General features: G+C 53.0%; 55 protein-coding genes and 2 riboswitches (2 of these 57 running past the window's edge). Of the genes, 32 read left to right on the forward strand and 23 right to left on the reverse strand.

From position 1 onward, the window contains the following. The 3 genes from EDM60_RS13210 to EDM60_RS13220 form a co-directional block, all read right to left on the reverse strand. A protein-coding gene (locus EDM60_RS13210; protein ID WP_122964398.1) for an inorganic phosphate transporter crosses the window boundary here: on the reverse strand, positions 1–477 show its 5' portion. Its footprint begins 531 nt before the window's first position; the window shows 477 of its 1,008 coding nt (coding positions 1–477); the start codon lies at positions 475–477; the stop codon falls past the left edge of the window. Positions 478–495: 18 nt separating this feature from the next. Then, entirely contained in the window at positions 496–1,113 is a 618-nt protein-coding gene (locus tag EDM60_RS13215; protein WP_122964399.1) for a DUF47 domain-containing protein, read from the reverse strand. Positions 1,114–1,189: 76 nt separating this feature from the next. Continuing rightward, on the reverse strand, positions 1,190–1,804 hold the full coding sequence (locus tag EDM60_RS13220; RefSeq protein ID WP_122964400.1) for a LysE/ArgO family amino acid transporter: 615 nt from the start codon (positions 1,802–1,804) through the stop codon (positions 1,190–1,192). A gap of 143 nt (positions 1,805–1,947) precedes the next feature. On the opposite strand from EDM60_RS13220, the gene EDM60_RS13225 reads away from it, so the two are divergent. Next, positions 1,948–3,396 (forward strand): aminotransferase-like domain-containing protein, encoded by a 1,449-nt coding sequence (locus EDM60_RS13225; protein WP_122964401.1) that lies wholly within the window; start codon positions 1,948–1,950, stop codon positions 3,394–3,396. Between the two features lie 108 nt (positions 3,397–3,504). Here the strand turns inward: EDM60_RS13225 and EDM60_RS13230 are convergent, their stop codons facing one another. The 7 genes from EDM60_RS13230 to EDM60_RS13260 all read right to left on the reverse strand — a co-directional run bounded on the left by EDM60_RS13230 (position 3,505) and on the right by EDM60_RS13260 (position 9,414). Beyond that, a complete protein-coding gene (locus EDM60_RS13230) occupies positions 3,505–3,837 on the reverse strand; it encodes a spore coat protein (protein ID WP_122964733.1) in 333 nt (110 codons plus the stop codon). Between the two features lie 16 nt (positions 3,838–3,853). Next, complete coding sequence (locus EDM60_RS13235; RefSeq protein WP_122964402.1) at positions 3,854–4,162, reverse strand: ferritin-like domain-containing protein; 309 nt, start codon at positions 4,160–4,162, stop codon at positions 3,854–3,856. 117 nt (positions 4,163–4,279) lie between these two features. After that, positions 4,280–5,092 (reverse strand): hypothetical protein, encoded by an 813-nt coding sequence (locus EDM60_RS13240; protein WP_122964403.1) that lies wholly within the window; start codon positions 5,090–5,092, stop codon positions 4,280–4,282. Between the two features lie 59 nt (positions 5,093–5,151). Continuing rightward, positions 5,152–5,994: a pyrroline-5-carboxylate reductase gene (proC, locus tag EDM60_RS13245; protein ID WP_122964404.1), complete on the reverse strand. Its 843-nt coding sequence runs from the start codon at positions 5,992–5,994 to the stop codon at positions 5,152–5,154. Between the two features lie 21 nt (positions 5,995–6,015). Then, positions 6,016–7,284: a glutamate-5-semialdehyde dehydrogenase gene (locus EDM60_RS13250; protein ID WP_122964405.1), complete on the reverse strand. Its 1,269-nt coding sequence runs from the start codon at positions 7,282–7,284 to the stop codon at positions 6,016–6,018. 58 nt (positions 7,285–7,342) lie between these two features. After that, the gene (gene proB, locus EDM60_RS13255) at positions 7,343–8,443 is read right to left on the reverse strand and encodes a glutamate 5-kinase (RefSeq protein ID WP_122964406.1); all 1,101 of its coding nucleotides are present in this window, start codon (positions 8,441–8,443) and stop codon (positions 7,343–7,345) included. A gap of 350 nt (positions 8,444–8,793) precedes the next feature. Continuing rightward, the gene (locus EDM60_RS13260; RefSeq protein WP_122964407.1) at positions 8,794–9,414 is read right to left on the reverse strand and encodes a hypothetical protein; all 621 of its coding nucleotides are present in this window, start codon (positions 9,412–9,414) and stop codon (positions 8,794–8,796) included. Between the two features lie 198 nt (positions 9,415–9,612). On the opposite strand from EDM60_RS13260, the gene EDM60_RS13265 reads away from it, so the two are divergent. The 7 genes from EDM60_RS13265 to EDM60_RS13295 all read left to right on the forward strand — a co-directional run bounded on the left by EDM60_RS13265 (position 9,613) and on the right by EDM60_RS13295 (position 19,714). Beyond that, entirely contained in the window at positions 9,613–10,029 is a 417-nt protein-coding gene (locus EDM60_RS13265; protein ID WP_122964408.1) for a hypothetical protein, read from the forward strand. A 175-nt stretch (positions 10,030–10,204) separates the two neighbouring features. Then, a complete protein-coding gene (locus EDM60_RS13270) occupies positions 10,205–10,930 on the forward strand; it encodes an ABC transporter ATP-binding protein (RefSeq protein WP_122964409.1) in 726 nt (241 codons plus the stop codon). Next, positions 10,923–12,584 carry a putative ABC transporter permease subunit gene (locus EDM60_RS13275; RefSeq protein WP_122964410.1) on the forward strand — a complete coding sequence of 554 codons (1,662 nt, stop codon included), beginning with the start codon at positions 10,923–10,925 and terminating at the stop codon, positions 12,582–12,584. The genes EDM60_RS13270 and EDM60_RS13275 overlap by 8 nt, the downstream gene beginning before the upstream one ends. Before the next feature lie 237 nt (positions 12,585–12,821). Further along, a complete protein-coding gene (locus EDM60_RS13280; RefSeq protein WP_122964411.1) occupies positions 12,822–13,937 on the forward strand; it encodes an S-layer homology domain-containing protein in 1,116 nt (371 codons plus the stop codon). Between the two features lie 352 nt (positions 13,938–14,289). After that, positions 14,290–16,698: a 3-hydroxyacyl-CoA dehydrogenase/enoyl-CoA hydratase family protein gene (locus EDM60_RS13285; RefSeq protein WP_122964412.1), complete on the forward strand. Its 2,409-nt coding sequence runs from the start codon at positions 14,290–14,292 to the stop codon at positions 16,696–16,698. Positions 16,699–16,717: 19 nt separating this feature from the next. Further along, positions 16,718–17,902 (forward strand): acetyl-CoA C-acetyltransferase, encoded by a 1,185-nt coding sequence (locus EDM60_RS13290; RefSeq protein WP_122964413.1) that lies wholly within the window; start codon positions 16,718–16,720, stop codon positions 17,900–17,902. Between the two features lie 33 nt (positions 17,903–17,935). Then, complete coding sequence (locus EDM60_RS13295; RefSeq protein WP_122964414.1) at positions 17,936–19,714, forward strand: acyl-CoA dehydrogenase family protein; 1,779 nt, start codon at positions 17,936–17,938, stop codon at positions 19,712–19,714. Between the two features lie 116 nt (positions 19,715–19,830). On the opposite strand, the gene EDM60_RS13300 is transcribed toward EDM60_RS13295, so the two are convergent. The 3 genes from EDM60_RS13300 to EDM60_RS13310 are packed head-to-tail and all read right to left on the reverse strand — an operon-like array spanning position 19,831 to position 23,583. Further along, complete coding sequence (locus EDM60_RS13300) at positions 19,831–20,985, reverse strand: Ger(x)C family spore germination protein (RefSeq protein ID WP_229049748.1); 1,155 nt, start codon at positions 20,983–20,985, stop codon at positions 19,831–19,833. After that, a complete protein-coding gene (locus tag EDM60_RS13305) occupies positions 20,982–22,508 on the reverse strand; it encodes a spore germination protein (RefSeq protein ID WP_122964415.1) in 1,527 nt (508 codons plus the stop codon). The genes EDM60_RS13300 and EDM60_RS13305 overlap by 4 nt, the downstream gene beginning before the upstream one ends. Beyond that, positions 22,495–23,583 carry an endospore germination permease gene (locus tag EDM60_RS13310; RefSeq protein ID WP_122964416.1) on the reverse strand — a complete coding sequence of 363 codons (1,089 nt, stop codon included), beginning with the start codon at positions 23,581–23,583 and terminating at the stop codon, positions 22,495–22,497. Before EDM60_RS13310 ends, EDM60_RS13305 begins: the two co-directional genes overlap by 14 nt. A 160-nt stretch (positions 23,584–23,743) precedes the next feature. Here EDM60_RS13310 and EDM60_RS13315 point away from each other — a divergent pair, with 160 nt between their 5' ends. From EDM60_RS13315 to EDM60_RS13325, 3 genes are read left to right on the forward strand one after another with little or no spacing between them, the layout of a single operon-like run. Next, positions 23,744–25,291 (forward strand): spore germination protein, encoded by a 1,548-nt coding sequence (locus EDM60_RS13315; RefSeq protein ID WP_122964417.1) that lies wholly within the window; start codon positions 23,744–23,746, stop codon positions 25,289–25,291. Then, positions 25,288–26,388 (forward strand): GerAB/ArcD/ProY family transporter, encoded by a 1,101-nt coding sequence (locus tag EDM60_RS13320; RefSeq protein WP_122964418.1) that lies wholly within the window; start codon positions 25,288–25,290, stop codon positions 26,386–26,388. Before EDM60_RS13315 ends, EDM60_RS13320 begins: the two co-directional genes overlap by 4 nt. Beyond that, positions 26,385–27,500, forward strand: a complete 1,116-nt coding sequence (locus EDM60_RS13325; protein ID WP_122964419.1) for a Ger(x)C family spore germination protein — start codon at positions 26,385–26,387, stop codon at positions 27,498–27,500. The genes EDM60_RS13320 and EDM60_RS13325 overlap by 4 nt, the downstream gene beginning before the upstream one ends. Positions 27,501–27,572: 72 nt before the next feature. Here EDM60_RS13325 and EDM60_RS13330 read toward each other — a convergent pair whose 3' ends face one another. From EDM60_RS13330 to EDM60_RS13345, 4 genes are read right to left on the reverse strand one after another with little or no spacing between them, the layout of a single operon-like run. Beyond that, positions 27,573–28,085, reverse strand: a complete 513-nt coding sequence (locus tag EDM60_RS13330) for a 1,2-dihydroxy-3-keto-5-methylthiopentene dioxygenase (protein WP_063227299.1) — start codon at positions 28,083–28,085, stop codon at positions 27,573–27,575. Between the two features lie 18 nt (positions 28,086–28,103). Further along, positions 28,104–28,757 carry a methylthioribulose 1-phosphate dehydratase gene (locus EDM60_RS13335; protein ID WP_122964420.1) on the reverse strand — a complete coding sequence of 218 codons (654 nt, stop codon included), beginning with the start codon at positions 28,755–28,757 and terminating at the stop codon, positions 28,104–28,106. Positions 28,758–28,760: 3 nt separating this feature from the next. Beyond that, positions 28,761–29,429, reverse strand: a complete 669-nt coding sequence (locus EDM60_RS13340) for a 2-hydroxy-3-keto-5-methylthiopentenyl-1-phosphate phosphatase (RefSeq protein ID WP_122964421.1) — start codon at positions 29,427–29,429, stop codon at positions 28,761–28,763. Beyond that, positions 29,426–30,640: a 2,3-diketo-5-methylthiopentyl-1-phosphate enolase gene (locus EDM60_RS13345; protein ID WP_122964422.1), complete on the reverse strand. Its 1,215-nt coding sequence runs from the start codon at positions 30,638–30,640 to the stop codon at positions 29,426–29,428. Before EDM60_RS13345 ends, EDM60_RS13340 begins: the two co-directional genes overlap by 4 nt. 168 nt (positions 30,641–30,808) lie before the next feature. Further along, positions 30,809–30,910: riboswitch (SAM riboswitch) on the reverse strand. Between the two features lie 200 nt (positions 30,911–31,110). Between EDM60_RS13345 and EDM60_RS13350 the strand changes: the two genes are divergently transcribed. The 9 genes from EDM60_RS13350 (at position 31,111) to EDM60_RS13390 (ending at position 41,633) form a co-directional block, all read left to right on the forward strand. Then, positions 31,111–31,587, forward strand: coding sequence for a sigma-70 family RNA polymerase sigma factor (locus EDM60_RS13350; protein ID WP_122964735.1), 477 nt, complete (start codon positions 31,111–31,113; stop codon positions 31,585–31,587). Beyond that, positions 31,584–32,801: an anti-sigma factor gene (locus EDM60_RS13355; protein ID WP_122964423.1), complete on the forward strand. Its 1,218-nt coding sequence runs from the start codon at positions 31,584–31,586 to the stop codon at positions 32,799–32,801. Before EDM60_RS13350 ends, EDM60_RS13355 begins: the two co-directional genes overlap by 4 nt. 92 nt (positions 32,802–32,893) lie before the next feature. Next, positions 32,894–33,039: riboswitch (SAM riboswitch) on the forward strand. Between the two features lie 149 nt (positions 33,040–33,188). Next, entirely contained in the window at positions 33,189–34,418 is a 1,230-nt protein-coding gene (gene mtnK, locus EDM60_RS13360; RefSeq protein WP_122964424.1) for an S-methyl-5-thioribose kinase, read from the forward strand. Further along, the gene (gene mtnA, locus EDM60_RS13365; RefSeq protein ID WP_122964425.1) at positions 34,415–35,455 is read left to right on the forward strand and encodes an S-methyl-5-thioribose-1-phosphate isomerase; all 1,041 of its coding nucleotides are present in this window, start codon (positions 34,415–34,417) and stop codon (positions 35,453–35,455) included. Before mtnK ends, mtnA begins: the two co-directional genes overlap by 4 nt. A 153-nt stretch (positions 35,456–35,608) precedes the next feature. After that, complete coding sequence (locus tag EDM60_RS13370) at positions 35,609–36,172, forward strand: GNAT family N-acetyltransferase (RefSeq protein WP_122964426.1); 564 nt, start codon at positions 35,609–35,611, stop codon at positions 36,170–36,172. 97 nt (positions 36,173–36,269) lie between these two features. After that, on the forward strand, positions 36,270–38,012 hold the full coding sequence (locus EDM60_RS13375; RefSeq protein WP_122964427.1) for an ABC transporter ATP-binding protein: 1,743 nt from the start codon (positions 36,270–36,272) through the stop codon (positions 38,010–38,012). A gap of 28 nt (positions 38,013–38,040) precedes the next feature. Next, complete coding sequence (locus tag EDM60_RS13380) at positions 38,041–40,137, forward strand: ABC transporter ATP-binding protein (protein WP_122964428.1); 2,097 nt, start codon at positions 38,041–38,043, stop codon at positions 40,135–40,137. Then, complete coding sequence (locus EDM60_RS13385) at positions 40,134–41,354, forward strand: MFS transporter (protein WP_255679265.1); 1,221 nt, start codon at positions 40,134–40,136, stop codon at positions 41,352–41,354. The genes EDM60_RS13380 and EDM60_RS13385 overlap by 4 nt, the downstream gene beginning before the upstream one ends. A 96-nt stretch (positions 41,355–41,450) precedes the next feature. After that, positions 41,451–41,633 carry a hypothetical protein gene (locus EDM60_RS13390; protein ID WP_122964430.1) on the forward strand — a complete coding sequence of 61 codons (183 nt, stop codon included), beginning with the start codon at positions 41,451–41,453 and terminating at the stop codon, positions 41,631–41,633. 132 nt (positions 41,634–41,765) lie between these two features. Here EDM60_RS13390 and EDM60_RS13395 read toward each other — a convergent pair whose 3' ends face one another. The 3 genes from EDM60_RS13395 to sppA form a co-directional block, all read right to left on the reverse strand. Then, positions 41,766–42,776, reverse strand: coding sequence for a CAP domain-containing protein (locus EDM60_RS13395; RefSeq protein ID WP_122964431.1), 1,011 nt, complete (start codon positions 42,774–42,776; stop codon positions 41,766–41,768). Positions 42,777–42,907: 131 nt separating this feature from the next. Then, positions 42,908–43,378, reverse strand: coding sequence for an RDD family protein (locus EDM60_RS13400; protein ID WP_122964432.1), 471 nt, complete (start codon positions 43,376–43,378; stop codon positions 42,908–42,910). A 16-nt stretch (positions 43,379–43,394) separates the two neighbouring features. Continuing rightward, complete coding sequence (gene sppA, locus EDM60_RS13405) at positions 43,395–44,366, reverse strand: signal peptide peptidase SppA (protein WP_122964433.1); 972 nt, start codon at positions 44,364–44,366, stop codon at positions 43,395–43,397. Between the two features lie 184 nt (positions 44,367–44,550). Here sppA and EDM60_RS13410 point away from each other — a divergent pair, with 184 nt between their 5' ends. Next, the gene (locus tag EDM60_RS13410) at positions 44,551–45,279 is read left to right on the forward strand and encodes an amino acid ABC transporter ATP-binding protein (protein WP_083955624.1); all 729 of its coding nucleotides are present in this window, start codon (positions 44,551–44,553) and stop codon (positions 45,277–45,279) included. Positions 45,280–45,327: 48 nt separating this feature from the next. On the opposite strand, the gene EDM60_RS13415 is transcribed toward EDM60_RS13410, so the two are convergent. Then, the gene (locus EDM60_RS13415; RefSeq protein ID WP_122964434.1) at positions 45,328–46,029 is read right to left on the reverse strand and encodes a polysaccharide deacetylase family protein; all 702 of its coding nucleotides are present in this window, start codon (positions 46,027–46,029) and stop codon (positions 45,328–45,330) included. Between the two features lie 141 nt (positions 46,030–46,170). On the opposite strand from EDM60_RS13415, the gene EDM60_RS13420 reads away from it, so the two are divergent. Both EDM60_RS13420 and EDM60_RS28610 read left to right on the forward strand, forming a co-directional pair. Next, positions 46,171–46,983, forward strand: coding sequence for a DUF2797 domain-containing protein (locus tag EDM60_RS13420; RefSeq protein ID WP_122964435.1), 813 nt, complete (start codon positions 46,171–46,173; stop codon positions 46,981–46,983). 57 nt (positions 46,984–47,040) lie between these two features. After that, a complete protein-coding gene (locus EDM60_RS28610; protein ID WP_167470295.1) occupies positions 47,041–47,214 on the forward strand; it encodes a hypothetical protein in 174 nt (57 codons plus the stop codon). A gap of 75 nt (positions 47,215–47,289) precedes the next feature. Here the strand turns inward: EDM60_RS28610 and EDM60_RS13425 are convergent, their stop codons facing one another. Continuing rightward, entirely contained in the window at positions 47,290–48,180 is an 891-nt protein-coding gene (locus EDM60_RS13425) for a GNAT family N-acetyltransferase (RefSeq protein WP_122964436.1), read from the reverse strand. A gap of 525 nt (positions 48,181–48,705) precedes the next feature. Between EDM60_RS13425 and EDM60_RS13430 the strand changes: the two genes are divergently transcribed. From EDM60_RS13430 to gcvH, 5 genes are all read left to right on the forward strand, one after another. Next, positions 48,706–49,068 (forward strand): arsenate reductase family protein, encoded by a 363-nt coding sequence (locus tag EDM60_RS13430; protein WP_122964437.1) that lies wholly within the window; start codon positions 48,706–48,708, stop codon positions 49,066–49,068. A gap of 3 nt (positions 49,069–49,071) precedes the next feature. Next, complete coding sequence (locus tag EDM60_RS13435; protein WP_122964438.1) at positions 49,072–50,259, forward strand: aminotransferase class I/II-fold pyridoxal phosphate-dependent enzyme; 1,188 nt, start codon at positions 49,072–49,074, stop codon at positions 50,257–50,259. A 168-nt stretch (positions 50,260–50,427) separates the two neighbouring features. Beyond that, positions 50,428–50,976, forward strand: coding sequence for a peroxiredoxin (locus EDM60_RS13440; protein WP_063227319.1), 549 nt, complete (start codon positions 50,428–50,430; stop codon positions 50,974–50,976). A 115-nt stretch (positions 50,977–51,091) separates the two neighbouring features. Further along, positions 51,092–51,544, forward strand: coding sequence for a redoxin domain-containing protein (locus EDM60_RS13445; RefSeq protein WP_063227320.1), 453 nt, complete (start codon positions 51,092–51,094; stop codon positions 51,542–51,544). A gap of 59 nt (positions 51,545–51,603) precedes the next feature. After that, positions 51,604–51,984 carry a glycine cleavage system protein GcvH gene (gene gcvH / locus EDM60_RS13450; protein WP_122964439.1) on the forward strand — a complete coding sequence of 127 codons (381 nt, stop codon included), beginning with the start codon at positions 51,604–51,606 and terminating at the stop codon, positions 51,982–51,984. Between the two features lie 439 nt (positions 51,985–52,423). On the opposite strand, the gene EDM60_RS13455 is transcribed toward gcvH, so the two are convergent. Then, complete coding sequence (locus tag EDM60_RS13455; protein ID WP_122964440.1) at positions 52,424–54,478, reverse strand: methyl-accepting chemotaxis protein; 2,055 nt, start codon at positions 54,476–54,478, stop codon at positions 52,424–52,426. A 311-nt stretch (positions 54,479–54,789) separates the two neighbouring features. Here EDM60_RS13455 and EDM60_RS13460 point away from each other — a divergent pair, with 311 nt between their 5' ends. The 4 genes from EDM60_RS13460 to EDM60_RS13475 all read left to right on the forward strand — a co-directional run. Continuing rightward, positions 54,790–55,224: a hypothetical protein gene (locus tag EDM60_RS13460; protein ID WP_063227323.1), complete on the forward strand. Its 435-nt coding sequence runs from the start codon at positions 54,790–54,792 to the stop codon at positions 55,222–55,224. Positions 55,225–55,252: 28 nt separating this feature from the next. Then, the gene (locus EDM60_RS13465) at positions 55,253–55,645 is read left to right on the forward strand and encodes a VOC family protein (RefSeq protein ID WP_063227324.1); all 393 of its coding nucleotides are present in this window, start codon (positions 55,253–55,255) and stop codon (positions 55,643–55,645) included. Positions 55,646–55,692: 47 nt separating this feature from the next. Beyond that, positions 55,693–56,172 carry an SCP-2 sterol transfer family protein gene (locus tag EDM60_RS13470; protein WP_233454092.1) on the forward strand — a complete coding sequence of 160 codons (480 nt, stop codon included), beginning with the start codon at positions 55,693–55,695 and terminating at the stop codon, positions 56,170–56,172. Between the two features lie 89 nt (positions 56,173–56,261). Next, on the forward strand, positions 56,262–56,551 hold the 5' portion of the coding sequence (locus EDM60_RS13475) for a M20 peptidase aminoacylase family protein (RefSeq protein ID WP_122964441.1). 871 nt of this gene lie beyond the right edge of the window; 290 of the gene's 1,161 nt are visible here — the first part of the coding sequence; the start codon lies at positions 56,262–56,264; the stop codon falls past the right edge of the window.

Here is a 56,551-nt window from a genome sequence, read left to right on the forward strand (position 1 = left end):
GTAAACGAGCTTCATCAACACAAAAGCGGCGACGAGCGCGATGATCGGCGACAAAATCAACGCCTCGAAAATTTCGACGAAGCCGTTCCAGTTAATTTGCTGCACGCCGGCCGAAGTGAGAACCGCTCCCACGACTGAGCCGATCAATGCGTGGGAAGAACTGCTGGGAATGCCGTACCACCACGTAACCAAGTTCCAGAAGATCGCGGCCAACAGCGCAGCCAGCACGATCAATACGCCAAATTCCAGCTTGGCGGGATCGGCGATTTTTCCTCCGATCGTTTTCGCGACTCCGGTAAAGGCGAGAGCGCCGACAAAATTCATCACGGCAGCCAGCGCAATAGCCGTTTTCGGCGGCAATGCTTTTGTCGAGACGGTGGTGGCGATCGCGTTGGCCGTATCGTGGAAGCCGTTGATAAAGTCAAAAGAAACAGCCAGCACAATAACAGCCACAACAAGAGGCAGGCTTGTATGCATGAGAGTAGCCTCCTTGGTTTATGTATTGCCCATGATTACAGTCTCCATCGCGTCAGCGACATCCTCGCAATGATCCATGATGTCCTCCAGTACCTCGTAAATCTCCTTGAACTGCATAATGTGAATCGGATCGCTCGACGCTTTGAACAGCCGGCGAATACTTTCCCGCTCAAGCTCATCCCCGGTACTTTCCAAATCGTTGATCCGAATAATGTACTCCTTCATGCCTGGCAGCTTTTGCTTTTGCAACAGCTCGATGGCGAGCAAAATTTGCTGGGTAGAATCCTCGATCAGCTGGCCGAACCGCACCATTGTTTCATCCGGCTCCATGATGTCGTACATGTAAAGGCGAGCCGCACACCCTTCCAGACCGTCCAGCACATCGTCCAGCTTGATCGCCAGGTTCATCACGTCTTCACGCTCGATTGCCGTGATGAACGTCTTGTTGATGCGCACAATGATTTCGTGGATCAGCTTGTCGCCCTTTGACTCGAACACTTTCATTTCCTCGGCAAAGCTTTTTAAGGTGTCCAGCGAATTGATTTTATATTGGTTGAAATACACAGCGGAATCATGCACGTTTTTGGCGATTTCGTACAAGTCGTCCAAAAGGGCATCCGATTTGGTAAAAAGCATAAAAAGACCTCCACATCGTAAGTCGACTAGACATAGTGTGAGTGGAGGCGGGTTTCGTTATTCACTTTTCGCAAATCTAGAGCGAAAGGAGCTGGCTTGCCATGTAAACGGCGACACCCCACATGATCAGCGCCGAAACGATGTTCAATGTGCGCAGCAAGCTGCCGGAGCGATCCAGCTTGCCCGTGATTCTGCCTGCCAGCGCCAAGCCGAAAAACCAGAGGCAGGAGACGAGAATGCAGGCGAGCGTAAAGCCCCACTTTTCCGTGCCTGCATAGCTGAGCGAGCTGGTCCCGATTACCCCGATCGTATCGAGGATCGCATGCGGATTGAGCAGCGACACCGAAGCGGCAAACATCATTTGCTTTTTCGCGGAAAAGCTTTCCTTCTCTCTGTTTTCCGGATCGGGACGGCTGCGCCAGGTCAAGTAGCCCATGTACAGCAAAAAGCAGACGCCGATTATGTACAAGACCGTTTTCAGCCAGGTCACAGTCAACACGATCAAGGATACGCCGAGAACAGCGAGCAAAATCAGGATGGCATCGCATACGGCAGCCGTAACAATGACAGGTGCGGCTCGCCACAACGTAGGCTGCGAAGCTCCTTGATTGAATACAAACACGTTTTGCGCTCCAAGCGGCAAAATCAGCCCAAAGGCGAGCACAAAACCGTGCAAAATGGCTTCGGCCACGATTTCTTCCTCCTTTTTCCCATAAGCACATGAGTGATTGCGTTACCGACATTATGGCGGAGGAAGGGCGGAATGTCTCCAGCCAATTGGTTTGCTCGCATCCCAACCAATTTGTACAATGGACGTAGAGGAGGAGAGAACGGATGCTGACGATTGACTGGAAGCCGGACAAAGCGGGAGACATGCCTGTGTATGCCCAGATTGTCGCCTATATAAAAGGGAAGATTGCCGGGGGCGAATGGCCGATCAACAGCAAGCTGCCTGCGCAGCGCGCTTTGGCCGCAGCTTTCGGAGTGAACCGCAGCACGGTTGTGACCGCCTTGGAGGAGCTGAAAGCGGAAGGACTGATTGAAGCGACGGTCGGCAGCGGTTCGGTCGTCTGCAATAACTCGTGGTCGCTCTTGACCACTACGCCGCCTCCTGATTGGCTCGGGTACGTGCAGTCGGGCACGCATTTGCCCAATTTGCCGACGATTCAAGACATTAATCGCTACGAGCCAGATCCGCGCTACATCCGGCTGGGAACGGGAGAGCTGTCGCCGCGGTTGATTCCGACAGCGGAGATGGAGGATGTTCTCGCTGATTTGCGGGGAAAAATGACGCAGCTTGGCTACCCGGAACCGAAAGGGCTGCTTCCGTTGCGCGAAGCCATCAGCGCGCAGTTGCTCACGCGAGGAATCGCAGCTTCGCCAGCATCGATTTTGGTTGTATCGGGAGCGTTGCAAGCGTTGCAGCTGATTTCCCTCGGCATTTTGCACAAAGGCTCGACGATTTTGCTTGAGCAGCCATCCTACTTGTTTTCGCTGCCGCTGTTTCAGTCTTCGGGAATGAGACTGGCAGGTGTTCCGATGGATGAACAAGGAATATCGCCACAAGCCCTCACACGGCAAAAGCAGCTTCACAACGGGGCGCTGTTGTATACGATTCCCGCCTTTCACAATCCGACCAGCATTTTGATGAGCGAACAGCGCAGACGCCAGATCATGGCGACATGCGAAAAAGCGCAATTGCCGATTTTGGAAGACGATGTGTACGGGGAGCTGTGGCTGGACGCGCCGGGACCTGCTCCGCTGAAAGCGAGTGATCGAAGCGGGCTGGTGCTTTACATGGGCAGCTTGTCCAAGACGCTAAGTCCTGGCTTGCGTATCGGCTGGATTGTCGGGCCGCAGCCGGTCATCGAACGGCTGGCTGATGTGAAAATGCAGATTGATTACGGCTCCAGCGCCCTCTCGCAATGGGCCGCAACCGAGTGGCTGACGTCAGGACGCTACGAGCGTCATCTGAGGCACATTCGCCAGTCCTTGCGTGTGCGAAGAGATCGCATGTGCGAGTTGCTTGCCCGCTGGTTTGGCGATTTGGCCGACTGGCATGTTCCCCAAGGAGGATTTTACGTCTGGCTCCGCTTGCGCCAGGCTGTGTCGATGCGCAAGCTGTTTACCCAAGCTTTGGCGGAAGGCATTTTGCTCAATCCTGGCTATGTGTACGACCAGACGGACAGCCAGCATTTGCGCTTGTCTTATGCGTATGCAGATGAGGCAGAAATGGAGCGGGCGCTACACACTGTCGCCAAGCTATTGAGGGCAAGCGAGTGAAAAGCGATCAATGAAAATGAATTGCGCCAGATTGTCAGCGCAAAACAGCCACGACCCGCAAAACAGAACGGGCCGTGGCTGTCCAAGACGGATGCTGCGTGAGCAGGCTTAATGATAAGGGAACTGGGTGGAATACCCGGAGAACTGCTGGTACGCTTGCTCCAGCTTTTGCTGTTCTGCCGCTTCGAGCTTGTACCAGCCTTTTTGGAACATCAAGTTGTACGCTTCCCGCGCTGATTGGTGCGTTTCATCCAGCATCTGCATCATATCGGCGTGCAGCTGTTGGTGGCTCGCTTCACGAACAGCGACGTTCAAGCCGTCGGTCACGTATTTGCATGTTGCCAGGCAGTCGTTGATAAAGTCGCGGTCGTTCATTTGCGGACCTTTGACTTGTGGCAGCTGACCGGATTGCGGATTGGCGATCTGATTTTGGTTTGGCATCGTCATTTTCCCTCCCTTACTGCATTTGTTGCTGCTGTTGTTGGGATTGCGTCTGCGGCAAGGTAGCCATGATCGCTGTGTTGTTGTTCTGGAGATGGGAGAGCAGCTTCTGGTAATGCTGTTGGTGCATGCGTCCGGTTTTCTCCAGACATTGTTTTACATCCGGGTCAGTCGCTTGCTGGGCAAAGAAATGTAGCTTCTTAAAGGCAAGCAGCTCCCAGGAGAGCGCGTCCTTTATATAGCTCAAGTCTTTTGTCGAGATGACTTTGGGCGGCTCGGGAATCGGCGCTTGCGTAAAAGGCAGGGAAGACATGATGGATGGCATCTGATTGCTCCTTTCATGTTGAGATACATGTATAGGATGGACAACTCCGAAGCAAGTAACCCTGCCTGTTTCCGGCAAAAAATAAAGAACCGATCAGCGCAGGATCGGTTCCATATATTACGAATGAGACAGCTCCAGCGAGGCGACCTGGATGTCGATGCTGGCAGGAGCGATGTTCAGGCAAAAGCTTGCTTCTTTGTGCAAATCCTCCTGAATGTCGCGGACGAGCTTGGTTATATCCGTCAAATAAGGCAGCTTGAGCGCCAATGTAATTTGAAGCCGCGGCAAATCTTCAAACGAGAACAGCACTTTGACGACCTGGCTGACTTCCTCGTAGCGGCTGCATGTAGCCTGAGCGATTTTGCGCAAAACTTGCGGGTGAATGACGATCCGTCCGCCGGAAAAAGGCGGATGCACGACGGTCGATTCTCCGATGACCTCTTTTTTCGAACTGAATATTTGGGTGGCGGAGGAGATCAGCCGTTGCAAAAAGTCTTTTTCCACTTCGACGCGCGGAATCGGAATGACGTGTCTGCCCATCGTTTCCCGTACATAGCGGGCAGCCTCGATTTCCTGCGGCGGTTTGATCGATTCGATGGGAATGTATTCGATGGAAGCGGGCAAATGCAGCGCCTCTACAATCCGGGTGATCATGCGCTGGGACGTGCCGAGAATCAGCAGCCGTCCCGGTTGATGCTGTTCGAGACTGCGCCGCACTTCCTCGGCGTGCTCCTCGTAATGAAAAATCGCCCGTTTGACAGCCTGGATTTTCGTCTTTTCGTATTTGGCGGAGGTTCCGGCCACCTTGCGCCCCTGGTAGATCAGGATGCCATCGTCAATAATGGCGTCGATGTTCATGCGATGGGCGAGTTCTAGTGCGCTGGAGCTTTTTCCTGTGCCACTGGTTCCGTACAGGGCGTAGATTTCCATGGAATCCCTCCTTCGACTGTTTTTTTCTATTATACAAGAAGCAGAAGAGGGACAAAAGCTCAGCGGTACTCGGCACCCATTTCTCTGGACCGTTCTGTCGCCCGCAAAATCGCGGCGGTGACGGCCTCCTGAAATTGATACGATTCCAACACGGCAAGCCCAGCCTGCGTCGTTCCTCCCGGACTGGTCACTTGCTTGCGCAGCAAGGCTGGCTCCGCTCTTGTTTCCAGCAGCATCGTAGCGGCTCCGATTACGGTTTGAAGCGTCAGTTGGCGGGCCATTTCCCGATCCAGTCCCGCTGTCGCACCTGCGCCCATCATGGCTTCGACCAGGTAGTAAATGTAGGCGGGACCGCTGCCGGACAGACCCGTGATAATATCCAGCTCTTCTTCCGCGACTTCGTACACGGTGCCAATCGCTTCGAACAGGCGCGTAGCGAGAGTAAGCTGTTCTGGCTGAACAAAAGCGTTGGCGCTCATCCCGGTTGCGGACAGCCCGACAGCAGAAGAAGTGTTGGGCATCGTGCGAATGATTGGGCAGTCAACGCCCAGCCATTCCCCGATCAAACTGGTGGAGACGCCAGCGACTACGGAAATGATCAATTGATGGGGAGACACCTTTCCGCGAAGCTCCATCAGCGCTTCCCCCGCATCTTTTGGCTTGATTGCCAAAATCAAAATATCGGATGTGCGGGCTACATCGAATTTGTCCGTCGAGGTGCTTACGCCGTAGGCAGTAGCCAGCTCCTCCAGCCGTTCGAGGTTGTTCCGGTTTGTCACCGTCATTCGCTCAGCCTGAATCAAGCCTTTTTTCAAAATTCCCGAGAGCATCGCTTCGACGATGGAGCCGGCTCCGAGAAAGCCGATTCGTCCGTTTGTGATGGCGGTTGCTTGGTTGCTCATAGCTGTTATCCTCCTTTTGGACTAGCGGATTTGTCCCGTGCCGCGCACGACGTATTTGTAAGAGGTGAGAGCAGGCAGTCCCATCGGCCCGCGAGCGTGCAATTTTTGCGTACTGATGCCGATCTCGGCCCCGAAGCCAAATTCGCCGCCATCGGTGAAGCGGGTAGACGCATTGTGATAGACGGCAGTAGCATCGACGGAAGCCAAAAAGTGCCGGGCTGCCTCCAAGTCCTCCGTCACGATTGCTTCGGAATGCCCTGTGGTATGTGTGGCGATGTGCTCAATCGCTTCTGCCAGACTGTCCACCGTGCGGACAGCCAGGACGAGATCGGAGTATTCCGTATCCCAGTCAGTCGGCTCAGCGCTGACCAACAAGTCGGCGAGATCGTGGTGAACTGCTCGCGTCTTTTCGCAGACGCGCAACTCGACCCCGGCTGCCAGCAGCTTCTGCAAAAGGGAGCGCTGGGAATCGTGCGCCCAGCTTGCATGGATCAACAGCGTTTCCGCAGCGTTGCAAACGGCAGGCCGGCTTGTTTTGGCGTTGACCGCGATTGCTTCCGCCATGTCGTAGCGGGCGGCTTGATCCACGTAGATGTGACAATTGCCCACCCCTGTCTCCAACACAGGCACGCTTGCCAGCTTTAGCACCCGCTGAATCAACCCGGCGCCGCCGCGAGGAATGATGACGTCCACGAGTCCGTTGGCGGTGCATAAAACGTCGACAGATTCATGTTCGGCAAAAGGCAAATATTGGACAGCTTCTTGCGGAAGGCCAGCGACCGCCAGCGCTTCGCGAATCGAGCGGACGAGCGCCAGATTGCTGTGAACCGCGCTGTGGCTGCCGCGCAGGACGATGGCATTCCCGGTTTTGAGCGCGATCGCTGCCGCATCTACCGTGACATTCGGCCGGGCTTCGTACACCATGCCGATGACGCCAAGCGGAACGCGAACTTGCTCGATGACAAGACCGTTGGGCCGGGTCCATGAGTCGATTTGCTGCCCGACGGGATCGTCAAGAGCCGCCAGCGAAGTCAGGCTGTCTGCCAAATCTGTCATCCGCGCAGGCGTCAGACGCAAGCGATCGAGATAGGAAGCGGGTTGCCCGTCAGCTTCCGCCTTGGCGATATCTTGTTCGTTGGCTGCCAAAATGATCTTAGTGTCTGCCAGCAGCTTTTTCCCGATTTCCGTGAGAGCTTTGTCTTTTTCCGCTCGGCCAAGCAGAGCCATCTGCCGCGAAGCCTGCTTTGCCAGTGAGAGTTGTGCCAGCACGTTTTCCTTCAAGCTTTTCATTTTCTCCCCAACTCCTTGTTCTTTGTCTCTTTGTCTATAAAAAGGCGCTAAAAAACGCTTACCGTGTCGGTGTCCATTCATCGCGATGTATGACTGTGCCGCTGCGTCGCGTCAAGTTGGAAGGAGAAAGAGAAGCGAGCAACTGGTCAGCGCCATATCTGCTGACGCCCCGTCCGATCAGGGAACCGTCGCAATACACTTCAATGACTTCGCCTTCCGCGAACTTCCCTGAGACTTCGCGCACCCCCGCAAGAAGCAGGCTGCGGCTTTTCTCTAAAATCGCTTCTGCCGCTCCGCTGTCGACCGTGATCGTGCCGCGAACAGGGGAGTGCAGCGCAATCCATTGTTTGCGGGTAGAAACGCCGGAGGAGGAAGGAGCTTCCGGGTGATAGCCGACATAAGTGCCATCGCCGTTGCCTGCCAGCGCTTGCACGAGATCTGCTGGTTGCGCCAATTTTCCGATAAAGCTTGGAATCCCCAGACCTTGCGCCGTTCGCGCTGCAATCAGTTTGGAGCGCATCCCGCCAGTACCTAGCTGCGACGCCCCTTTTGCCAGTGCCTCGATTTCGTCCGTGACTTCTGCAAGCGAGCTGATCCGCTGGGCGTCAGGATGGTAGCGAGGGTCTTTGTCATACAGTCCGTTCGTATCGGTGAGAATCATGTACAAATCGGCGTGTACCAAGCCTGCGACCAGTGCGCCGAGCATGTCGTTGTCGCCAAAGGTCAGCTCTGCGACCGATACGGTGTCGTTTTCGTTGATGATCGGCAAAATGTTTTTGTCGAGCAAAAGCGACAGCGTCTGAAAAGCGTGCTGATACCGCTCCCGGTGCGAGAAGTCCCCCCGCGTCAGCAAAATTTGCGCCACGCTGAAGTGGTGGGCAGCGAACATTTGCGTGTACGTTTGCATCAACAGACTTTGGCCGATGGCTGCGGCAGCCTGCTTTGCTGCCAACGAGCGGGGGCGCTGCTGATAGCCGAGACTTTGATAACCGCTTGCGACTGCTCCCGAAGAAACGAGTACAACCTGATGCCCGGCCGCGCGGAGCTTGCTGATGGCTGCGACGAGCAGCGACATTTTTGCGGGATCAACTCCACCGCCCACAGCGGCAATCGAGCTGCTGCCCACTTTGACAACGAGACGCAATTTTCCCTTCTTCATGCTTTAACCTCCTAGCTAGGACAATAAAAAAAGCCCAATCGTCTCTTTGATTAAGGACGAAAGGGCATGTTTAGCCTTACGCGGTACCACCTTATTTGACGTTTGCGGACAGGGAAGTCCAGTCGCAAACATCCGGCTCTCTTTCTTTGATAACAGGTGAAAGAAACCTGTCCAGGTCTTCCCTGGATGCTCTGGGGTGGGTTCGAACCGATTCATGGGCGAAACCTCTCAGCCGCTGGATTTCGCTCTCTGGACCTGAAGGGCGGTTTTACTGTTCCCCGTCATTGCCGATCACTATGCGCTTATTAATTCACTATTATTCTGTAGGCCCACAAGAAATGTCAAGAGGGTTATTGAAATTGTTCGCTGCCATATGCTCCCGACCTGGCCTTGATCTCGAAGCGCTTCGTCTTCTGATCGCGGACGAGACGGTAGCGCAGCGTGCGGTCGGAGGCAAAAGACGAATCGGTTGCGTCCTGCACCGTGACATCCAACTCGCCGTTGCTTTTGGCTACTGTCGTATTGCGCACGGAGATGAGAACCGGATAGTCCACGCGCGGAATGGCGACAAATACTTTGTCCTTGATCAGCTTGGTAGTCAGCTTGTCGTACATGGACAGAGCAAGCGGCATGCTCCAATAACGACCGAAGTAGCCGACGATTTTGTCTTTGCTCTCAAATTGCTTCGGCAGCTCCCGGAAGACCAGCCCATCTTCGTAGACGGTTTTGCCTTTCGCGTTGTCGAGCGCCGCGAAATACACTTCTTCCAGTACATGCTCTGCGCGGTTCAAAAACAGCACAACGTCCATTTTGTTGTCGCCGAGCTTCTGGATAGCGGACAGCTTCACAGGCTTGTTTTGGGCTTTCGTCTTGCTTTTGCTCTCCTCTTTGGCGGGCATCGTGCAGCCGACAGAGAACAGAGGCAAGGAAAGAGAAAGAAAAATCACCCAGTTTTTCCAGTTGTTTTTCATGGCGCACCTCTTTTGAAAAAACGGTAGTTTCCTGTTAGCGTGTGTGGGAAAAGAGATCAATAACCAAGAGAAAAGCTGCCAGTTGCCAAAGAATGAGGTTTGCGCGGAAAAAGGAAACAGGATAGGGGTTGTCTGACACACGGATTATGTCTATCATGAAGAGAGTTGTGCAGATCGAACAATTGAGGTGGAAAATAAATGTTTGGATTTGGAAAAAAGGCAAAAAAACCGGACGGTATTGATATTTTGATCATCAAAACGGTCGATGCCAAAAACCGTAATTTTTACCAGGTAGCTTTTCCGAGCGTAGTAGCAAATGATGTACTGTCTATGCTGCAAAAACTGGAAAAATCGAAAATCAACCAGCAAGAGTTTTTGGGGGAAATCGGCGGATTCCGGATCGTTACCCATCTGGAAGCGCTGACCAGCTATGACGTGCTCGACGATGCTGACATGGAAGCACATCCTATTCAAATTCCTGACTTCGCCAATATGCTGCTGCGCCGTCTGGAAGCGTTGGATGAGAGCGGAGCGATGGGAGAATCCGAGGATTTGGCTTTTATCATGGGCGAGTTGACCATGCTGCGCGACGGCAGCTTTGTGCCGCAAAACTAAAACGAAAAAACGTAAGGTATCTGCTGGCTCGTGCCGGGCAGAATACATCAGGAGCCGTGGGAAGAACCGACGGCTCTTTTGCGTATTCGCAACTTTTGGGCAAGACCGTTCGTATACATAAGGTGGAAGCTGCTGGAAACAGGCTGGGAAAGAGCGCGGGCTAGGAGGGACAAACATGATTGAACTGGTGAATGTGACAAAAAGCTACAACGGTGCGACAAAAGCAGTCGACCAGTTGACGCTGACCGTGCCAAAAGGCGAGATATTCGGGTTTCTAGGCCCAAACGGCGCCGGAAAAACAACGACGATCAAGATGGTGACAGGAGTGATTCGCCCCGACCAGGGCGAGATCACGATTAACGGAAAAAATATTGGCACGACCCCGCTTGAAGCCAAACAGCAATTTGGCTATGTGCCCGATAGTCCCGATCAGTTTTTGCGGCTCAAGGGGCTGGAGTACGTCAACTTCATGGCCGATATGTACCAGGTGCCAAAAGAAGTGCGGGGGCAAAGAATCATGGAGCTGGCCAGAAGATTCGACATGACGAGCGCACTGGGCGATTCCATTCAGAGCTATTCGCACGGCATGCGGCAAAAGATCATGATCATGGGCGTGCTCGTGCACAATCCGGAAGTGTGGATTCTCGATGAACCGCTCACAGGACTTGATCCGAAATCGTCGTTTACGTTGAAAGAAATGATGCGGGAGCATGCAGACAGTGGACGGACCGTGTTTTTCTCCACCCACGTGCTTGAGGTGGCCGAAAAGCTGTGTGATCGGGTCGCGATCATCAACAAGGGGAAAATTTTGTTTTGCGGCACCTTTAAAGAGATGCAGCAGCATTTTCAGTCGGACGTGTCGCTGGAAAGCTTGTTCCTGGAGTTGACCAAGCATGAATAAAGTAGTGGGTTTGACAAAAGTGCTGCTCAAAAATGCAGGAGGGACGAAGCAAAAAGCCAGCGCCTGGAAGACGGTCCTGATTATGATTGCGATTGCCATGGGAATGATCCCGATGATTCTCGGGGCTGTCGTCTTTCTTTCTGCGCTATATGACGGGCTGGAACTGATTGGGCAGCAGGCCGCATTGCTCGGACTCGGGGTGACGGTGGCTTCCCTGGCGATTTTTATGTTCGGAATTTTGTACGTTCTGAGCGTGTTTTACTACTCGCAGGATGTGGAGCAGCTATTGCCTTTGCCTCTGTCGCCTGGGCACATTCTCAGTGCCAAATTCCTGGTTGCACTGGTCTATGAGTATCTTACGGCACTGGTCTTGCTGGGGCCGCTTCTGATAACATACGGAGTGAAGAGCGGAGGGGGCTTTTTTTACTATTTGTTTGCCCTGTTCATTTTTTTGCTGGTGCCGATCTTGCCGCTCGTGATGGCGGCTCTCGTCGTCATGCTGTTCATGCGCTTCACAAACGTAGGCAAAAGCAAGGAACGCTTCCGCTTGATCAGCGGTTTGCTGGCGATTGGTGTCGCGCTCGGCTTCCAGATGTTTGTGCAGCGTCAGGTCAGCAGCAAGGCGGACAGCATTGAACAGTTGCAACAGATGATCGTCAGCCAGGAAAACGGACTGCTGAACATGATTACCCAGTTCTTTCCGGCAAGCAAGCTGGCAGCCCTCGCCCTGCAAAACAGCGGAACGTTGCTCTCCTGGGGCTTTCTCGCCAGTTTCCTGCTGGTGGCACTGGCGAGCTTCGGCGTGTTTCTGGTGATTGGAAACCGTTTTTACTTTGCCGGGGTAATGGGAATCAGCGAAGCGGTGGCCAAGCGAAAAATGGTCGGTGCGGCCGCTTTTCAAAAGCTGATCCGTGAGCGCTCCAGGCTTGCGTCTTACTTTTTAAAAGAATGGAAAATACTTTGGCGAACGCCCGCGTTTTTGCTGAATTGTACGTTATCCAGCATCCTCGTTCCGCTTCTTGTTTTGCTGCCGCTTTTGGCACGCGAGGATAGCGAAAAGCTGATTGCGCATTTGCAAAGCCTCATGCAAGGCGAGCAGGCAGGCGGGATCGGCCTGGCGATCGTGTTCGGGGCGTTTTTGATACTGGGCAGCATGAATAGTACATCGGTAACAGCCATCTCCAGAGATGGGCAAGGGTTTTTTTACAATAAAACATTGCCGATCGGGCCTGGGCAGCTGATATTGGCAAAAGTGCTGCCGGGATTGCTCCTCAGTGGCATCAGTGTTCTTGTGCTGCTGGCCGAAGCTGCCTGGCTGCTGGCGCTGCCTGGCGAGTTCCTCTTGTTCGCTGCCTTGTGCGTGATTCCGTCCGTGCTGTTCATCAACCTGGCTGGCATCGCGATTGATCTGCTTCATCCCAAGCTTGGATGGGGTTCAGAACAGGAAGCAGTAAAGCAAAACATGAATACGTTGCTGCTGTTTATGATCGGCTTGGTGGCGGGAGGGTTGGTCGTTGTGGCTAACTTCCTGATCGGGGCTTCGCTTTGGGTCACGGCTTTGGGACTTTTTGTGCTTTTTGTACTCCTCGATTTTTTGATTTACAGACTGCTTGTTGCCAAAGGACCAGGATGGCTGGAAAAGATCGAAGAGTGAGGATACGCTAGGATGCTTGCAAAAGCCGTTCTCCCCTTGATGGAGCGCGGCTTTTTTTGCTTATGACGTTTTACCGAGCACATTTTGCGAAAAGAGGGTATAAAGAAGTGCGTGATACCGCCCGATACATGTAAGGGAGATCGTTTTGCATTCGGGACTATAGTCGGTTCCGGGGAGACGCTCGCAAGGGAAAAGGGAATAAAGACTCTGGCAAAGGAGAAAGGAGTAACTGCAAACATGATGAAGCGTTTTGCTCTCTGTTTTTTGATGGCATGGCTGCTTGTTCAGGCTGTGTGGACGAACGGAGCGAATGCCGCCGCTGGTTTTGACGACATCGATGGACACTGGGCAGAGCAACAAATTAATGAACTGGCGAGCCTGGGGATTATCAAGTCGAACGGCAAACACTTGTTTTATCCCAACAAGCCGATTTCACGCGGCGAAGCTTTGGCGCTGCTCAATCGCGTTGTTGAGAAAGTATACGGTTCGCTCGATCTTCCGCAGCGGAAGGAAAATCTTGACTACAACTTTCTGCTCCGGGGGGAAGTAGAACAGCTGCTGGTCAATATGAAAACGGTTTGGCAAGTCGAGACAAATGCCCTGTCGACGTACGATCCTGGCGACAGGATGCTCTATTACTTGTATCTCGCTGAAAGCGGTCAGTTGATCAAAAAGCAACAGAAAGAAAATCCGAAATGGTGGCTGTCCAGTGCAGCTTTGCAGCAGTCGCTGTCTAGAGAAGAGGCCAGCCTGTTGCTCTTCCATGTGCTTGCACCGCAAAAATTCAGAACAGCCAATCTAAAACCACAGGACGCGGCTACGTACTTCGACAGCTTCTATGAGTGGAAGCAGGATCGGTATTACCGCGATACATACTCGCCTTACCCATTGGCTATTCGAGAGTTTCAGCTGTTTTTGACGGAAAAGACATTCTCGCCTGACAAGGTCATGACGCGGGCAGAATACGCTGTAGTCATGAAGCGCTTGCTTGATTATTATCGCATAGACACGCTGGCCCAATTTCGTGCCGCGATCAATCAGCAGCAAAAAATCGCTCAGTTGTATTTGCGTTCAGCCAATTTGGCCTGGGAGAAAAAAGATCAGGCCCGTTTGTCCGTCGTATTTAGTCCTGACGCATTGAAAAGCATGGCCGCGCTCCCGCAAGTTCCCAAGTACAACGGCCCGGTAACGATCACGAGCAAAGTAGACATCAATGATCCGAAAATTCTCTGGCTGATCGGTTTTTATCCCGATCCGGTAAAAGGAGATTTTCAAATCGAATACAAGCTGGAGCAGGCAGACGCCAATGCATTTGGACGCAAAATTACTGCGGTAATCTACAGCGAAAAATAGACAAAGCAATCAGGGCATTCGCGATGGATGCCCTGATTTTTTTAAATGCCGCACCGACAAGTGACGATTGCAAATGACAGAATTTTCGATTACAATAAAACTGAACGGTGACTCAGTAAGTGGCAGCCGGATCTGACATCTCAAGGCGGGAGCTTTAGCCAATATGCGAGATGTATTTTTTGGCCCATCTACTGAATGAGTATTCATTCAACTAAGACATGAGCTTTTGCATACAGGAATATCTTTAAGAATGGTAGAAGTAAATAAAATGATCTAGTAGTCAGAAAATTATGGGATTATGTCAGCAACCGTGAGTAGCCTCGACAGAGGATTTCTAAAGGAGGATTTGGAGATGGAACGCAAAATTCGCAAAGCGGCGGTTCTCGGTTCCGGTGTCATGGGTGCGGGAATTGCAGCTCATCTGGCAAACGTCGGGATTCCTACCTATTTGCTTGACATCGTGCCACGGGAATTGACGGCGGACGAGAGCAAAAAGGGACTGACACTGGCTGATTCTGTCGTCAAAAACCGGATTGCACAAGCGGGCAAAGACAGGCTTTTGAAAGAAAAGCCGGCACCGCTTTACGATAAAAAGAGCATGGAACTGATCACGGTAGGCAACTTCGAGGATCATCTGCCACTCCTCGCAGAAGTCGACTGGATCATCGAAGTAGTCGTGGAAAATCTCGATGTGAAGAAAAGCGTCTTCGCCCAGGTAGAAGCCCATCGCAAGCCAGGGACGATCGTCACTTCGAATACATCCGGTGTGTCGATCAACGAGATGGCAGAAGGGCGCTCGGACGATTTTCGCAAGCATTTTCTCGGCACGCACTTTTTCAACCCGCCGCGCTATCTGAAGCTTTTGGAGCTGATCCCGGGGCATGATACCGATCCGGAAATCGTCTCGTTCATGAAGCAATTCGGGGAGCATGTGCTCGGAAAAGGCATGGTTGTCTGCAAGGACACGCCGAACTTCATCGCCAATCGCATCGGTACATACGGGCTGCAAGTCTCGATCCACGAGATGGTGCGCCTCGGCCTGGGAGTGGATGAAGTCGATGCGTTGACTGGTCCGGTCATCGGCAGGCCGAAAAGCGCCACGTTCCGCACGCTGGATGTCGTCGGTCTGGACACTTATGTGCACGTGGCGGGGAACGTCCGCAACAAGAGCACGGATGAAGCGGAACGGGCTGTTTTTGCGGTGCCGGAGTTTGTTTTGCAGATGGTGGAGAAGCGCTGGATCGGTCAAAAGGCCGGGCAAGGATTTTTCAAGCAGGTCAAGTCGGCGCAAGGAAAAGAAATTTTGGCGCTCGATATCAACACCTTGGAGTATCGCCCGAGCGTGAAGCCGAAGTACCCTTCCCTAGATGCTGCGAAGACGGCAAAAACGTTGCCGGAAAAACTGCGCGCGCTCGCATACGGCAAGGACAAGGGCAGCGAGTTTGTCTGGAGCGTCTTCAAGAAAGTTTTGCTGTATTCCGCTGAAAAAGCTTACGAAATCGCGGATGACATCGTCGCAGTCGATCAGGCGATGAAATGGGGCTTCGGCTGGGAGCTGGGTCCGTTCGAGACGTGGGATGCGATCGGCGTGGAAAAATCAGTCGCCAAAATGCGCGCGGAGAACGAACAGATTCCGGCGCTGGTCGAGGAGCTTTTGGCAAGTGGAAAAACGACGTTCTATCAGAAAGCGGAAGGACGGCGCGAAGCCTTTTCGATCGGCGGCAAGTATAAAGCGATAGAGGAAGACAAGAAAAATATCAATCTCGCTGCCCTCAAAGAACAAGGCAAGCTGATCAAGAAAAATGCAGGCGCGGCGTTGATCGATCTTGGCGACGGCGTTGCGTGTCTGGAATTTACCTCTCCCCATAACGCTCTCGGTCTGGATGTGCTGCAAATGGCGAACCAGGCTGCGGAAGAGGTGCAAAAAAACTTCGCGGGTCTGGTCATCGGCAACCAGGGCAAAAACTTCTGCGTCGGGATGAATCTCGCGATGGCCTTGATGGAGGCGCAGGATGAAAACTGGCTGGAGCTAGACATGCTCGTCAGCAACTTCCACAAAGCCGCTCGCGCGATTCGCTACATGCACCGTCCAGTCGTCGCAGCACCTTTCGGCATGACGCTCGGTGGCGGCGTCGAGGTGACCTATCTCGCTGACCGTGTACAAGTAGCGGCAGAAACGTACCTCGGACTCGTCGAGGTCGGTGTCGGGCTGTTGCCAGGCGGCGGGGGAACGAAGGAAATGCTGTTTAGGGCGATGGAAAACGTGCCGGAAGGAGGCAGCATGCCAGTTGATCCGTTCCCGTTCGTCGCAAGAGCTTTTGAAACGATTGCGATGGCAAAAGTGTCGACCAGCGGACAGGAGGCAATCAATCTCGGTTATTTGCGGCCGACCGACCGGATCAGTGTCAATGCGGACCACCTTTTGTACGATGCGAAACAGCTTGTGCTTGCGATGGACCAAGAAGGCTACACGCCGCCTGCGCCGCGCAAAATCCGCGTGATCGGGGAGACGGGCTACGCCAATTTGCGCCAAAACATTTACGCGATGAGAAAGAGCGGCTACATTTCCGAGCACGATGAGCTGATCGCAAGCAAAATCGCCTATGTCATGTCCGGCGGAAATGTGCCGGCGGGTACGGAAGTGACAGAAAGCTACATTTTGGAGCTGGAGAAGCAAGCGTTCCTTGCCCTGATCAAGACGCCGAAAACCCAGCAAAGAATGCAGCATATGCTGACGAAAAACAAGCCTTTGCGCAACTAGGGGAGGGTGAGGGATAACGATGAGAGAAGCAGTTATCGTCGCAGGAGCCCGCACAGCGGTCGGCCGAGCGAAAAAAGGAAGCCTCAGGGACGTGCATCCAGTCGATATGGGAGCGGCGGTCGTTTCCGATTTGTTGCGGCGCGTCCCGCAGCTGGACCCGGCGGACATCGAGGACGTCATTATGGGAACAGCCGTACCGGAGGCGGAGCAAGGCATGAATATGGCGCGACTGATCGGATTGCGCGCCGGGTTGCCGACGAATGTAGCGGGAATTACGATCAACCGTTTTTGCTCCTCGGGCTTGCAGACTATTGCCTATGCAGCGCAGCAAATTATGGTCGGCAGCTCTGACGTCCTGGTGGCAGGCGGGGTGGAGAGCATGAGTCTGGTGCCGATGCTCGGCCACAAGGTCGCGCTGAATCCGGCGCTGGTCGAAACGAAGCCGGAAGCGTACATGAGCATGGGGCACACGGCAGAGGAAGTAGCAAGACGATACAACGTGACGAGAGAAGAGCAGGATGCATTTGCCCTCCGCAGCCATCAACGAGCGACGGCAGCGATCACGTCAGGCAAGTTCCAGGACGAAATCGTTCCGCTGACTGTGAAAAATTACTCCGTCGATGACGCGGGCAAGGTGCATGTTCGTGAAGCTATTTTTGACAAGGATGAAGGTGCTCGTGCAGATACGTCCCTGGAAGCGCTCGCCAAGCTGAAGCCTGTCTTTCACGTCCAGGGCAGCGTAACGGCCGGAAATTCGTCGCAAACAAGCGATGGAGCGGCAGCAGTATTGGTGATGTCAGCCGAAAAGGCAGCCGAGCTGGGTGTCCAGCCGATTGCCAAATTCCGTTCCTTTACGGTAGGCGGGGTCGACCCGGATGTGATGGGAATCGGTCCGGTTGTCGCTATCCCTAAAGCTTTGAGGCTGGCAGGAATCGGCCTGGAAGATGTGGATTTGTTCGAGCTGAACGAAGCGTTCGCGTCCCAGTCGATCGCGGTGATTCGCGAGCTTGGACTCGACCCGGAAAAGGTCAATGTCAACGGCGGCGCTATCGCACTGGGCCATCCGCTCGGTTGCAGCGGAGCCAAGCTGACCGTGTCGCTTCTGAACGAAATGAAGCGCAGGGGCGGCAAATACGGAGTGGTTACGATGTGTATTGGCGGAGGAATGGGGGCCGCTGGCGTTTTTGAAATGGTCGGGGAGTAGGTACGTCTATTTTCATAAAAGGAGAGGGATAGTATGGCAGATACAAAAGAATTGATCCGCGGTGGGAGCTTTTTGATTGATGCTGGTTCGGCTGACGATGTATTCGTGCCGGAGGAGTACAGCGACGAGCAAAAAATGATCGCGAAAACGACGGAAGATTTTGTCGTCAATGAAGTTCGCCCGCATCTGGAGGAACTGGAAAAGCACAGCTTCGACATTTCCGTGCGGTTGCTGAAGGAAGCAGGGGAATTGGGACTTTTGGCTGGCGATGTGCCGGAGAAATACGATGGGCTTGGTCTGGATAAAGTCAGCACCGCGCTCGTCACCGAGAAATTTTCGCTCGCACGCGGCTTCGCGCTGAGCTACGGCGCCCATGTAGGAATCGGTTCCTTGCCGATTGTGTACTTCGGGAACGAGGATCAGAAGCAGCGCTACTTGCCCGATCTGGCGTATGGAAAACGGATCGCAGCGTACTGCCTGACCGAACCAGGCTCCGGCTCTGATGCGCTTGGCGCCAAGACGACAGCGACTCTTTCCGCAGACGGCACCCATTACATTCTCAACGGGGAAAAACAGTGGATCACCAACGCAGGCTTTGCAGACGTGTTCATTGTGTACGCAAAAATTGACGGCGAAAAGTTCACGGCTTTCATCGTGGAGCGGGACTTCCCGGGAGTATCGTTTGGCCCGGAAGAGAAGAAAATGGGCATCAAATGCTCCTCGACTCGTACGGTCATTTTGCAGGATGTGCCTGTTCCGGTAGCCAACCTGTTGGGCGAGCCGGGCAGAGGCCACGTCATCGCCTTCAACATTTTGAACGTAGGCCGGTACAAGCTGGCTGTTGGGGCGGTCGGCTCGGCGAAAAAAGCATTGGAGCTGGCGACGAACTACGCGAAGGAACGCAAGCAGTTTAAAACACCTATCGCCAACTTCACGCTGATCAAAAACAAGCTGGCGAACATGGCTACCAAAGCGTACGCCGCAGAAAGCTCCGTCTACCGGACGGTTGGCTTGTTCGACACCGCGCTTAGCCGCCTGGGCGAGAAAGCGGATGACGGCGCGGAAGTAGCGAAGGCGATTGCCGACTACGCGATCGAATGCTCGATCAACAAAGTGTTTGCTACGGAAGTGCTGGACTACTGCGTGGACGAGGGCGTGCAAATCCACGGTGGCTACGGCTTCATGTCGGAATACGAGATTGAGAACATGTACCGCGACTCGCGGATCAACCGGATTTTTGAAGGGACGAATGAAATCAACCGCTTGCTCATCCCGGATACGCTGGTGAAAAAGGCGATGAAAGGCGAACTGCCTCTCATGCAAGCAGCGACGAGCTTGCAAGCCGAGCTGATGAGCTACTACCCGGAGGAAATCGAGGATGCGCCGCTTGCTGTCGAGAAGCATCTGCTCGGCATGACTCGCAAAATCATTTTGATGGTCGCAGGCTCTGCGCTGATGAAATACCAGCAAGCGATCTCCAAAGAACAGGAGCTGCTCGCTTTTGCTGCCGACATGCTGATCGAGCTGTACGCGATGGACAGCATCGTGAAGCGTACGGAAAAAGCGGTTGCCGCAAACGGACTGGAAGCCGAGCAGCACAAGCTCGCGCTGACAGCAGTGTATGTGCATGAAGCGTTTGACCGCGTTGAGGCGTGGGCCAAAGAAGCGCTCGCTGCGATGGAAGAAGGCGATGAACTGCGCCTGCGTCTCTCCATTTTGAAAAAATTGACTCGCCGCACACCGATCAACACCGTTGGATTGAAGCGGGCGATTGCTGATCGCGTGATCGAAGCAGGCGGCTACGTCGTATAAGCTAAAACAGGCACGAAAAAAGAGCAGGGACATATCTCTGCTCTTTTTTGTGTGCGAAAAATGTCCCGCCGACTTTTCTGATACGGGAGATGTTTGCTTGCAGTCGACGGAGTGCCTCAGTTGGCTTGCTTCACTTTCGAGATGCCCCCGTTGTTTAGCTTCACCTGAACGTTGACGGCAGACAGCGATTCTTGCGAAAGCGGGAGCGCGTTGTTTTTCTGCAATCGTTTCCACTCTTGCGGGTATTTGCGATAGAGAGCGTGTCCCAGCTGCAAGGTGTCGATGTTATGTTTTCGGCCCTTTGCAAAAAGCGCCCGTACTTCCGCCTCGATTTTTTTCGCTGCTTCCTTTTCGATTTCATTGATCGGCCCGACTGTCACTACCTGCGTGATATAGCCAGTGGCGTGAATGTCGATGGCGAAGGTTACGGTGCCGTTTTGCAATCGTGGCTCGATTTTCACTTTGGGCTTTTCGAGGATGGTCATCGCCAGCAGTTGCCCTCCTTTGCTGATCCCTAGCAGTGTCCGGACGGTGTGTTCATCGAGCCAGCGCAGCCCCAGCAAGTCTGAGCGCGGCCAGCAGCCTCGGGACTCCAAGTTTTGCAGCAGGCATGCGCCGATCATCTTTAATTTGGGCAACGCTTTCTTGTCTTCGCTCCAGCTGTTTCGGTTGATCGAAAGAATCGGGACGTAGACAACGAGGTTCGGTTCATCTCTTCTCGCGATGAATTGAAACAGCTTCATCGGACGCAGCACAGAGTTTTGCTCATACAGATCGGATGGATTCGCCAGTTGCGAGTAAATCACAGGCAAATCGAACACCTGCTTTGCATTGAAAATGTCGATAATCGGGTCTTTGGTGGCAAACGTCCAGAGCGTGTAGCGAAACTCGTAAAAACGGTCCAGCTCGTCCAAAATCTCCTCCATATGTTTCTTTTCCAAGGCGCTTTCACTAAAGACGATGGAGCGGATATGGCTCCAGGTCATTTGCTTTTGGCTGGTGGGATAAATGTTGAACAGCGCGTTTACGAACGTTTTGCCAGTTCCTTTGGCCACAGCCGATCCACTGGTGGAGCGCGCGCCGCCAGCTTCTGTTTTGGCGATGCTGGAAAAGCTCAAGATTTGCGCGTACACGACAAACTCATCGTTAACGTAATCGATGCCGAGGGCGTTGACGTAAAGCAAATTTTCAATTTCCCGCGCGTTCCAGCAACCGCAGAGCAAAACAGGGAAAACGAGTGTGATTGCAATCGCTCGAAGGTGGGGCATCATCGTTGGCCCTCCCCTTTTTCCGAAGGGTCGTGCAGGAACTCGGGACTTCGTTCGGCTTTGCGCCATGGCGTGCGAAACACGGTTTTGTACAAATCGGGCCAGAAAGTCGGTGCGAGCGGAGACAAGTAATACAAGCCAAAGGAACGCATGTTGGCAAAGTACAAAAGTGTCGCCAGAGCCGAGATCATAAAACCGAACATCCCCAAAAGCGAGCAGACTACGCTGATGCCAAGCCGGAGCAAGGTGATCGTTCCGACAATGTGCTGGTTCGTCAGGGTGAACGTTGCCATGACAGAAAGCGCCACAATTACAAGGCTGCCTGTAGAGGTCAGTCCGGCTGAAATCGCAGCTTGTCCGACGATCAATCCGCCGACGACCGAAAGCGTTTGGCCGATCGCCATGGGCAGACGCAGGCCAGCCTCCTTGAACAGCTCAAACAGCAGCACCATGAGCAACACTTCGAGGGCAGCAGGCAACGGCACTCCTTGCCGAGATTTTACGATGGTGGCGATCAATGTGTAGGGCAGCTGTTCCTGATGATAAGTGATCAGGGCGACCCAAAAGCCGGGCAAAAACAGGGCGATCAGCACGCAGAAAATCCGCAGAAACCGGACAAAGGCGATCGAGAAGACAGAGGAGCTGGCATCTTCTGCGGCGTTCAGCAGCATGGAAAAGTTGACAGGGCCGATCAAGGCGGTCGGGGAACCGTCAACTAAAATGGCAAAACGTCCTTTTAACAAAGCGTTGGTCACGTAGTCAGGTCTTCCCGAGTATTGGTACTCCGGGAGCAGTGTCAGTGGGGTGTGGGACAAATTCTCTTCTACTTGCAACCCGCTGATGATGCCCTTGCTGCCCAACTTATCCAGGCGCGAGCATATCTCGCGTTCCAGCTCCGGCGCGATCTGGTCTTTCAGGTACAAGAGACCGACTCGTGTGTGGGTGTGGCTGCCCAGGATGTATGGGAGATACTTCAACTGGTGTGTCCGCATTCTTTTGCGAATCAAAGCCAGATTCGTACTGATCTCCTCCGTGAACCCATCCCGAGGTCCGCGGATGGACACATCGGTATTGGACTCTTCGGGATCGCGCTTGGGCGGATTGCCTGTCTCGACGTAAAAAGCGATTTGAAACTCCTCGAACACCATGAGCAGGTTTCCGCTAAAGACGTGCCTGCAAATCCAGCCAATATCGGTCGGGTACGTCAACTCGTTCATGAAAAACAGCTTTTTCTCGCGCAAATCATCTGCGCTCCTGATCTGCTCGTCGGAAAACAGCCGGGTCAACTGCGGCATCAAATATTCGCTGATCCGATCCAGGTCACAAATGCAGTCGGAGTATACGAAGGAGACATAGCAGGGCTCGGGGCCAGGGATCAATGTATGTTCCTCGATGCAAACGTCATTGCAGTCCGTAAACAGCTCATGAAAAGACCGCATGCTAAGGGAGGAAAGCTCTGCATGGTCCGCTGTGGCAGTAGAGTGTTCCAGTATCTGCTTCACCTTGGCAAACCTACGATTTTTCATGTGGCTTCCTCCTTGGGGCAAAGGCTGTCAGGAGCGCTAGCAAAAGGGAAAGCGATACAGCCAGGACGAGCATGGCAGGCAGAATCAGCTTGGACAGTAAACTGTAAAATTCAATCGTACTGATCGGATAGAGCGAAAGCACGGTCGCGAGGAAACAAAGTCCGAGCAGCCACCAGAAGCGCGAGCGTCCTTTTGGAATTAAAAAAACATCGACAATGAGGAGCAGGGATAGGGAGACGCGTGTGAACGCTCCGCTAAACCACTGGTAGATGCTCAAAAAGTCCAGATGCTCAATGTACAGGCCAATGTTGGCCAGCCGCCATTCCTCGTAAGCCGGATAGCGCAGCTTGGTCGCCTCCAGCGGCCCGAACTCCACGATGGCGCCAATGGTCGGTCCGATGGTCAAACCGATGAAGATGACAGCAAGCAAAAAAATTTGATAGTAAGGCATTGGAGCGCGCAAGTGATGTTTGATCAGCAAAAACAAGATCATCTCGGTAAAGCCTGCCCCTGCGTACACCATGCCTTTGGCTACAGGCGCCAGGCCATCTTCCATGATCGGGAGCAGCAGACTGTAGTCTTTGTTTTGGAAATTGGTCGCCATCACGAAAAATCCGAGCACTACGACAAAGGGCAATAAAACGGTCGAAGTCACGGCAATCGACCGGATGCCGAGCAAAGCATTTCCCAGGCAAAGCAGGGCGAACAGACCTGCATGGACAGAGAGCGGGGTTTGCGGGGCAAAAGATAAATTGATCCACGTGACCGTATCCGTCAAGGTGGTCGTGGCGATGACAAAGCAATAGAGCGAGATCAAGATGGCCAGAAAGTAAGCGACAGCCGGGCCATAGCGCTGCTTCATCCATTGCAGGAGCGGCTCGCTGCCTGTTTTGCGGTAAATGAAATAGAGCAGAGCCGTCCAGATAAGGTATAAGACGCCTGCAAACAGGACGGATATCCAGGAATCTCTTTTGGCCGAGTCCAACATCATGGGGATGACCAGAACGTGATTCATCAGTCCATTTGTCAGCATCAGCATCACTACGATTTGGGTAAAGGCTAGTCCATTTTTCATGAGTCTCCCGCCAAACTGTTCCAGTTCTCCTGTCAGTATTTGCAGGTCGTTTGGATTTATGCGATTTTCGCGTTCGCTTGTGAGAAGTTGAATGCATATTTTTGGAATCAGTCACGAACGCTAATACAACAAACTACGCAGAGGATGGGAACCAAAACAGATGGGGATGAGAGGATGGCTGAGACGAAGAAGGGCATCGGCAAAAGACAGATTCAGTCACTCTTCTGTCCCGGTGCCTGCGCGTGAGATCAGTGACAGTTTAAGCGATAACATCACAGAGTTGCGCACGATGTTTACCCTGACGCCCGATCTAGTAATCCGCACGTTCGAGAGCAAGTTTGTCGAGGGAAGCGTCGCGCTAGTCTATTTGACGGGTTTGGTAGACAAAAGCTCGGTGAACAACAATGTGCTTCGGCCGCTTCTTTCCCAGCAAAGCGAAGGGCCTGCCAGCATCTACGATCTTTTGTCCGTAGGAAAAGTGTTTAATATATACGATTTTCACGAGGTCGAAAGGCAGATTCTCGATGGCAGCAGCTTGCTGTTTATCGAGGGGCGCAAAGAAGCGCTCGCTGTCGAGACACATGGCTGGCCGCAGCGCGCCATCGAGGACCCTCAGCTTGAAGCGTCCTTGAAGGGAGCGCATCAAGGCTTCGTCGAGACAGGGATGCAAAACATCGCCTTGATCCGCCGCTATCTTCCCAATCGGGAGATGAAGATCAAGGAGTATTGGGTGGGGGACAGGGCGCCGACAAGGGTGTCGCTGCTGTTTTTGGCAGATGTGGTTCATCCCGAGGTGCTGCAAGAGTTTGAGGATCGAATCAAGCTGATTCGGATCGATTCGATTTTGAACACGGGAGAGCTGGAGGAGTTGGTGGAGGACAACCCGTACTCGCCTTTTCCGCAATTCATGATGACAGAACGGCCGGACTCGGTTGCTTCGCACATTTTGCAGGGAAAGGTTGCTGTTGTCGTCGATCGCTCTCCCAGCGTTTTGATCGGCCCTGCGACCTTTGCCTCGTTTTTTCAAAATGTGGACGACTACAGTACCCGCTGGCTGGTCGCCACTTTTATCCGGCTGTTGCGCTTTATGGCGTTTCTGGTGGCTACCTTTTTGCCAGCCGTCTACATCGCGGTGATCTCTTTTAACTACGAGGTCATTCCGCTCGACTTGATTTTGTCAGTGGGAGAGTCGCGGGAGAGAGTGCCGTTTCCTCCCTTGCTGGAAGCGATGATCATGGAACTGACGCTGGAAATGTTGCGGGAAGCCGGGGTGAGGCTGCCTGCGCCGATCGGACAGACGGTGGGCATCGTCGGCGGTATCGTTATCGGACAGGCGGTTGTACAGGCCGGGATCGTCAGCAACATCATGGTGATTGTAGTCGCTTTTACCGCGATCTCTTCCTTTATCATCCCGAACTACGACATGGCGTCAGCAGTGCGGCTGCTGCGGTTTTTGATGATGGGACTGGCTGCGATGTTCGGGATTATTGGCATTGTGATCGGGATGATGGGGCTGATCGGTCATTTGATCTCGCTGGAATCTTTGGGCGTGCCTTACGGAAGTCCGCTGGCACCCGTACGATTTTCAGACTGGAAGGACTTGTTTCTGCGCTTGCCGTTGTGGAGCATGAAAAATCGTCCGGCCAGCGCCCGCGTCGTCCAGTCCAAGCGTCAGGGGGATAACCGTCCTCGGGGGGATGGCGAATGAAAAAATACGCATTTAACGAGCTGACTGTCCTCCAGTACGTATTTTTTATTCATGGAACACAAGTGGGGATCGGAGTCTTGTCCATGCCGCGAGAGTTGGCCGAGGAAGCGGGAACGGACGGATGGATTTCCATTCTCATTGGCTGGGTATGCGCTACTGTGGCAAGCCTCCTCATTGTGAACATCATGAAGCGCTATCCGGGCAAAACGATCGTCGATTTGATTCCCGTCTTTTTTGGCAAATGGCTGGGAATGGTCGTTTCCGCGCTTGTCGCCTGTTATTGCGCCCTTGCCGCCATGACGGTAATCGCCAACGGGATCGGGATTGTGAACGTGTGGATTTTGTCCCAGACGCCAGGATACGTTTTGGCGATATTGACGGTGATCCCTACCTATATGGTTGTGCAGGGCGGGCTGCGGGTGCTGGGACGGTATGCCGAGTTGATTTTTTACTTGACGCTGTGGATGCCGATCGTTGTCTTTTCCATCTTGCCGTATTCCAATTGGCTTCACTTGCTGCCTGTGCTAAAAGACGGGTGGATGCCGGTTTTCTCCGCAACCAAATCGACGATTTTGTCCTTTCTCGGGTTTGAGCTGGCGTTTTTTCTGTACCCGTTTTTGCAGCGAAAACAGTATGCCTCGCTGGGAATTGTGGTGGCAAACACATTGTCCATGCTGATTTTTATGCATATTACTGTGTTCAGCTTTTCCTTTTTTAGTCCGGATGAAATCACGCAATATACGTGGCCGACACTCAATTTGTGGAAAGTAATCGAGTATCGCTTTCTGGAGCGAATCGACATCATTTTTCTTGCGTTCTACTTGTTCTTTTTGTCGACGACCACGCTGCCGTACATGTATTTTACGGTGTTCACGACGAGCCAAATGGTCGGGTCAGCCGATCATCGCAAGCACTTGTTCATTCTGATGATCCTGATCGTTGTGGGAGCCTGGCTGTATACGCCCACGTTCATCGATCTGAAAAAGTGGAGCGAGGTGTGGAGCATGACTGGAATGGTTGGCGGATACATCATCCCCGTGATCTGGTGGCTGGCGATCCAGTTGTTTCGGCGCGGAAAAGGGGGGCAAAAGGGATGAGCAAAGCCGGAAAGCTGCTGTTGATCTCGGCGCTGTTTTTCTTTTTGTCGGGCTGCATGGATCGAATCGATTTGGAAGATGCGACGATTACGCTGATGGCCGGAGTTGACGTGAATGAGAAGGATGAGCTGCTGTTTTATTTGTCCAGTCCGGTTTTCAGCCGAGAAGCGAAGAAAAAAAGCGAAGAATTTGGCGTAAAAGCGGAGTCTTTCCGACAGGCGCGGGCACGATTGGACGAGATGGTGACGGGGCTTACTCTTTCAGGGAAAATCCAGGCGATCGTGCTGGGAAAGCGACTTTTGGAGCACCCTGACTGGTTCAAGATTCTCGACGTCATTTTCCGCGATGCGCGCTTTACGGTCAACGCCCGGATGGTCTATTTTGACGGCGAGGTAGGTGACTTGTTTCACTTTCAACCGCCAGACAAGCCGAGGCTGTCCCTGCATCTGACCAAGCTGATCGATACCGCTAATCAGCGGAATTTGACCGTGCGGACGAGGGCGCAAGATTTTCATCGGCAAATGTTTGAAAAAGGGATTAATCCAACCATCACGGCTGTGGGCAAAGAAAAAGCGATCAAGATTTTGGGAACAGCGGTGCTGAGCAAGGAGGGCACGTATGTCGAGCTGCTGCAAAGTCAGGAAACGATGCTGCTCCAGTTGTTTCTGCACGGAAAAGAGGGCGAAGTGACCTTTACGGTGCCGATCCCTGCGCCCAATGACAGCAAAAAGATGATCAAGCACAGAGTCAGCCTCATCGCAAAGCAAGCATCCAAAAAAGTGAAGACGACCTTTCGGGACGGCAAGTTTCATTTCGAAGTAAAGATGAAGTTCGGCGGCGGTATTTCGGAGAGATTGTTCCCTTTTGACATGGAAAAGGATTATAAGGACATGGAGCAGATGGTTAATGCGGAGCTGCGCAAAGAATTTGAGAAACTGGTCGTGAAGTGCCAGCAAAATGAAGTCGATCCATTCGGATTCGGGTTGTACGCGCGAGCGCATGCGTATCAGGAGTGGAAAAAGGTGCAAGATAATTGGCCCAAAGCTTTTGCCCAGGCGGAAGTGAAGTTCGTGCCGGAGCTGTCGATCAAGGGCAACGGCGTCATTCGCTAAAATACGTTAAAAGAAACAAGAACACCCTGGTGCAGCATTCGCTCCAGGGTGTTTCGCATTCCGCACTTTGTATTAGTAGATAGCTTCCCAGCCAGCAGGTGTGACAAACAGGCGGATCGCTTTGATTTTGCGGTCATCCATCAGCGTGAAGTAGTGGCGGAAGTTCGGCGGTACCGAAATCAGATCGCCAGGGGAAAGCTCAACGTCGAAGTAACGTCCGTCTTTTCCTTTGATCGCGAAAATGCCGTGCCCGTCTACGCAGAAGCGGCACTCATCATCTGTGTGGTGATGCTCGCCTTTGAATTTTACCAACAGCTCGTCGAGGTTCGGCGTTTTGTCGGAGAGGACGATAATATCGGCAGTCAAGTAGCCGCGGCGTTGGCTGATCGCATCGATTTCCGGCTTGAAGGTGTCGAGAATTTCTTGCTTTTCTTCGTCTGTCGGGCTGTAGTTGTCGCGGTGCTTCGGATCGAGGCGAGCTACATCCCATTTTTCATAAATGATTTCTTGGGTGTCCAGGAAGGAAATGACTTCCTCCGGAGCGGAAATGTACTCGTTGTTGTCGTGGAAACGAATTTGTGCCATGATGCTTGCCTCCCTTGATTAGTTGGATGTAGTGGACACGACAGCTTGGCGCAGTTGCAGCCAGCGGGCGTGGTACTCAAACAGAAATTCAAATGCTTCCAGGTGGCGCTTCGCTTCAAAGTCGTTGCCGCCCCAGGCGTAAATGCCGTGGTTACGGATCAGAACACCCGGAATTTCCGGGGTGATGACTTTTTCGATCGCGGCTGCGAGGGTCGGAATATCGGCAAAGTTCTCAACAATCGGAACAGTGATCCGCGCATTTTCCTCCCAAATCCCAAGGCCCTTGATCAGCTCCTGGCCTTGAATGGTGAAAGCCCGTTGGCCGAAGTACAGCTCGGAGATGAGATTGTTCCAGACCGTATGGACGTGGAAGCAGGCACCTGCTTTGGCAAACTTTTGATAGACGACTGCGTGGATCAACGTTTCGGCGGACGGCTTGAGCGAGGTTGCCTCCACGGGACGGGAGTCTTGATCGACCACCAGATAGTCTTCCGGCGACAGCTTCGTCTTGTCCTTGCCGCTTGCCGTCACGGCAAATTGCAGCGGCTCGTCTTGAATCTTGATGGAGAGATTGCCGCTTGTGCCGGGAAACCAGTCCCGGCGGGCAAATGTCAGCTTGGCGTCATCGAGACGACGAAACGCGTCCAGACGCTGTTCGAGTGTTGCGGTCATGTGTCAGACAACCTCCTGTTTCAGTTGCGTAAGTGTGGCGATCACGTCGTGGAAGGTGGCGAAAGTGCTGTGTGACAGCTGCAGTTCCTCGGCTTTTTGCGCGAGGAAGGAGCGGGCGATCACGAAGTCGGCAATTTTGGCGCCAGCCAGGTCAGTGATGGAATCACCAATGACGACACGATAGTGAGTGGCGGGATCGTAGCGGCGAATAATGGTTGTCTTGCACATGCCACAGCCGTTTGTGCAATGCTCGTCGCAGGAATGCGGCCACGTAATCGTGATGTTCTCTCCGGAGAAGTCGCTGCCGTTGCAGTAAATCGGGACATGATCCAAATCAAACGGAGCGAGGATCGGCTTTACGAAAAAGTCGATGCCGCCGCTCGTGATCAGCAGTTCGATGCCTTCCTCGCGGCAAAAGCGGACAAAATCGGCAAAGCCGGGGCGAATGGTCGCTTCGTTCACGATGTAGTCCACAATGTTCTGGCGCAGGGAGGAGGGCAAGAGCTGAAACAGCTTGCCGACGCCTTCCTGTACGCTGATTTTTTGCGACAAAATTTGTTCGGTAAGAGCTTCCCACTCAGGGGGAGCGAATTTTTTTACAATCGCGACGATGTTGTCTTTTTCCGTAATGGTTCCGTCAAAATCGCAGAACAGCACGAGCTTTTTGCTCATCGTGCGCCACCCCATTTCTCCAGGGCTGCCGCCAGTTCAGGCGATTGGTTCGCCGCTTCTCCCAGGGTGTGTCCAGCCGTGACTGCTGCGATTGCATCGACGAACGCTTTGGCCCCTGCGGTAGCGCCGCCCGGATGTCCGTGAATGCCGCCGCCAGCATTGACGATTTGGTCCAGACCGAAATCCGCATAAAGCTGCGGGACGAGTCCCGGATGGATGCCGGCTGATGGAACCGGGAACGAGCGGCGCACGCCTTCCAACGGAGTGGTCAAGTTGGTCGCCAGTTGCAGCGCTTCTGTTTTGTCCAGGGCGACGTTGCCATATGGCGACGGGAACAGCACCAGGTCTGCTCCGGCAATTCGCATCAGGGTGCCGAGCAAAAGCGGAGTGGCGATCCCGTAATCAGGCGACGGATAGTAAGCGCCAGCGAGAGCGGGGTGGGCCATGATCGGGATGTTGACGTCCGGATCGGCTGCCAGGCGGTGCAAGGCATCGAAGCCAAAAGCGAGGACGTTGAACAGCAGGCAATCTGCGCCAGCTTCCACGGCACGCTTTGCTTTTTCGTTCAGCTCGTTGATCGGGCCAGTCAGGTTGGCCGCGTAGAGGACAGGCTTGCCAGTTTGCGCTTCTGTCTCCTGCGCGATCTCCTTGAAGGCGCGGATACGCTCCAAAAACGGCGCGCGATCGTCTGCGAAGAAGATTTCGTCATCTTTGACCAGATCGACGCCACCGAGCGCCTGTGCCCGGAATTGCGTCTTCAAATCTTCGAAGGGAAGACCGAGGCAAGATTTGAAAATGCTCATCAACAGCGGGCGGTTTTGTGCATCCAAACGTCCGCGCAGTCCGTCAATGCCGAACTTTGGTCCGGGAAAAGCTTGTAGAAACGACTCAGGGAAAGTGATGTCCACCAGCTTGATTTTTCCGTCCATGGACAGTTTCCCGAAGATTCCGGTCAAAAGCGAAGGAATGTCGTGCGTAAAATTGCGCGTCGGGTAGCTGACGGTGATCAGTCCGCGCGTCTCGCCGTTTTCCAATGTCTCAAGCGGCGTAGCGCTCACGGCTTCCCCGAGATAAGGAGCCAGCTCAGCTTGCTTCGCTGCGGGCAAATCCGTCCAGGAGCCGACCGTCATGCCAACGGCGATGGCGGCTGCTTTTTTGTGTAAGTCTTTGGCTTGCGTCAAATAAGTGACGAGGATGCGTTGATCACTCATGCTAGTCCTCCTTGGGCAGCTTGAAAAGTTTCGTGAAGCTTTCGGGCATGTAAAAAAGCCTCCCCAGAGCGGGGAGGCGGTTGTCGACTATAAAAACGTCTCGTCTCCTCTCATCTCTCGGGTCAGTAGTCGGGACAGAAGACGCAGCAATGCCGCTTCTCGTACCGACTCTTATCCGTTGGAATTAGCACCGTTTCGCTATTCAAGAAAAAAATAGCGCCGGTTGCCGGGCATCATAGGGCCAGTCCCTCAGCCAGCTCGCGATAAGAGTTATGTGGTTCACAGGCCAGTCAGCCGTGTGTGCTACACCCATGATATGACTTCTGTTGTCCGTAGTCAATCTTTGTTTTTTGCCGGAATGTGCTCTCTGCAGAGAGGGAAAAAGCGGCCGGAAGTGAAACTTTTTTCGCTAGAGGGCGTGGTACGTAAAGAAGGGATGTGGAGGCATTGGGAAAGTAGGCTTGGAGTATGTGTACCAGATGCACGTAAACGACATATACCGCTACCTTTTCCGGCTGACACGCGATACCAGGCATGCGGAGGACTTGACGCAGGAGGTTTTTTTCCGGGCGTATGCCTCCCTGGAAGACTACCGCGGCGAAAAGGTCAGGCCATGGCTGTTCAAGGTCGCTTACCACGCTTTTATCGATTGGCATCGCAAGCAAAAGCGGTGCCCGGTCGACTACATGGAAAAGATGCCGGAACGACCGGACGCATCCGCGAGCGACCCGGCGGAACTGTTGGTCGCTCAGGAATTGTGGAAAGAGGCATATGCGCATCTGGAGCAATTGCCGCCCAAGCAACGACAGGTCATTTTGCTGTCAGCCATGCAATTTTCCTACGCGGAAATGGCAGAGGTGTTGGAGATCGAACTGGCGGACGTCAAACGCTCGCTGTTTCGCGGTCGGCAAAAGATGCGGAAGCTGTGGAAGGAGGAAGGGCCATGACGCACCAAAACGGTCATGATCGCGAGCAAAAGCTGCTCGCTTATTTGAGAGGGGAACTGACAGGGGAAGAAGCAAAGCGGCTTGGCGAGGAGCTGGCAGCCGATGAGGCATGCGCAGAGCGGCTGGAGCGGCTTTTGCTGGGCGAAGAAGGAGAGCAGCAACCACGGGAACTCGACGCGCTGGACGAGGGCGGGCACAGCCAGCTTTCCGAAGCGAAGCAGAGGGCGATTGTCCGGCGGGGAAAATGGAAAAATCGCTTGCTCAGTTCCGTGTACGCTTTTGCCATCCCGTTTGTAATTGGCGTGGTATTTCTGGGCGTCAACGGATGGGTAGGGTCGTCGATGCACGATGATCTGCACCGGGTAGCGAAGGACATGGTCAATTTTACGCAGCCGGGTGTCAGCGTGGGCAGCAGCGGCTCGCAGGTGGGACTGCTGTACGGCAGCATCCAGATGGAGCTTCGCGAGCGAGTAGGGGCGGACATCAAAAACGCAGGCCGCTTTGAAAGCACCAACGTGTTGTGGAACGTCAACGCCAAGCCGCAATGGACCAACGGCGTCAGGGAGCAAAAGCTGTTTTTCCGCTATCCGCTTCAAAGCGGGCAAAAACCGGACGCAGACGAACTGGCGCATTGGCGCACGCCAGCCTGGACGACTTTGGAGAAGCTCCCCGAAGGAACCGTTGCCCAGTTGGCTGTCTCTTTTGCTGATTTTTTGACGTACGAGCAGTATTATGAGCGAATCTCCCGCTACATCAGCTCCGCCAACCAGGATACGGTCTGGTTGGCAGTGGACACCGGAGTGGAAGCCAGGCACGAAGACCAAAAAGACGGCTACCTGCTCTTGGGGCCGGGAGAAGCATGGGGATTTGCGGAGCACGAGCTGAATTACGGAGCGGCTCCGATTCAGGTCAACGGAGAAGGAAGCCGACGGATGGCAGCCTTTTTGGGGGAAATGGCCTACCTTGTCGAGCAAAAAAGCCTTGCTCGCGACATGGGACAATATTTGGTCTCGCGAAGCGATCCGCAAGTCGAGGAGCGCTATCGCTACTTGCAGGAAAAAGGCGTTCGCCTCTACGGAGCAGTCCTGACCGGACCGACGAAGGAACTGCTCAAACTCAAGGATGAGAAGTCGATTACCGCTGCCTTTGTCGGCCAAATTGACTGGTGGAACTGGGATCGCCCGGCTGCTTCCGGCACTCAGCACGTCTGGTAGGAGAGAAGCGCGGTTTGCGAAAAAAGGGTGTTGACATCGTGGAACGGCAGGTTGTATGATTCAAACTAAATCAAAACCGCATACGTTTGGATACCTTATCCAGAGAAGGTGGAGGGACTGGCCCGATGATACCCGGCAACCGACACGACGCTATTTCAACGCGAGCAGCGGCTGAAACAAAAAGCGACGTGCACGGTGCTAATTCCTGCAGAAACAAAAGTGGTCTGGAAGATAAGGGGGACATGACACGTTTATTATACGTGGCGACAGCGACCTCTTTTCTTCGGGAAAGAGGTCTTTTTTGTGCGTTTGGACACGGATTCCTGACCATTTTGTCATTCCGTTCGAGATAGAGAAAAAAACGATTTGTGAGGGGAGTAATCAATCATGGCATACCGCGCATTGACTGAGCAGGAAGCAGTAGAGTACGTAAAAGGCTTGCCGGGTCTGTTTACAGAAGGAGCAGAGCTGACCAGCCGCGAAATCGGTGACGGGAATCTGAACCTCGTGTTCGATATCCAGGAGCCGGCTACCGGAAAAAAAGTCATCGTGAAGCAAGCGTTGCCGTTTGCGAGAGTCGTGGGAGAATCATGGCCGCTGACGATTGACCGTGCCCGCATCGAGAGTGAAGCGCTCCGCATCCAGCACAAATACGTGCCTGACCTGGTGCCGGAAGTATACCACTTCGATCAGGAGCTGGCGCTGACGGTGATGGAGAACGTAGGCGACCACGTCATCATGCGCAAAGGCTTGATTGAGGGCAAGCGCTACCCGCTTTTTCCGAAGCAGATCGGACGTTTTCTCGCGCAAACCTTGTTCTACACATCCGATTTGGGGGCGCATCCGTACGACAAAAAAGCGCTAGTCGGAACATTCATAAATCCGGAATTATGCAAAATCACAGAAGATCTCGTCTTTACCGACCCGTATGAAAATGCGCCGACCAACGACTTTAACCCGCTGATCCGCAAAGAAGTAGAGGCCATCTGGAACAACAAGCCGCTCAAGCTGGAAATCGCCAAGCTGAAATTCGATTTCCTGACTCGCGCAGAAGCACTTTTGCACGGCGATTTGCACACAGGCAGCATCTTCATCACCGAGAGCAGCCTGAAAGCGATCGACCCCGAATTTGCCTACTACGGGCCGATCGGTTTTGACATCGGTGCCGTTATCGCCAATCTGCTGCTCAACTACGCTGGTCAGCACGGCTTGCAAAATGACCAAGGAGAACGCGACTCCTACCGCGAATACTTACTGGAAACGGTTGAAGATGTCTGGAACGAATTTGTTTCCCAGTTTGTCCAGCTCTGGCACAAGCAGGCTAAAGAACGCAGCGCTCATGTCGAGGGCTTGTGGCAAAGCTACGTGAAACGACTGATTCAGGATACGGCAGGCTATGCCGGATGCAAAATTTTGCGCCGTGTGATCGGCCTGGCAGGAGTGGCTGATCTGAATGCCATCGCAGACGCCGAAAAACGCGCCGAAGCAGAACGACTAGCGCTGGCGATCGGGGAAGCGCTGATTCTCGGACGCAACGACATTGAGGAATCGACAGACATCACGGACATCGTCCGCAACGTAACCGCACGCTACTATCAGGAGGCAACGACAGTATGACAACCAGTACACAAACAACGCCAGTCAAGTGGGAAGACGACGTACTCGTCTTGCTTGATCAGACGCGTTTGCCAGTAGAAACGATTTATTTGCAGCTGACGACCGCCGAACAAGTATGGGGCTCGATTCGCCGCCTGGAAGTGCGCGGAGCACCGGCAATCGGCATGGCCGCCGCCTACGGACTGTATTTGGGAATCCGCGGCAGCGAAGTGCAAACGTATGAACAGTTTTGGCAAGAGCTGAACAGCCAGGCAGACTATTTGGGAACGTCCCGGCCAACTGCTGTGAATCTGTTCTGGGCGCTTGACCGGATCAAAGCACGCGTGCAACAAAACTCCGCCTTGCCCGTTGACGAGCTGAAAAAAGCTGTGCTCGACGAAGCACTGGCGATTCAAAAAGAAGACGCAGAAGTATGTCGCACGATCGGCGAACATTTGCTGACGCTGTTGCAAGACGGCATGGGCGTGCTTACACACTGTAATCCGGGTGCGCTGGCTACTGCTGCATACGGTACGGCTACCGCTCCTTTCTATTTGGCAAAAGAACGCGGGTGGGATTTGAAAGTATACGCCGACGAGACGCGCCCCGTATTGCAAGGCGCTCGCCTGACCGCCTATGAATTGCAGCAGGCTGGGATTGATGTCACCTTGATTTGCGACAACATGGCAGCTATGGTCATGTCGCAAGGCAAAGTGCAGGCCGTTGTCGTGGGAACAGACCGTGTAGCGGCCAACGGCGACGTCGCCAACAAAATCGGCACGTATGGAGTAGCCGTTTTGGCAAAAGCGCATGGCATTCCTTTCTATGTAGCGGCGCCGCTGTCCTCTGTCGATCTGGCGACGGCGACAGGTGCGGAAATTCCGATCGAGGAACGTCCGGCAGAAGAGATCACACACGGCTTGGGCAAACAGGTAGCACCGGATGATATTAAAGTGTACAATCCGGCGTTTGACGTGACGCCTGCCCAGTACATTACCGCGATTGTGACAGAGACGGGCATTTTCAAGCCGGAAGAGATCGCGAAAAGCAAACAATAGTCCGTCGTATCAGGAGCGTCTGCCTTTTTATGGCGGGCGCTTTTTTTCAGGAATAGATCGTCTGATTCTTGCTAAATTATGGAACCAGCCGCATAATCGAGCGTAAGAAGTTGCTTGCCCGTTGAAAGCGAATGAGAAGGAGGAGCGGTTATCATGAGAACGATCCCGATTTCCGAAGAAGCATTTCTCAAACAGTTGGAGTTGTCGGATGCCAGCGAAATGTTTTGGCTCACCGATACGAACCGATCCTACCTCAAAGAGTGGCTGCCTTGGCTGAATTACACGAAGTGCGAGGATGACACGAGCTATTTCATCCAAAGAACGATTCAACAGTATGACGACAATCAAGGGATTCACTACGGAATCTGGTATAACGGACGGATGGCCGGGACTCTCGGTGTGCACAATCTGGACTGGATCAACAAGAAGACATCACTGGGCTATTGGCTTGGCGCCGGCTTTCAGGGCAAGGGGCTGATGACCAAAGCAGTGGCGGCGTATATGGATCACCTTGTTTTCGGTTCATGGAACTTGGAGAAAATCACGATTCAGGCGGCGACAGGCAATTCGAAAAGCAGAGCGATCCCCGAGAGACTCGGCTTTCAACTGGAGGGAATCCTGCGGCGCAATGAGTTTTTGTATGACCATTTTGTCGACCATGCCGTGTACAGCATGTTGAAGGAAGAATGGCAGGAAAGAGCCAGACAAAAAAGGTAGATTGACAAAGAAAATTCAGTCAATTACGATGAAGGAAGCAAAAAGGGGCTGCGCGATTCGCACGCCCTTTTTTGCTCGATAAAAAGAGGTGATTAGCTTGAAGACACTCAAGGAGCTATCCTGGTTTTTTCGTGCCCACTGGAAGCGGTACACGATCGGCATAGCCTTTTTGTTTTTCATCGACATTTTGATGCTCTGGCCGCCGCGGCTGATCGGCGAGACTGTCGACGCGATGCGCAACAGCTCTTTGACTGCCCAAGACTTGACGCGGACAGTCACGATTTTGCTCGCGCTTGGGGTCGGGCTGTACGCGATGCGCTTTGCCTGGAGGTATTTGCTGAACGGCGGCGCGTTGATTTTGGAGCGAACTTTGCGAGAGCGGCTTTTCGGGCATTTGACCCGGATGACGCCGTCTTTTTACCATCGCAAGCGTAGCGGTGATTTGATGGCTGTGGCAACCAACGACATTCCCGCCATCGAGCAGACGGCGAGTACCGGAGTGCTCACGCTGGTCGATTCGTTGTTCATGACGCTTTTGACGCTCGGAGTCATGGTGACCGCGATCGACTGGAAGCTGACGCTCGCCGCTTTGATTCCGATGCCTTTTTTGGCCTGGTCGACTGCCTATTACGGCCGCTTGCTGCATGAGCGCTTTTACTTGGCGCAGGAAGCGTTCGGCGAGATGAACGATCACGTCCAGCAGTCGATTTCCGGCGTGCGGGTACTGCGGGCGTTTGTGCAGGAAAAGGAAGATATTGAAGCCTACAGAAGAGTCAGCGAGAAAACGCTGGAGCGAAACGTCAGCGTGTCGCGGATCGACGCCCTGTTCGAGCCGACAATTGCCATCATTATAGGTTTCAGCTTTTTGATCGGGCTTGGCTATGGAACATACCTTGTCTTTACGAGCGCGATTTCTTTGGGGGAACTGGTCGCCTTCAACCTGTACCTCGGGCTGTTGATCTGGCCGATGTTCGCTTTTGGCTGGCTAGTCAATGTGTTGCAGCGTGGCGGCGCGTCCCACAAGCGTCTGTCCGAGCTGCTTGTGGAGCAGCCCGATGTGCACGAGGTTGACCATCCGATTGCGGCAGAGACACCCCATACAGTAGAAGCTCGCCACTTTTCGTTCGCCTACCCGGGCAGTGACAAGCTGGCGCTGTCCGACATTACGTTTTTTTTGCGCGAAGGGGAGACGCTGGGCATTGTCGGCCGGACAGGGAGCGGGAAGTCGACCTTGTGCCGCGCTCTTTTGCACCAGTATGAAATGAAAAGTCAGACGCTGTTCGTCGGAGGCGTGCCGATTGAGGAGCTGTCTTTTGATACGCTGCGGCAAAAGATCGCGTATGTGCCCCAGGAGCACTTGCTGTTCTCCCGCACGATTGCGGAAAACGTCTCGTTCGGCAAGCCGGGTGCGAGCGAGGCGGAAGTGCTGCACGCGATGCGGCTGGCGGAAATGGAGAGCGACCTGATGCAATTCCGCGAAGGATTGAAAACGATGGTCGGAGAAAAAGGCGTGACGCTCTCCGGGGGACAAAAGCAACGAATCTCGATTGCCCGCGCCCTGCTGCTCGATGCGGGCATCCTCGTCTTGGACGATTCCTTGTCGGCGGTTGACGCACGCACGGAGGAGGCGATTTTGCGCCATCTGCGCCAGGAGCGTGCCAACAAGACGACGATCATTACGGCGCATCGCCTGTCTGCCGTCCAGCATGCCGAGCTGATCCTCGTGCTCGATGAGGGGCGAATTGTCGAGCGGGGAACACATGCCGAGCTGATGCAGCAAAACGGCTGGTACGCCGAGCAGTATCGCAGGCAGCAGATGGAGCAAGACGTTGCTGGATAAATCGGCATAGTGGGAGGGAGAGCGTTTCGTGAGTAAAGAAAAAAGCTGGAAGCGGCTGGTTGAATTTGCCCGGCCGTTTCAGAAACAAATATGGGGAGCGCTGTTCCTGCTTTTACTTGGAACCAGCGCGGAGCTGGCAGGCCCTTTTCTCGCCAAGGTGATGATCGACAATCACATTTTGGCGATCCAGAAGCCGTGGTATCAGCTGGAAGAACGGCCGCAAGCGTCAGCCGAAAAAGCGGTCGCCATCCAGGATCGGTATTATATGCGCGAAGATGCGCTCCAGGAGGCGGGGTTGACTCGGGAAAGCGTCCGAGGCGCAGAAATGACCGTGCTTTCCGAAGGAGCTACGTACTATTTAATGGAGGGCAAGCTCAGTGAGAATGCCCAAAATACGGAAAAGAAGTTTGCGCCAGTCGAGCCGGAAAATGGCCGGGAGCGCTTCGCGGTAACGACGGAAGCTGCTGACGGAACGGAAACGACGTTGACGGGCATCAAGCTGACAGCCGACGAAGTGCTGGCGCTGTATCAAAACGACGTGCAGCCGATCATCTGGCTGTCAGTCGGGTACGGGGCGCTGATTTTGCTGTCGGCGTGCTTCAACTACATCCAGATTTTGTGGTTGCAGACGACCGCCCAGCGCATCATTCAGCGCATGCGGATGAAGTTGTTCGTTCATTTGCAAAAGCTCCCGGTGTCCTTTTTTGACAAGACACCTGTCGGCTCGCTCGTCTCCCGCGTCAGCAACGATACCGAAGCGATCCGCGAGCTTTACGTGAGTGTGCTGGCTACTTTTGTCCAGAACGGCATTTATTTGGTCGGGATTTTGATCGCGCTGTTCGTGCTCCAGCCGCAGCTCGCTTTGTTTTGCTGTTTGACGGTTCCGCTGCTCGTCGCTTTGATTTATGTATACCAAAAGTACAGCTCGCGCTACTATGCGGTGATTCGGGCGAAGCTGGGCGACATGAATGCCACTATTAATGAAATGATTCAAAACATGACGATTGTCCAGGCGTTTCGCCGCGAAAAAGGCGTGCAGGAAGAGTTCGCGCAGGTGAACGAGAGCTACTTCAAGATGCGGATGAAGGAGATCAACCTGGAATCTCTTTTGCTGCGGCCTGCTGTCGACTTGATCTGGAAAATCGCCCTGACGGTGATCATCTGGTATTACGGTTCCGCGTCTTTTCACAGTGTCATCTCGTTTGGGGCGCTGTTTGCCTTTGTCGATTACATGGGACGTTTTTTCGAGCCGATCAACATGATCATGAATCGTCTGTCGCAAATGCAGCAGGCAACGATCGCCGCGGCTCGCGTGTTCGATATTTTGGATACGGCGCCGGAAACGGAGCAGGCCGGCAAGCAAATCGAGCGGCCGCGCGGGGAAGTCGTTTTCGACCAAGTATCATTCGCTTACAACGAGGATGACTACGTGCTCAAAAACGTCTCGTTCACGGCAAAGCCTGGTCAGACGATTGCGCTAGTCGGTCATACCGGATCGGGAAAAAGCTCGCTGATGAACCTGCTGCTCGGTTTTTATCCGGTGACAAAAGGAAGCATTTTGATTGACGGGCAAAACATGCGCAAGATCGATACGCATTCGTTGCGCAGCCATGTAGGGCTTGTGCTGCAAGATCCGTTTTTGTTTACAGGTACGATCGGCTTCAACATTCGCATGTACGACGACGCGATCTCGGATGAAGATGTCGTGCAGGCAGCCAAGGCGGTGCGGGCTGACGAATTTATTACCCGCCTGCCGAACGGCTACGAGGAACCAGTCGTGGAGCGCGGGATGACGCTGTCAGCTGGTCAGCGGCAACTCATCTCTTTTGCCCGCGCGCTGGCTGCCGATCCGGCCATTCTGATTCTCGACGAGGCGACCGCCAGTATCGACAGCGAAACAGAGCTGGCGATCCAGGAAGCTTTGCACGTCCTGTCGCGTGGACGTACGACGTTTATCATTGCCCATCGGCTTTCGACGATTCAGCATGCCGACCAGATTCTCGTCCTCTCCCGGGGAGAAATTGTGGAGCGGGGCAATCACGAGGAACTGATGGCGCAGGATGGACTGTATCAAAAAATGTACCAGCTTCAACAGGGCAGTGTTTCTGTTAAACTGGGTGGATAGAGGTTTTTTGGAGAGAAAGGAGCTTCAACACCATGTCTTCATCGCGCTACACCTTCTGGGTGTTGATTTTGGTGGTAGCCATAGCTGGACTGAGCCAAGGGTTGAGCATTCCGTTGTTGGCTGTGCTGTTGGAAAAGCAGGGCGTGTCATCTGTCATGAACGGACTGAACGCCGCCGCCCTGTACATCGGGATGGTATTGGTTTCGCCCTTGCTGGAAATTCCGCTCCGGCGGATTGGTTACCGATCCACGATTTTGTGGGGGATGCTGCTGCTTACCGTCGCGACAGGGCTGATTCCGCTGTTCAGCCATCTGGCCGTGTGGTTCGTGCTCAGGATGCTGATGGGGATCGGGGATACCAGCTTGCACTATTCGAGTCAAATGTGGGTAACGAAGATCGCCTCGCCGCAAACGCGCGGGCGCGACTTGTCCCTGTACGGTTTGGCGTACGGAGTGGGCTTCAGTATCGGGCCGCTGGGCTTGAATTTGTTGCCGCTGGGACTGTGGGTGCCTTTTGGCGTGCTGCTGTTTTTGTACGCCATCGCTTTTTTGCTCATCTTGCGGATTCAAAACGAGTTTCCCGAAGCGATTGTGCAGGCGGAAAAGAAACAGAACAAGTACGCCACGGTTTTGCGCATCGGTTGGCTGTCCCTGATTCCGTCTTTCTTGTACGGATTCATGGAGACTTCTTTGAACGGCAGCTTCCCGGTCTACGCGCTGCGCACCGGGCTGTCGATTGAATGGGTATCGCTTATTCTCCCGGCGTTTGTGGTAGGCAGCATCATTTTGCAAATGCCGCTTGGCACTTTGAGCGATCGGATCGGCCGCAGGCAAGTCATGCTCGCTTGCGCCATCGTCGGCGGAGTTGCTTTTTTCCTGTTCCCGCTCGCCGGGGAAAACGTTTGGCTGATGATGCTTTTGCTGGCGATTGCCGGAGCAGCAGTCGGTTCATTTTATTCGCTCGGTTTGGCCTATTCCGCCGATATTTTGCCTGCGGCGATGGTGCCGACCGCAGGCATCATTGCCGGAATCAATTTCGGTGTGGCGAGCATTCTCGCGCCGAATGTCAACGGCGTGCTCATGGAGTGGTGGGAGCCGTGGACGATGTTTTGGGTAATGGGGGCGCTGCTGGTTGTTTTTGCCGCAGCCTGCCTGTTTGCGAAAAACAGCAAGTCGCAAGATACACAATGCTCGTTGCCTTTGCAAAAACAAGGGTGACAGGGGGCAAGCCAGATCGCCATCTCTCGTGTTTGTTCGAGGGATGGTTTTTTTCTGTGGGAAAAAAGCATAAACGGGCGCAGGGGAGGGAAGCGTATGAATAAAGTAGAAATGCTTGTGGAAGGGGTTGACCCGATGCTGACTCCGTGCATATTCAAGCGGGGACTCGTCTGGATTTTGTTTTTCGTTCTCAGTCTGGTCGTTATCCCGTTCTTTTCTGACGAGGGCCAGACACCGCCCGCGAATCCTCCTGCTGCGAACGCTGCTGCCCAGCCGTAGTTGGCTTGGCGAGCGATTTTTGCAGATGTAGACACGCTCCGTTACATGAACTTTGGGGCAGGACGTCGCGACGTTTTGCCCACAAAAAACACGCCAGGTCAGTCCTTGGCGTGTTTTTCTTGGCTATAGCGTTTATTTGGTGACGAAGTTTTGCGTGTAGAACGGCTGACCGGCTTTGATCACGACACCGACGCCCAATTGCTTGTAGTTTTGATTCAAAAGATTTTGGCGATGCCCGGAGGAGTTCATCCAGCCCATGTGGACTTCAATGCCGTCCAACTGGCCGTAGGCGATATTCTCTCCCGCATAGCTGTAGCGAATGCCCGCTTTTTTCAGGCGGTCAAACGGGCTTCCGGTCGTCGGCGAATTGTGACTGAAATAATTATGCTGCGCCATGTCGTTGCTGTGCGCACGGGCGACGACTGCTACCTGCTCGTCCCACGTCAGGACAGGCAGCTTGGCACGCTGCCGCGCTACGTTCAGCAAGTCGAAATTTTCTTTCTCATAGGCGATCGCCACTTGCTTGATTTGCGCATCCGTCAGCTTGGGTGCAGCGGGCAATTCCGTGTACACAATCGGATACATCAAGCCCATGGCAATAGTGGCAAAGTGCTCGGGCGTAGAGATGCGGACACCTGCGACCTTGTTTCCGCCCAATTGGTCGATGGAAAAGGTGAATACCTGATTGTTTTGCATATAGGTCGGATGGCTAAGCGTATTTTCCTGAATGCGCAAGCCAGACGTGATCGGCAAAGTGCTTTTCGGCGCTCCCCACGCATCTTGCAAAGCTTTCGTGGTCGAACCGATGGTCACTCCCCCGACGTTTACATTCGCTCCGTTGGAAAACAGCGTGACGGCTTTGCCGTTCTGGATGCCTACTTGTATGTAATGGTTCAAGTCCCGATTGTAAATCCACCATTCCACTCCTGTGTGGCTCGGGTCTTTGCGTGCTGGCTTGCCCAGCTTTTGCTCGACTTGCGCGGCAGTCATTCCGAGCGCAATCCCGTAGGTCGACACGGATTTGACGGCAGCTTGCTGGGTGGAGACAGGGGAAGCCGCTGTCACAAAAGTGGGCTGCAGCTGACCCAACAGCGCCAGGGAAAGGCCAAAGGCGAGGATGCTGGCTACTTTTTTCTTGTTCATCTGTCTACCTCCTCGGATGGAAAAGCTTTGGTTGATACAAGTATCGGTGTATGCACAGGCGAAAAACAGAGGCTAAGGATGCAATTTATGTCGAAAAAAGGAACAAGCCCCACTGCAAGAGTGGAGGCTTGTCATTTGCGATCCCATATGACGTACGTTTTGGCGAGCAAGTCGTGCCAGCCCTGCTTTTGCGGATTCCAGCCCACCCACATGTAGCCGATGCAAAAGACGAGCGAGGAAAGCAGCTTGCCAAGCACCTCGCGCAAAATGACTTGTCCGCCAGTCAGCCTGCCGCGAGCGTGCCTGGCGCTGATGACGCGGATGCCGATAATTTGCTTGCCCAGCGTCTGACCTGTCCACCATGTCAAAAGAACTAAATAAAGCAGACCGAACAGCGCTTCCAACAGATCGATCAGCGAAAGAAAGTCGCCGGATACGCCGAGATTGCGGCGAAGCGGATTGAAAACCAGCATGCTCACGCCAACCAAAAACAGCGAGTCCAAGAGAGTAGCAGCTACCCGAATCCAAAAGCCTGCAAACTGATGCTCGCGCGGCGGCTCCTGACTGTTTTCCAAAGCTTGAATGGCATCTGGATCGCTCATTCGTTTCACTCCTTTATCAAAACGAAGGGATAAATTGGTACAACAGTCGGGGAGAGCTTTGGCGCTGCAAAATGTTACCGATTCCAAGCGGGTCCGGATTGGACCAATGCTGCTTCAAGCTGAACAGCAGCTTGCTGATGGAGAGCTGGTCACTGTAGCGCACGACCATGGCGTCTTGTTCCCCGGAGAGGGAGAGAGCGTGCCGGGTCGCTTCTTCCAAATCGCCGAACTCATCGATCAGCCCGAGCTTTTTGGCTTGCTCGCCGGAATACACCCGTCCATCGGCAATTTCCAGCACGCGCTGGCGCGAGAGATTGCGGCCTTTTGCAATCACGTCGACGAACTTGCCGTAGCTTTCATTCACCAGCGACTGAAAAATTTGCCGCTCAGGCTCGGTCAAAGGACGCGCCGGACTGCCGATATCCTTGTACCGCCCGCTTTTGATCGCAAACTGCTTGACTCCCAGCTTGGCAGCCGCTTCGCTGTAGTTCACCAGCGAGAAGATGACGCCTAGACTTCCGGTCAATGTATTCGGATTGGCGAAAATCGAATCTCCAGCCGTCGCCAAATAATACCCGCCTGACGCGGCCGTGGAGCCCATGCTGACGACAATCGGAATATCGCGGAGCTGTTTGAGCCGCAAAAGACGGGTGTGCAGCTCATCGGTAGCGACAACCTCGCCGCCGGGACTGTCGATCCTGAGCACCAACGCCTTGACCAGCTCATCTTCCTCGACTCTCCGCAACTGTTCGGCGAGCAGCTCCGCCATGGAGGGCATCCCGGTTGCGTTTGGCTCCCCGGAAATGACGCCGTTTACGAACAACTGCACGATCTTGCTGCTGCCTGAGCCGTACACAATATTTTCTTCCCAGGCAAATCCGGGATTGTCGGCCAGCTCTTCATACCCTCCAGCCAAGCCTTCCACGGTAATGCCTGCGAAAAAGACAACCAGCACGATCAGGAGGGCGACCCATTTTTTACGATGCATGAAAACCACCTCCCCTTTAGGATGAGCAGCGAAGGGAATCATTACGCTGGGACGGGCGTTGGAAAAATGCGGATTGCCGGGAATACCAAAAAGAAGTAAGAGTATTCATGCAATTGCTTCTATATTGCGGTACAATATGATTGTGGAATACAGCGAACGCAGCAACTGCAATAGGGGGATGACAATGATCATACAAGTGACTGATTTGACCAAAAGCTACGGAGAGCTTCAGGTTTTGAAAGGAATTACGACACAGGTGGCGGAAAAGGAGGTCGTGTGCATCATCGGGCCGTCCGGGTCGGGCAAAAGCACCTTTTTGCGCTGTCTGAACCAGCTGGAGCCATTGACCAGCGGAAGAGTCGTCATCAACGGTCACGACTTGTCGGACCCCAAGACAGACATCAACAAAGTCAGGGAAGAAGTAGGCATGGTTTTTCAGCGCTTTAACCTGTTTCCGCATAAAACGGTTTTGGAAAATGTCATGCTCGCTCCGATCAAGGTCAGAAAGCTCGCGCATGAGGAAGCTCGCAAGCAAGGACTGGCATTGCTGGAAAAGGTGGGGCTGCAGGACAAGGCAGACGTTTATCCGGAGCGGCTGTCCGGGGGGCAGATGCAGCGGGTCGCCATCGCCAGAGCGCTTGCGATGAATCCAAAAGTGATGCTGTTTGACGAGCCGACTTCCGCGCTTGACCCGGAGCTGGTAGGAGAAGTGCTGGCCGTGATGAAAAGCTTGGCCAAGGAAGGAATGACCATGGTGGTAGTCACGCATGAGATGGGATTTGCCAAAGAAGTGGGCGACCGCATCATTTTCATGGATCAGGGCATTATCATGGCTGAAGGAAGTCCCAAAGAGTTTTTTGACAACACCAGCCATGAACGCCTGCGTTCTTTCCTGGGAAAAGTGCTTGCTTAAAAGAAACGGCACCTGCTGCATCGCCGCAAGCGATCGCGACGGTGCCTTTTACTTGGACGCATCGAGCAGTTGGGAGACCGTGACAAAGCGATAGCCTTGCGCGCGCAGATCACTGATCAATTCTTGCAGGGCAGCCACCGTCTGCTTTTGGTTCAGGCCACCATCGTGAAACAAAATAATGTCGCCGGACGAGACGTTGCTTTTCACGCTTTTGGCAATGACCGAGGCGGTTCTCGCCAGTGACCAGTCTCTGGGATCGACAGACCAGTGGATGATGTCGTAGCCGCTTGCCTGAACCGCGTTCATGACGTCGTGGGTCATGACGCCGCCAGCCGGACGATAATATTGGGCGAGAATGCCCGTAGTTTTCAGGATGGAGCGTTCAGCGTGCTTGAGATCCTCGTACACCTCGTGCTCCGTCAGTTTATTCAGGTCAAAATGATGATAGCCGTGGTTGCCGATTTCGTGTCCGGCTTTGTAAATCCATTGGAGCACTTTCGGATGCTTGTCTACCTGGGAGCCAAGGACGAAAAAGGTAGCTTGCACCCCGTTTTTGTGGAGCACTTCCAAAATTTTCGGAGTATAGGTAGCGTCCGGGCCGTCATCAAAGGTCAGGGCGACTACCTTTTTGTTCGTGTCGATGCGGTGAATCGGCTCATAGGAAGGGAGCAGTTCCTTCGCAAAAGCAGGAGTGCTCCCGAAGCCGAGCAGGCAGACGATCAGCAATGCAACGAGCGAGCCGCGGCTCATGGCGGATGCCTCCTTTTTACTGAAGATGCTTCTAGGTTCACCCATGCTGGAGAAAACATGCTGCCAAAAGAAAACAGCGCCCGGCGCGGACAGACAATATGGTAAAATGAAAGAACTGTAATGGGGAGAGGAGAGAATGAAGTGGAACTCCGCGGTATCCTGCATGGGCTGACCCATGACTATCATGGAAAAGACAAGCCTGTCGACTATTATTTGAACATCGGGGAAGAACGCATGCCCTTGAACGAATGGCTGGGCAGTGAACTGTCCATTGCTTTTTTGGGGCAAAAAAATTGCATCGCCTGTGGGCGGAAGACGAACAAAACATTCAACAGCGGGTACTGCTACCCCTGTTTTACCAAACTGCCGGAAAATGACTTGTGCATCGTCAAGCCGCACGAATGTCATTTTGACCAGGGAACGTGCCGGGATGAAAGCTTCGGCGAACAGTATTGCATGATCCCGCACTACGTCTATCTGGCAGTTTCCAGCGACATCAAGGTCGGGCTGACGCGCAAGCACAATCAGCTCAAGCGTTGGGTGGACCAAGGAGCGATTCGGGCGATTCCGATTGCGGAAGTGCCGACACGCCGGATGGCAGGCGAGCTGGAGTATCACCTGAGCCAATTTTTGCCGGACAAGACCAACTGGCGAAAAATGCTCAAGGGCGACGTCAAGGAAATCGACCTGATTGCGATGCGCGATGAAGTGTACAGCCATTTTCCCGAACCGTTCAAAGCTTTCCAATATAGAGAAGACGAATGGGTGGACATTACATACCCGATTTTGGAATCGCTGGACAAAATCAACTCGAAAACGTTGGACAAAGAAGAACAGCTCGGCGGACGACTGATTGGCGTTAAAGCGCAGTACCTGATTTTCGAAAACGGCGTGTTCCAGGTGAGAAAGCACGCCGGCTATCAGGTGGAAATCAAAACGGCTCATTCTGCATAAGTTCGCGCAAACTCCTCACACTGAAAAAGCAAGCCGATGAGCGAGGAGGAAGCGGGCATGGAACAGAAAATCGAGTATACGCAGCCGCTGACCGGAACGTTGGCTGAAGCGGTGGAAACGCAGAATGCAAAGCAGCTGGGGGTTCCTTATTCGCCGCTTGCCAACATGTGGCAGGTAAACCCCGGGAATGAAGCGGTGGAAAATGAAGATGGCGACGATGCTTCTTCATGAACAAAAAACAAGCCTCCAGCCCACGAGCTCGTGTGGGGTTGGAGGTTTGTTTGCATCTGCTCCCGAAACGGAGGCTCAGGCATGCGATGTCAGCGGGAACAAGAAATGCTCCGGTAGCTCTGGAAGCGATGGTCGGACGAACAAGGTGTCATCCGTCTCGGTGATCAGCTCAGCCTGGATGTGTTCATTGTCACTCTCAGGCATGAAGTGAAACTGAATGACGTTCGTTTCATTAGTCAGCAAATGCCCGATGATCTGCTCTGGATCGACTGCTCTTTTGCTTACGATGTCAAAGACATGCAACTGGTCGTCTTCGCGCTCGAACAAGACAATGACGTCTTCCTGCTCGATGTAATAGAGCGAATCGGGAAAGACGAGCAAAAAATAAAACAGGGACAAATGCTCGCTTGCTTGCACACCCCAGCGCGTCGATACCGGAACGCGGCTGGTCGCAAATTCCTTCATTAAGGCAAAATCATCTGCACTGTCGACATCAAGCTTGCGCAGAGCGGATTTGGAAGGGACAGTCGCTTTTACGCGGGATGCCGGCAAGCTGAAACGGCTTTCCTGAACCTTTTGAAAACCGAACTTGGGATAAAAGTCGAGCACGGACGGATTGGCGAACAAGTACAGAAAATCATAGTCCTGTTCGTACTTGGTAATGACGTGGTTCGTCAGCTTTGCCGCCAGCCCTTGCTGACGGTAATCGGGATGCGTCATCACCGTCCCTAGTTGTAGTGCCTGATAAGTTCTGCCGTTGGAAGTCACGATCATTTTATTGACGGAAACATTCGCGATGACTTTTTCTCCGTCCACGTAGGAATAGCAGATGTAATCGTCATTCCAGCAGCCTCTCGTGTACCATTCGTGAAAATCAAGCTCGAATACTTGCTTTGCCAGCTCGTTAAAGCTTTCTTTATAGGTTTGATTGTGCTTGTAGTCACTGATCAGTTGATACTCACGCATTTTGCAGTCCTCCTTTTTGTCTCAAGCCCTGTCATTGTTGCAGCAGCAATGTTTTGTAGCCATCGCCTCCTTTCACCAGAGCAAATTCTGCATAAAAAAGACCACAAGAAGAAAAATCTCCTCGTGGTCCCCGTTTCCAGATATAGGTATACTTCAAACGCCTGCTCTAAAGTAAACAATAGGGCGGATGAACAACGCTGGAATCTGGTTTTGATCAGATTGGATGTCTTCTTAATCGCTGTTGGAAAAAGGGAATACAAAAGAAACGGAGGGCATGCCCTTCATTTGACCTTTTTCCGTATAAAATTCATTGGAATTTTATTTAGCGATTAATAAGTTTCATCATATTCTGCCAAAACCCCATTTCCTAACAATTAACAGTTTCTTTTCACTATAGCATTGATTTTATTTGATAGCAAAATCATATTTAATCGGTGGTGTTGCTTGCAAACGTTGTGTTCTTTGTTGGTATTCTCTTACAATAAATAGGAAGACGATTATGAATGAAAAGCGAGGAAGACGCCCATGACGACGAAAGCTTATTTGTACAGCAAATGTGATACATGCCGCAAAGCGAAAAAATGGCTCACCGAGCAAAATGTCAGTTTCGAGGAAGTGCCTATTGTCGACTCGCCGCCATCGAAAGAAGAGCTGCGCCAGATTTGGCAAACGAGCGGCCTTGATCTGCGCAAGTTTTTCAATGTCAGCGGCGTGCAATACCGCGAGCTTGGCTTGAAGGACAAGCTGCCGACGATGACGGACGAGGAAATGCTTGAATTGCTGGCTTCAAACGGCAAGCTGATCAAGCGCCCGCTGATCGCGAGCGACAACACCGTTACATTGGGCTTCAAGGAAGACGAGTTGCAAAAGGCTTGGGGAGGCAAATAGGAAATGCGCCAACCGTCGAAGAGACTGGAAAAGTTGTCTGCCGCTATTTTTTCGGAGATGGCTGCCCGTAAAAAGGAAGTTGCCCGAAAACGGACCGTGTACGATTTGAGCATCGGCAGTCCTGACCAAGCGCCGGAGGACCAGCTGCTGCATACGCTTCTCGATGCTGCGCGGCAGCCGGGCGCGTTTGGCTACGCTTTGAGCGAAGGAACAGCTGCTTTTCGCGAAGAGGTGGCCCGCTGGTACCGATTCCGCTTCGGCGTCGAGCTGTCGCCGGACGGAGAAATTCATTCCTTGATGGGCTCGCAGGATGGGCTGGCGCACTTTGCTCTGGCCTGGACCGATCCGGGCGACATCGTGCTCGTGCCCGACCCTGGCTATCCGATTTACGAAGGAAGCGTGCATTTGGCGGGGGCGATCCCGTACCGGATGCCGCTGCGCGCAGAAAACGGCTTTTTGCCCAAGCTTGACGATATCCCGGAGGAGATCGCGGCACGGGCGAAGTTCATGATTTTGAACTATCCGAACAATCCGGTATCGGCTGTCGCCACGATCGCTTTTTTCGAAGAGGTGGTAGCTTTTGCGAAGCGTCACGACATCATCGTCGTGCATGATTTGGCGTACTCGGAAATGGCTTTTGACGGCTATCGGCCGCCGAGCTTTTTGCAGGCGGCGGGGGCCAAAGAGGTCGGGATCGAGTTCAACTCGTTTTCCAAAAGCTTCAACATGGCAGGCTGCCGGGTTGCTTATGTAGTCGGAAACAGCGAGATCATCAAGCCGCTTGCGATCGTCAAGTCCAATGTCGACTACGGCGTCTTTTTGCCTGTCCAGCAAATGGCGGTGGAAGCGCTGCGGATGGATCGGGAGTCAGGCGGCGCCAATCAAGTCGGACCGATTTACGAGGAACGCCGCGATGTCCTGCTGGCTGCCCTGGCAGAAGCGGGCTGGAACATCACTCCGCCGAAAGCGACCATGTTCGTCTGGGCTCCTGTCCCTGCAGGCTGGACATCCCGCGAGTTTGCGATTGCCTTGCTGGAGGAGGCAGGCGTGGTCGTGATCCCGGGCAGTGCTTTTGGCGACGAAGGCGAGGGCTACGTCAGGATCGCGCTTGTACAAGAACCGGAAATTTTGCGCCAAGCTGCGCGCTCTGTGGCCGACTCGGGCATTTTGAGCAGAAAAGCGGGCGAATAAGCGGCAGGTCAAACGGTTAATCTAGTTTTTGGGCATGAAAAGATCACAGGTATAAATGAAAAACAATTACAGGTTGAAATCATTCCTACATTGTATTGACTATAAAGTGGCTCGTTTGTTATCATGAAATAGGTAGGCAAGAACACATTCCTAAGGAGGTTTTACATAATGGCTCAACGTTTGATTGGACTCCCGGCTCCTGACTTTACATTGGAAACAGCTTTGGGTAACGGAAAAGATTTTGGCAAGGTTTCCTTGTCTGACTACCGTGGAAAATGGCTGGTACTGTTCTTCTATCCACTCGATTTCACATTCGTTTGCCCAACTGAAATCATCTCCATGAGCGATGCTATCGAAGACTTCAAAGACCTCGATGCAGAAATTCTCGGTGTATCCGTAGACTCCGTTCACTCCCACCGCGCTTGGATCAACACTCCTCGCGACCAAAACGGTCTGGGTGGCTTGAACTACCCGCTGGCTGCTGACTTCCTGAAAACAACAGCTCGTGACTACGGCGTACTGGATGAAGAAGGCGGCCAAGCTCACCGCGGCCTGTTCATCATCGATCCAGAAGGCATCCTGAAATATCAAGTAGTAACTGACCTGAACGTAGGTCGTTCCGTTGACGAAACACTGCGCGTGCTGCAAGCACTGCAATCTGGCGGTCTGTGCCCAGCTAACTGGCGCCCAGGTCAAGCTCAACTGTCTGCGAAATAATTTTTGCCTGGACGAACAGGCTGTAAAAGGGTCTAACTTCTTGCTGTTAGACCCTTTTTTTAGCATATAATCCACTTTAGATAGACAAAGCTGAGTAAAAAGGGGATGAGTTTCCATGCGTTTGCGCGAAGAATTGCCGGATTTCCCAGGAATTACCGAATGGGTGAACGGACAAGTAAGCAAAGCGGATCTGGCAGGCAGCCCTGTTTTGGTGCATTTTTGGTCGGTTAGTTGCTACATGTGTAAAGAGTCAATGCCGAACATTAACGAATGGCGCGACAAGTACGCTGCCAATGGCCTGAAAGTCATAGGTATTCATATGCCGCGTTCGGAAAAAGATACAGATATTGAAGTGATCAAACAGACGATTGCCGAGCACAACCTGACGCATCCGATTGCGATCGACAACGACATGAAGACGGTTGATGCTTTCCAGAACGAGTACGTTCCTGCTTTTTACCTGTTTGACGAGAACCTCCAGCTGCGTCACTTCCAGGCTGGCGAGAAGGGTCTCAACCTGGTAAAAAAACGTCTGTTCAGAATTTTGGGGATCGAAGAGGAATCCTAGAATGTTCGTCTAATTATGTATGTGTAATGGATTGTACCTGATAGGAGGATATGTAAACGATGGAATTCCCGAAAAATCTACGTTACAGTGAAGAGCATGAGTGGGTGCGAGTAGAAGGTAACAAAGCGTACATCGGAATCACCGCTTTTGCTCAATCAGAGCTGGGTGACATCGTGTTTGTCGAGCTGCCAGAAGTAGGCGCGACAATCCAGCAAGATGAGCCATTTGGCAGCGTTGAGTCCGTAAAAACCGTTTCCGAGCTGTACGCTCCTGTAACCGGAAAAGTAGTAGAAGTAAACGGCGAATTGGAAGATGCTCCTGAACTGGTTAACTCCTCGCCATACGAGCAAGCCTGGATGATCGCTGTCGAGCTGTCCGACGAAGCTGAGCTTGACAAGCTGATGGATGCCGACAAATACGAGGCAATGGTAAAAGAATAGTCGCAAACACAAAAAGCCGGGGCGCATGCTCTGGCTTTTTTCATTTGAAAATGGCTGCTGCTCGGGGCTTCGGTGGAGGGAGGAAACAGGAGAAACCGCTGCAGGGCACCTTGCCACTTGCGGGGAAGCGGAGACTGGCCGCCTGCGGTGAAAAAGGAAAACCGCGGCAAAAGTAGCGTGCTCGAAGAAGCGTGTTCACGTTGCCGCTTAAAAGCCGTTTTCCTTTTTCGCCTCCGGCTTGGTAGGAGTCCGAAAGCCCTGCCGCTTGTTTCTCCTGTTTCCTCGGCCAACGATTCGTCTCTTTCCTCGCCACGCCTGAAGCGCCGATGACGTAATCTACAAAGCGTCACCCCAAATACATTCCCCACAAAAACAAAAAGACCCCGCCCACAAAAACGTGGCGAAGCCTTTTATTGCGAAAACGGAAGCCGTAAACCAACTAACTGAGCTTGAACGAACGAACGTTGTCGTTCAACTCTTCGGCCATTTTGGCCAGCATGGTCGCTGCTGCCGAGATTTCTTCCATGGAAGCGTTTTGTTCTTCCGCTGCGGCTGCGACGGTTTGGGAATTGCCCGCGGATTGCATCGCGATTTGCGAAATGTGGTCGATGGCTGAGACGATCGCTTGCATTTCCTGGCTGATTTTTCTCATTTCAGCCGATACCTCGTCTGTGCGGGTAAGCAGGAGCGAGGTGGAGTCAGTAATTTGCTCGAATGCCGTTCCCGTCGAGTTCACCAAAGACATGCCTTCTCCGAGGATGACGGAGCCGTGACTCATGGCAGCGATGGCGGATTCCGTATCGCGCTGAATGTCGGCGACGATGTTGCTTACTTGTTCAGCCGCCGAGCTGGACTGTTCAGCCAGTTTGCGCACCTCGTCGGCTACTACGGCGAAGCCGCGACCTTGTTCGCCTGCTCTGGCAGCTTCGATGGCGGCGTTCAGGGCAAGCAGGTTGGTCTGGTTGGCAATCGAAGTGATGAGCGAGATCATCTGTCCAATTTCCTGAGAGCGTTGACCCAGTGCGTTGACAGTCGTTGCCGTTTGCTTCATTTGGTCGTGAATCACGGTCATGTGCTCTACCGTTTTGGCGGCCATCTGGTTGCCTTCTGTCGCCTGACGGTTTGCATCGCGAGTGGAGGAGCTGACTTCTTCGATTCCTTTTTCCATCAAAGAAATATGTTGGGCAATTTCGTTGATCACATCGCTGCCCTGATTGGTCGCGTCCACTTGCAGTTCTGTCCCGTAGGCGATTTCCTGGACAGACTGGGCGATCTGCTCTGTCGCTTTGCTCGTCTGCTCGGCGCTAGCCATCAGTTGTTCGGAAGTAGCGGCGACCTGCTGTGCGTTATAGCTGACCTGCCCAAGCGTGTCGCGCAGATTGGCGGTCATCGTATTGAAGCGGCTGGCCATGACGCCCATCTCATCGGCCGTTTTCACATCCATCGAAGCGGTGAAATCGCCAGCGGACAATGCTTGCGAGAGCTGGTTTGCCTTGTTGATTTGTCCGGTCAAATACTTGCTGAAGAAATAAATGACGGCGATGAGAATCAAAAGCCCAAACAGGCTGACTGCCAAAAGCTGATAAAACAGCATGCTCAAAGGCTCGAAAAATTCATTTTCCGGCATGACGAGAGCAATTGTCCAGTTTGTGCCAGCGATTTTTTGGAAGTACAAGCGATTGATCCCGTTCTCATCGGTAAAAGTTTTCGCGCCTTCCTTTTCTGAAAGCATGGCCGGACCAATTTCGGCAAGCGACGTGTTGCTGTCGCTTTGCACGGATTGCACCATCAGCTTGTCCGTTTGCGGATGAGACAGGAATTTGCCGTCCTGATCAAGCATGAAAGCCCAGCCAGTCTTGCCTACTTGCGTGCCGGAAACCATCGTTTGAATGTCTGTGAGCGTAATGTCGTCTGTGGCTACACCCAAAAGCTTTTTGTCGGGGGAGTAAAACGGAGCCACCACAGTCATCATGGAAATTTTGGAAACCTCATCATAGTAAGGCGGCGTGTAATCGGTCACCTTTGATGTTGCTTTTCCGATTTTGTACCATTCTTGACTAGGGTAGTTGTAGGCGGGTGTACTGTATTCATACGTAATGTCCACCTTGCCGTCTTTTTTTGCGCCATAAGTCGAAACGAACTGTTTGCTCGGATCGAAGGCATACGGCTCCATGAAAATTCCCATCCCGACCGAGGTCTGGTTCACGGGAACTGTTTTGTTCAGCAGGGAATCTAGTTGCTCCAGCGAATACGTAAGAGGAGTCATTTCAATTGTCCGTGCCATGTGCTCTGTGACTTTGCTGTGTGTCTCCAGTTCTTTCTCCACTTTGCCGCTAAGCACGTCCAACTGATAGTTCATTTTGTCCGTCAGTTCCTTGTTCAACAGCGTGTAGGAGAACATAAAGGCCATGCCCATGAGAAGTGCCAAGGTAATGACAATGACAGGAAGGGTAATGGTAAGAGTCCTGGCTCGTAGGCTTTTAAAACGAAACATACATCCGCTCTCCTTTTTCGTTTACTAGCTGAATAACTATTCCCTATATCGGTTTGATTCAAACTTCTCTGTATGAAATCTGTATGAAATTTAGGTGAATGCGGGAAAAGTTTCAAACTAATCAGAAAACGGTGTTCAAACAGTGGCAAATCGAGTACAATGGGATAACTAATTGTTTTACCATAAACCGATTGGTATCTTTTTGCGGGTAGAGCATTCATGGGATTACGGGTTACAATGCGGATACAGACAGATAGTTTCGGCCAGACGCAGTTGTTCTGAAGTCTGGAGAACAAGGAGGGAGACTATTTATGAGTTTTTGTTGTGGTGCTGGAATGGTAGGTTCCGTAGGCTCAGTCCGTCATTATAAAACGCTTGTACACAATGTCCCCATCATGTTTTGTCCTGTATGTGACAGAATTGAGGTTCATCCCGCTATTGAGGGAGAGTACGAAATTTTAGTAGAATATGCTCAGGGAGATCAGGCGCCGGAAGTCGATTTCGCTGATTTTGTCAATGTTGACAATACATCCGAGTTGTTTGAGAATTGTACCATGACGGATGAAGCTGCAAGCTTCGCAGAAGTTTTGAAGCAGCAGATCGATATTTCCTTGGATTTGCTCGGAGTCGCGAAGGAGTTGCAGGATGACGAGTGGCGCGAAGCCCTTATGAATCGCTTGAAACGGTTAAGCGAACGACTGAAGCAGTACAATAAACGCAAGCAAGTGTCGCAAAAAAGCGCATGACCTTTAGTTGACGTGGGAGGCAGTGTGAATGTTTCATTTGAAAGGCGTTCACCACATCGCGTTGAATTGCAGCGATGTCGTGAAGGTAGCTCGGTTTTTTAAGGACATTTTGGAAGTCCCCATCCCGGAAGAGAATATGGTGGAAGGAGCACCTGTCTACTTTCAAATTGGCACATACACACGGATCGGTCTCCATCCGCATGGCGGGGCGGAAGGCAAGGGTGGCGTAGGGCAGGTAGATCACCTCGCCTTTTCCGTAACGAGCCGTGCTGAGCTGGACTATCTGGTCGACAAGCTGGAAGCAGAAAACATTTGCTACCGAGGTCCGATCACGCAGCCTACGAGTTTTAACTTGTACTTTGAGACGCCAGATGGCCATCATCTGGAGGTTCGACTGGACAAGGACGAATTTGATGAATAACAGGCAAAGGCAAACAGGCATCTGCGGCAATCGCAGGTGCTTTTTTTATGATTTCGACAGGCGAAAAAAACAGTGTCGAGAAAAAGGCAGCCGCCGTGACAAGACCCGACAACGGTTCTTATTCCTCGCCAAAGGATTCGACGGAGCAAAAAACGAACCCATTGGAAAAGAGAGGGGGCGTACCTATGATCGGGATCGGCAAATTGCTTGACGAGGTTGGCGAACGGCTGCAAAAGAAGACGCACCTGCGGTTTGTAACAACTGGCTGGGAAAAACGGATCGGGATCGTGATCGATGATACGGCATCGCGTTGGCAGTTGACGATATCAAAAGGCGGTGTTTCGGCAGGAGTTTGGGAGGAGGAGCAATCTGCCGACCTGATCGTCAGGGGAGGCGAACATCAGATGGAGATGCTGTTTGGCGGGGATGAGCTTGTATATGCACTAGCCAAGCAGCAGGTGAAAATAATAGGCACGCTGCGCGATCAGTTGAAGCTCGATGCGATTTTGCGGCTGACGTGCAAGTAGCCGGCCAGCCGCCCCCACTTTCGAACGATTCCGAATAAATAGCGAAAATGTGGTATAATGAGGAAGAAACGATTGGGGGAGGCGCAATCATGTCTAATAGCTTGGCGTTGAAAGAGACGATTGTTTCGCGTGGGCAAACGATTGACGAAACATTCAGTTATTTGCATGCGAATCCGGAAATCAGCTGGCAAGAGGTCGAGACGACACGCTATCTGGTCGAAAGGATGCAGGCGCTTGGGCTTAAGGTAACCACTTTTGCCGATTGTACGGGACTTGTCGCCGAATGGGGAGAAGGCAAGCCTGTCGTAGGACTTCGAACCGATATTGATGCACTGTGGCAAGAAGTGGACGGGGAGTGGCGCGCCAATCATTCCTGCGG

The organism is Brevibacillus parabrevis (genome assembly GCF_003710905.1).
In the GTDB taxonomy this organism is placed as follows: Bacteria; Bacillota; Bacilli; order Brevibacillales; family Brevibacillaceae; genus Brevibacillus; species Brevibacillus parabrevis.

Coding starts and splice junctions, on each gene's coding strand:
- EDM60_RS13395 (WP_122964431.1), bottom strand. CDS start 42,776: ATGAACAAGAAAAAAGTAGCCAGCATCCTCGCCTTTGGCCTTTCCCTG.
- EDM60_RS13355 (WP_122964423.1), top strand. CDS start 31,584: ATGACGCACCAAAACGGTCATGATCGCGAGCAAAAGCTGCTCGCTTAT.
- EDM60_RS13300 (WP_229049748.1), bottom strand. CDS start 20,985: ATGATGCCCCACCTTCGAGCGATTGCAATCACACTCGTTTTCCCTGTT.
- EDM60_RS13270 (WP_122964409.1), top strand. CDS start 10,205: ATGATTGAACTGGTGAATGTGACAAAAAGCTACAACGGTGCGACAAAA.
- EDM60_RS13215 (WP_122964399.1), bottom strand. CDS start 1,113: ATGCTTTTTACCAAATCGGATGCCCTTTTGGACGACTTGTACGAAATC.
- mtnK (WP_122964424.1), top strand. CDS start 33,189: ATGGCATACCGCGCATTGACTGAGCAGGAAGCAGTAGAGTACGTAAAA.
- EDM60_RS13460 (WP_063227323.1), top strand. CDS start 54,790: ATGAGTTTTTGTTGTGGTGCTGGAATGGTAGGTTCCGTAGGCTCAGTC.
- proC (WP_122964404.1), bottom strand. CDS start 5,994: ATGAGCAACCAAGCAACCGCCATCACAAACGGACGAATCGGCTTTCTC.
- EDM60_RS13225 (WP_122964401.1), top strand. CDS start 1,948: ATGCTGACGATTGACTGGAAGCCGGACAAAGCGGGAGACATGCCTGTG.
- EDM60_RS13325 (WP_122964419.1), top strand. CDS start 26,385: ATGAGCAAAGCCGGAAAGCTGCTGTTGATCTCGGCGCTGTTTTTCTTT.
- EDM60_RS13390 (WP_122964430.1), top strand. CDS start 41,451: ATGAATAAAGTAGAAATGCTTGTGGAAGGGGTTGACCCGATGCTGACT.
- EDM60_RS13305 (WP_122964415.1), bottom strand. CDS start 22,508: ATGAAAAATCGTAGGTTTGCCAAGGTGAAGCAGATACTGGAACACTCT.
- EDM60_RS13445 (WP_063227320.1), top strand. CDS start 51,092: ATGCGTTTGCGCGAAGAATTGCCGGATTTCCCAGGAATTACCGAATGG.
- EDM60_RS13440 (WP_063227319.1), top strand. CDS start 50,428: ATGGCTCAACGTTTGATTGGACTCCCGGCTCCTGACTTTACATTGGAA.
- EDM60_RS13230 (WP_122964733.1), bottom strand. CDS start 3,837: ATGCCAAACCAAAATCAGATCGCCAATCCGCAATCCGGTCAGCTGCCA.
- EDM60_RS28610 (WP_167470295.1), top strand. CDS start 47,041: ATGGAACAGAAAATCGAGTATACGCAGCCGCTGACCGGAACGTTGGCT.
- EDM60_RS13235 (WP_122964402.1), bottom strand. CDS start 4,162: ATGCCATCCATCATGTCTTCCCTGCCTTTTACGCAAGCGCCGATTCCC.
- EDM60_RS13400 (WP_122964432.1), bottom strand. CDS start 43,378: ATGAGCGATCCAGATGCCATTCAAGCTTTGGAAAACAGTCAGGAGCCG.
- EDM60_RS13275 (WP_122964410.1), top strand. CDS start 10,923: ATGAATAAAGTAGTGGGTTTGACAAAAGTGCTGCTCAAAAATGCAGGA.
- EDM60_RS13435 (WP_122964438.1), top strand. CDS start 49,072: ATGCGCCAACCGTCGAAGAGACTGGAAAAGTTGTCTGCCGCTATTTTT.
- EDM60_RS13330 (WP_063227299.1), bottom strand. CDS start 28,085: ATGGCACAAATTCGTTTCCACGACAACAACGAGTACATTTCCGCTCCG.
- EDM60_RS13410 (WP_083955624.1), top strand. CDS start 44,551: ATGATCATACAAGTGACTGATTTGACCAAAAGCTACGGAGAGCTTCAG.
- EDM60_RS13260 (WP_122964407.1), bottom strand. CDS start 9,414: ATGAAAAACAACTGGAAAAACTGGGTGATTTTTCTTTCTCTTTCCTTG.
- EDM60_RS13425 (WP_122964436.1), bottom strand. CDS start 48,180: ATGCGTGAGTATCAACTGATCAGTGACTACAAGCACAATCAAACCTAT.
- sppA (WP_122964433.1), bottom strand. CDS start 44,366: ATGCATCGTAAAAAATGGGTCGCCCTCCTGATCGTGCTGGTTGTCTTT.
- EDM60_RS13250 (WP_122964405.1), bottom strand. CDS start 7,284: ATGAAAAGCTTGAAGGAAAACGTGCTGGCACAACTCTCACTGGCAAAG.
- EDM60_RS13310 (WP_122964416.1), bottom strand. CDS start 23,583: ATGAAAAATGGACTAGCCTTTACCCAAATCGTAGTGATGCTGATGCTG.
- EDM60_RS13345 (WP_122964422.1), bottom strand. CDS start 30,640: ATGAGTGATCAACGCATCCTCGTCACTTATTTGACGCAAGCCAAAGAC.
- proB (WP_122964406.1), bottom strand. CDS start 8,443: ATGAAGAAGGGAAAATTGCGTCTCGTTGTCAAAGTGGGCAGCAGCTCG.
- gcvH (WP_122964439.1), top strand. CDS start 51,604: ATGGAATTCCCGAAAAATCTACGTTACAGTGAAGAGCATGAGTGGGTG.
- EDM60_RS13340 (WP_122964421.1), bottom strand. CDS start 29,429: ATGAGCAAAAAGCTCGTGCTGTTCTGCGATTTTGACGGAACCATTACG.
- EDM60_RS13320 (WP_122964418.1), top strand. CDS start 25,288: ATGAAAAAATACGCATTTAACGAGCTGACTGTCCTCCAGTACGTATTT.
- EDM60_RS13465 (WP_063227324.1), top strand. CDS start 55,253: ATGTTTCATTTGAAAGGCGTTCACCACATCGCGTTGAATTGCAGCGAT.
- EDM60_RS13290 (WP_122964413.1), top strand. CDS start 16,718: ATGAGAGAAGCAGTTATCGTCGCAGGAGCCCGCACAGCGGTCGGCCGA.
- EDM60_RS13265 (WP_122964408.1), top strand. CDS start 9,613: ATGTTTGGATTTGGAAAAAAGGCAAAAAAACCGGACGGTATTGATATT.
- EDM60_RS13280 (WP_122964411.1), top strand. CDS start 12,822: ATGATGAAGCGTTTTGCTCTCTGTTTTTTGATGGCATGGCTGCTTGTT.
- EDM60_RS13415 (WP_122964434.1), bottom strand. CDS start 46,029: ATGAGCCGCGGCTCGCTCGTTGCATTGCTGATCGTCTGCCTGCTCGGC.
- EDM60_RS13240 (WP_122964403.1), bottom strand. CDS start 5,092: ATGGAAATCTACGCCCTGTACGGAACCAGTGGCACAGGAAAAAGCTCC.
- EDM60_RS13430 (WP_122964437.1), top strand. CDS start 48,706: ATGACGACGAAAGCTTATTTGTACAGCAAATGTGATACATGCCGCAAA.
- EDM60_RS13315 (WP_122964417.1), top strand. CDS start 23,744: ATGGGGATGAGAGGATGGCTGAGACGAAGAAGGGCATCGGCAAAAGAC.
- EDM60_RS13370 (WP_122964426.1), top strand. CDS start 35,609: ATGAGAACGATCCCGATTTCCGAAGAAGCATTTCTCAAACAGTTGGAG.
- EDM60_RS13455 (WP_122964440.1), bottom strand. CDS start 54,478: ATGTTTCGTTTTAAAAGCCTACGAGCCAGGACTCTTACCATTACCCTT.
- EDM60_RS13335 (WP_122964420.1), bottom strand. CDS start 28,757: ATGACCGCAACACTCGAACAGCGTCTGGACGCGTTTCGTCGTCTCGAT.
- EDM60_RS13285 (WP_122964412.1), top strand. CDS start 14,290: ATGGAACGCAAAATTCGCAAAGCGGCGGTTCTCGGTTCCGGTGTCATG.
- mtnA (WP_122964425.1), top strand. CDS start 34,415: ATGACAACCAGTACACAAACAACGCCAGTCAAGTGGGAAGACGACGTA.
- EDM60_RS13295 (WP_122964414.1), top strand. CDS start 17,936: ATGGCAGATACAAAAGAATTGATCCGCGGTGGGAGCTTTTTGATTGAT.
- EDM60_RS13470 (WP_233454092.1), top strand. CDS start 55,693: ATGATTTCGACAGGCGAAAAAAACAGTGTCGAGAAAAAGGCAGCCGCC.